This is a genomic window from Streptococcus sp. Marseille-Q6379, assembly GCF_965119505.1.
The window spans coordinates 182844-240514 of record NZ_CBCPLV010000001.1 but is presented as its reverse complement, the minus strand read 5'-3'; the positions used below and the strand labels follow the sequence as shown (position 1 = coordinate 240514).

The window sequence follows — 57671 nt, the reverse complement described above, 5'->3', positions numbered from 1 at the left end:
GTTCTCGGCCAATATAACCCTTCCAGTCGGCATCAACAACTAAACTATCACGTCCAGGTGCTGCAACAACTAGGGTTGTATGGAAGTTCGCCGTACGTTTGCTATCATCAAGCACCATAGCGAGCTCGTGCAATAATTTAGCATTATTTTCAGCATCTGTGGCATCAGGGCCTGCAAAGCGTGCAGACCAAACGCCTGGTAAACCTCCAAGAACATCTACCTGCAAACCAGAGTCATCTGAGAGGACCATTTTACCAGTTAAGTCAGAAATGGTTTCCGCCTTCAAGCGTGCATTTTCCTCAAAGGTCATACCTGTTTCAGCAACTTCAGGAAGGTCTGGATAATCATTAAGATTCTCTACCTTAATGCCTAGTTTTCCAAATAGTTTACGAAATTCCTTGGTTTTTCCTTCATTGCGTGTCGCAATCAATAGGACATCACCAAAATCTGATTTGTTATCAGAAGCAAAGAAATCACTCAAGGTGACACCTTCTCTAGGCACATGAACATAGACAAGCTTATCTCCTTCACTAACTACCAAGGCCCCTTGATGTTGCGTAACAGCTAAGTCACGACCAGTTTGCTCTTTCAAGCAATCCAAAATAAAGGATACCAAGCGAAGGTCTGAAGAATGTTTAGCAATATGTAACTGGAAACCACTAACAGCCAAAACGTTAGTCAAGGCTTGGAAAAGGTCAACAAATTGTTCATAGGCATCATCACCACCAAAACAAGTCAAGTGATTGTAGCTTCCAAAACTAGCCAAATACCAGTCTTGTTCGTCTTTATATTCTAAAATTGATTTAGTCATTTTCTAACTCCTTGTCCAAATCGACATGTTGGACAGCAACTTCTTCACCCAGCCATTGTTCTGCGATTTCTTTAAAACCAAGCACACTAGCTGTGGTGTAATATTCTTCCGTCTTGTCTTCGACTTCACGGCTACGATTAATTTCAAAATAATTGAGCAAAACGGAAACATCACGAACTGTTTCAGCTCCGCTATCAATTAGCTTGACACTTGGCCCCATAACATTTTGGATAATAGGGCGTAAAAGTGGGTAATGGGTGCAGCCCAAAACCAAGGTATCTACCTTACCGACTAAAGGTGCCATGCTCTCATAAACAATCTTTTTAGCCACACTTGAGTTAATTTCATTGGATTCAACAATAGGGGCAAAGCGAGGACAAGATAAACTCAAGACATTCATTTGTGGTGCCAGATGCTTAATTTTTTGTTCATAGATGTTAGAGGAAATCGTCATAGGAGTTCCAATGACGCCAATATGACCCGATTGACTAGACTTAATGGCAGCACTAGAACCAGGCAAAACCACACCTAGCACTGGGATATCCAAGGCTCCTTTGATTTCCTCCCAAACTACTGCTGTTGCCGTATTACAAGCAATAACGATCATTTTTACATCTTTGGTCAGAAGGAATTTAACCAACTGCCAGGTATACTCTCTGATTTGTTCTGCTGGTCTAGGACCATACGGTGCCCTAGCAGAGTCACCAATATAAACAATAGACTCGTGAGGCAACTGACGTTTAAGTTCACGTACCACCGTCAGTCCTCCGACACCAGAATCTAAAAATCCTATAGGTCGATTATCCATCTTGCCTCCTTATCCCCTAGGTTACATGTAAAAAGCTGAGATTCACGTCCCAGCTCCCCACCATTATTTTTTCTTTTTCTTGCTATCTGCAAGTGCTTGTTTTTGTTGTTTGATAATTTGGTTATATGTTTGACGCACTTTTGCTTCATTTGGCTTTTGACCCGCAGCCGACATCATGGTACGAACAGCGTCCACATTCAAACGAGGATTTTCAGCCAATTCTTTCTCCATTTGTTTGCGGGCAAAGTATGCGCCTCCATAAAAACCACCTAAAAGGGCTACAAAAACAAGAATAATCCAAAGGACGGTGTTCATAAATTTAATTCTCCTATAACGTTGATTTACCTTATATTATAGCAAAAATGGACCCTACTGACAAATAAGACGTTGGTTCTTAAAAACGTATAGAAAAAAAGTTTTTTCGTTTAAAATATCGATAAAATGAGAGTTTCAGTATTTTTCACTTACAACTGTAAAGGACTTGTAAGATTTCTAGAAAAAAAATAGGTTATTATATAAGTTGTGGAATTATTATTATGTTTATATAAAGGGGTTTATTTATGCTCAAGGAAGCAACTATTTCCGAACGAAAAATTGTCAACGCATTTATTGAACTCTTAGAAGAGAGTTCACTCGAACAAATCAGCATCACAGACATCATCAAGAAGGCAAATCTCAGCAGACCAACTTTCTACTACTACTATTCAAATAAAGAAGATTTGGTTGAAACAACCTTCTCAAAGATTTTAGATAAAGTTTCAAGTATTCTTCAGGAAGACATGACCTACCAAGAGGGTGTTGTTACTGAAATGCTAGGATATCTTAAGGAAAATCAAAAACTCTGTCTCACCTTAATGACACACATTCCAAACATCAATGAGATGATTCGTGAATTCATTATCGAAACCATCCTTAACTCTGATATCGAAAATGTTACAGAGCTCATGGAACAAAGCTATCATATTCCTGCCAAATATTCATTGGAAATTTATGTTAGCACTATTGTTACCATTTTAACACTCTGGCTCAAAGAAGGCTGTGTCGAATCCCCTGAGGAGTTAGCCGATATCATTCTTGAAGCTGTAATCATTAAAGTAAAATAAGCTAGGTCCTTTAAGGCCTAGCTTATTTTTTGTTAAATGTCAAAATCAAAACCATCAAGAGTAGCAAAGTAATCATTCATCGTCTCTGCACGGCGGATCATACGAGCCGTTCCATCTTCTTGGTAGAGAATTTCTGCAGAACGAAGACGTCCATTATAGTTGTAACCCATTGAGAAACCATGTGCACCTGTGTCGTGGATAACCAAGGTATCTCCAATACGAGCTTCTGGCAATTCACGGTTCTTAGCAAACTTATCATTATTTTCACAAAGAGAACCTGTCACATCAACTACTTGAATGTCACCATCTGGATTAGTCATATTCGTGATGTGGTGGTAGGCATCGTACATAGCTGGACGAAGCAAGTTAACCGCAGAAGCATCTACACCAACATAACGACGATAAGTGTCCTTAATATGAAGAACCTTAGTAACAACAAGGCCATGAGGTGCTGTCATGAAACGTCCAAGTTCAGTGTAAATACTGATATGTCCAAGATCATTCGGAACAAGGATCTCATCAAATTTAGCATGAACCCCTTCACCGATAACAGCAATGTCATTTTGCTTATTAGCCGGTGTGTAGTCTACCCCAACACCACCTGATAAATTGATAAAGTCAAGACTAACTCCAAGTTCATTCTTGATTTCTACCGCCAATTCAAAGAGTTGAGCAGCCAAGGTTGGATAGTACTCATTCGTTACTGTATTTGACGCTAGGAAAGCATGCAAACCGAATGATTTCACTCCTTTTTCTTTAAGGTAGGCATAACCTTTGAAGAGTTGTTCCTTAGTCATCCCAAATTTTGATTCTTCAGGATGATCCATGATATCAGTACCAAGAGAGAAGACACCTCCTGGGTTAAAGCGCAAAGAAAGGGTTTCAGGAAGCCCTGCAGCCTCTTCCAAGAAAAAGATATCTTCGTAAGCATCAAGGTTAATTGTCGCATTAATATCACGCGCGTAAACAAACTCTTCTGCACGTGTATCATTAGATGTAAAGCTAATCGCGCTACTATCAAAACCAATTTTCTTACTCATGACAAGCTCTGTATCGGTCGCACAATCGACACCACACCCTTCTTCTTTCAAAATTTTGAGGATTGCTGGATTAGGTGTGGCCTTTACAGCAAAGAATTCTTTAAAACCCGGATTCCACGAAAAGGCTGCATTAACTGCACGTGCTGTTTCACGAATACCTTTTTCATCGTAAAGATGGAAAGGTGTGGGAAATTCTGCAGTGATTTGTTCAAGTTTATCAGCTGCAATAAAAGGTGTTTTTGTCATTTTATTCTCCATTTTTTTTACAATAGTAATCCTATTATAGCATAAGAAAAGGCTTGAAACCCAATTTTCTAATAATCTCAAGGCATATTTCATGATACAATAGACCTATAACCTAAATAAAATAACGGGGGATTATTTATGAAAAAATATCTTTACTCTGGGGCTCTTGCTCTAGCAGCCATCTTAACGCTCTCAGCATGTGCCAAGCCAAAACTTGATGCTAAGCTTTCTGTTAACGATATTGTCTATATGTCAGGAAGCGACCTCAAGCTCAAGGATGACCAAACCCTAGTCGAAGTCTCATTCAAACTCGAGAATACTTCGGAAGATATGGAAAATGAGCTCAAAACATCTGCTAAACAATTCTACCTCAAAGATAAAGATGGTAAAAAAGTCACAGCAAGCAAGATCGACAAGGGTGACCTCCCTACTCTCTTCAACAAAAATAAGAACGTAGAGGATGCTACAGATGACTTTGGAAAGCTTGAAGCTGACGACTACAAAACTGTCTCACTCTTTTTCGAAGTTAACAACGACGAAAGCTATAAACTCTATTTTGAATCAAAGGATGAGAAGACAGAAGGACAAACTGTTTCTACTAACCTAAAAGATTTCGATGGTAAAACAACTACCAATGTTAAAAAGGCTGTTGATGCCTATTTCAACGCAGTTCTTCTAGGTGGCGAAAGCAAAGACTACAGCAAATTTGTTTCTAACGACTTGGACAAAGCTAAGGGCGAACTTAACCAATATTTCTCAGATAGCCTTCAATACAGCTATGATGCAACTGATAACATCAAACCAACCGGTGATGAAGTTCCAAAAGTTTTTGGTTGGGTTCAAACAGCTAACCGTGAACGCGGCAGCTACACTGTTGACAACATTATCGTCGCTCAAGATAAGGCAGAATTCAATGTCAGCATGTCAACTATCAGTATGAAAGCTGCAGACGATGCCTATGGTGCTAATCACCCAAATCTCACAGACGAACTTAAAAACTACCTACAAAGCAATGGTGCTAACGCTGGAAATGTCGACCAACTGACAAGACAATTCTACATGGAAACTTACCTACCGAATTCAATCAAAGAAGTAAACCCATCAGCACCAAAGACTGAAGGGACAAATATCTTTGATAATTACTCAGTCGAGCTTACCAAAAAAGACGACAAGTGGGCTTTCCCAGATAAAGATAGCTATGTCGGAAAATGGGATTACTATCCACTCTTCTACGCTTACACAGGTCAGCAAGGAACACTCACAAAAAACTATTAGACATTAAAAAAATCAGCCATCTGGCTGATTTTTTTACTAATTACGTCTAGCAAAGAGTCGCAAGATATTCAAGAATAAGTTAATGAAATCCAAGTAAAGACTAAGTGCCATAGAAACTGCCCATCCATCTGTAACCTGACCATTGGTACCATAATAAACCTTCTTAATCATCTGGTTATCGTAGGCAATTAAACCTGAGAAAATAAGAATTGATACAATACTAATCACAAAACTCATCATGCTACTTGCAAAGAAAATATTAATCAAGCTAGCCACAATAATCCCAATCAAGGCTGCCATAAGGAACTTGGCCATGCCTGATAGATCTCGCTTAATGGTCACTCCGATAAGTGCCATGATAAAGAAAACAATGGCAGTGCTAAGGAAAGCTTGGAAAACAATGGCTTGCGTATATTGTACGATGATAAAGCTAAGTGTAAATCCATTCAGAGCAGAATAAACCAAAAATAAAGGTAGAGCCGCAGGTGTATTCCTTCTTGCAGCACCGCTAGCCAAAAAGACCAAACCAAACTCTAAAAAGAGTGCCGCCATGTAAACCCAAGAATAATTCATGAGAATTTTGACAAAAAGATGCGAAAGAGGGAAGAGCATCAGATAAGAGATGACTGCTGAAAGTCCCACTCCCATACCGACAAGACCATAAATCTTTCCGAAAAAGCGGTTCAAGCCCGCATCACTAGTCGTATAAATTGCATTTGATTCCATAGTTATCTCCTAAAAATAATGAATTATTGGTGGTGGCTTTGTAGAGTCTTGCGACGGAAAAACTTACGATTTTTTATTCGGTTTCGTAAGGGTGTCGCTGCTTCTTTAACCGCCCAATACTTATCCACCATAGTAACAATATAAGATTCCTTATATTTCGGTGGTGCAATCGTTGCTCCCCACATATGCTTGAGGATAATATCCTCTTCTTTTTTGTTCAGATTAACAAGCTTTCTGGCATTACGAACAGCAATACGTGGGTGTACCCAAGCATGACTCTTGTTAAATTTAGTCACTCGCCAATCATAATAGAAAAAGTCATGTAAGAGACCACCTCGAGCTGTACTCTTGGCATCCCAGCCAAATTTTTTAGCAATCTTATAGCTAGTGTAACTAACATTAACCGAGTGTTCTAAACGTGTCGAATGATGGTGCTGTACAATCCCATCCAATTTTTGAAAACGTGGATGAGAAATCAAATGTCCCACAACTTCCATGAATTCTTTATCATCTTCTGGTCGTTTCATAATAATACCTCATTAATGTTTCTAATGCTTCTTCATTATACCACTAGTACTTAAAATTACTTTAAAAGTCAGTTGTTTTCTCCTAAAATCATCCTTGAGACCTAGAGACTAAACATGAGAATTCCTGCTGCAACAGCAACATTCAGACTCTCCGCCTGACCTGGCATGCTAATATGTACGAGTTGATCAGCAGACTCAGCCATATCCTGACTAATTCCCTGCCCCTCATTTCCCATTACTAGGGCAAAATTACCATCTGTCTTAACTGCTTTATAGTCAACGGAAACATCGGAAAGAGTCGTTGCCAAGACGGGGATACCTTGTTTTCTGCAAGCCTCAACCATGTCAAGAATTGGTCCACGATAGATTGGAAGGTGAAAATGACTCCCCTGCATAGAACGCAAGGTCTTCTGATTATAAATATCAGCTGATTTATCCGACAAAAAGACTCCGTCATAACCTGCGGCATCTGCTGTTCGAATCATTGTTCCTACATTACCAGGGTCCTGAACATCCTCCAAGAGAAGATACTTCCCTGAGAGAGACTTTGGCAAGACTTGAGATTGTTTAGCAACTTCTACCACAATCCCTTGAGGTGTCTGAGTTTCACAGAGTTCCTTAAGCACCTCTGGACTAACCAACTTAACCTTAGACATATTAGCCACACGATCAGCCATTTCCTCAAGTACGAAAACTTGAAGAATCTCGGCACCGCTTGCCTTTGCTTCCTCAAAAAGATGCCATCCTTCTAAAAGATAGCTAGTTTTACGGTGCTTACGCTGCAATAATTTTCTAGCAGACTTAATGCTAGCATTTTGCTTTGATTGAATGATTTCCATACACTCATTATAGCAGAAATCCCCTGATAAATCTTGGACTTGACCGACTTTATAGCAAAGATTATACTAAAAGAAAGAGCTTTCAAAAGGAGGTCATGGACCATGCAAAAAGTACGATTATTAGTCTCAGGAAGAGTCCAAGGTGTTGGTTTTCGTTATTCAACCTATGCTCTAGCACTAGATATTGGAGATATATGCGGTCGGGTTTGGAATAATGACGACGGTACTGTTGAAATTCTAGCTCAGTCAGATAACCCTTCTAAGTTAGCTAAATTTATTCAAGAAGTTCGAAAGGGACCTTCAAAATGGTCTAAAGTAACCTATGTCGATGTGACCATGGCTAACTTCCCTAATTACAGCGATTTTCGCATGGCTAATTAAGGTCGGAGTTCCGTTTTTAACTTGTTCTCTTCCTTAAAAAAAGGTAAAATAGACAAGTATAACTAAAAAACAAAAGGAATGATACTGTGAATAAAAATCAAAAACGTCTAGCCCTGATGGGGCTTGCTGCCAGCATGCTTCTCTTCCTATCAGGATGTGTGAGCCTTGATAAGTCTGGTAATCCTACTGGTTGGGTTTGGAACCTACTTGGTCGCCCTATGAGCCACGTCATCACCTACTTCGCACATAATTTAAATCTGGGATTTGGTCTTGGCATTATCTTCGTAACCATCATTGTTCGTTTGATTATCTTGCCACTTGGTCTTCACCAATCTCGTAGCGCAGCCTACCAAGCAGCAAAACGTGAATACCTTGCGCCTATCTTAGAACCAATTAACGAACGTTTGCGCAACGCTGAAACTCAAGAAGAAAAGATGGCTGCCCAGTCTGAACTCATGCAAGCTCAGCGTGAAAACGGCCTAAGCTTGATGGGCGGTGTTGGCTGTCTTCCTCTCCTGATTCAGTTCCCATTCTTCTCAGCACTCTACTATGCAGCACGTTACACTCCTGGTGTACTCAAAGATAACTTCCTCTGGTTTAACCTTGGTCACCGTGACTTCCCATTGATTATCATCATCGCAGCGCTTTACTACTTCCAATCTTGGTTGTCTGTTCAACAAGTTCCTGAAGAACAACGTAAACAAATGGCAGCAACGATGTACAGTATGCCAATCATGATGATTTTCTTTGGTATTAGCTCACCTGCAGCCGTAATCCTCTACTGGTTCGTTGGTGGTATCTTCTCTATTATCCAACAGTTGATTACCAACTACATCATCAAACCTCGCTTGAAAGAAAAAGTTGCTGAAGAGTTCAAAAAGAACCCTCCAAAAGCACCTCGTACAACACCAAGCAAGCGTAAAGATGTGACACCAAAAAATACTCAAGCAATTGCGAGCAAACCAAAGAAAAACCGTAACGCCGGTAAGCAAAATCGTAAATAAGCTACAAAGCACTCTTGGAATTTTCCAAAAGTGCTTTTCTTATAGACTAATTCAGACTAACCTAATTCCTAATAGCGCCAACAACCAAAAAAGGAGTGCGACAGAACGACTGTTTTGTCTCACTCCCACTAGTTTCAAATATTGAACACCTTAATTCCAACAGTCACCTAGGCTGTTTTTTCTACACTAAGGATTTCCACAGAGTAGCTACCTGCTGGTGATTCGATAGCGACTTTGTCGCCAACTTTCTTACCAATCAAGGCTTGAGCAATCGGACTTTCATTTGAAATCTTACCTGAGAAGATATCAGCACCGGCTGCACCAACGATATGATAAGTATCTTTGTCGTTTGTACCAACTTCTTGAACAACAACAGTTTTACCAATTGCAACCTCGTCATTAGCAACAGCATCACTATCAACGATTTCTGCATAACGAATTTTTGTTTCAAGAATCTGAATTTGTCCTTCAACAAAGGCTTGTTCGTCTTTGGCTGCTTCATACTCAGAGTTTTCTGAAAGGTCACCATAAGAACGAGCAATCTTAATACGTTCTACAACTTCTGGACGACGGACGAGTTTGTATTCCTCCAATTCCGCTTCAAGTTGTTCTTTCTCCGCTTGTGTCATTACATATGTTTTTTCTGCCATTTTTTTCTCTTTCCTATTTTTTGAGCCCTTGGCTTTATTTTCAAAATCACTCTTTGTTTGCTTGATTTTAATGAGCCAATCAGACTATTTATCTTTTAGTTTGCTATTAATGTAAGTTTCAACGTTATGCTGATGCTCTTCATAGCTTTCAGCAAAATAGACATTACCAGTAGTTACATCTGCCACAAAGTACATGTACTTGGTTGATGATGGATTGATAACCGCTTCAATCGCAGACAGACTAGGGCTGTCCACAGGACCTGGCATCAACCCCTTATGAACATAATCATTATAAGGGGAGTCAATGTTTGTGTCAATAGTTGCATCTTCTTTCAAGGTCGTTTCCTGACCAAGTTTTCCAAGAGCATAAAGAACTGCAATATTACTTTGTAGAGCCATGTCTGAGTTAAGACGATTATAGAAGACGCTCGCAATATTTTTACGGTCGTCATCTGTAGCTCCTTCTTTTTCCACAAGAGAAGCTAGGGTCAAAATCTCATTAACATTGTGTCCGCTCGATGAAATCGTCGCATAGTAAGGTGATAGGTAGGTATCCATCGTAGACAACATTTCCTCTGCCAAAGATTCCACCGTCGTATCATCATGAATGTTATAAGTCGCTGGGAACAGATAGCCCTCTAGGACATACTTAGCATCCGTAGAATTCGGAAGGTTTGCCAACAAGGTTGGGTACTTCGCTTTCATCTTAGTAATGAAAGCATCATCCTTCATCAGCTTCAAGAAATCTTTTGCCTTAAGTCCAGTTGATGTTTTTTTGCCTTTTTTCGCTGAGGAATTAACTTCAACTGCCTTAGCAATTTGATCAATGGTGTATCCTTCTTTGACCAAGACCGTACCAAGAGATGGCTCCTGAGGCTTATCACTTCCTTTTTTCTGAAGTGCCTCAATAATTTCATCCATGGTCATGCTAGCCTGAAGGTTGTAATAACCACTTTTCAGATTTGAGATGTTCTTAAACTTGGTATAGTAATTAAAGACCTTACCAGACTTAATGACACCAGCTGATTCCAATAGTTGACCAATATAACTGCTACCTGAATTTTCAGGAATTTCAACACTAACAAACTTAGTTGAATTAACATCTTTTGCGCCAACAGCATCACTAACATAACGATAACCAAAGAATGCAGCTACTGACAAGATAAGTAGCAAGAAGATAATAATATTTCTTGCAATTTTACCAGCACGACGGTTATTTTTATTGCGTTTGTGATTTCGGTTAGAACGTGAAATCGGCTCTTCGTCGACAATGTCAGCCTGTTTAACATCTTTTGGCGAAGACTTTTTCTTCTTCACTTTCTTACCTTTCTTTTTCTTAGGTTTTCCAGAGGCTTCTAGAGAAATACTCTCATCATCCTCATTACCATCAGCCACTATCTCTGATTGAACCTTTTCTTGCGACGCTTGGTCACTTGTTGCATGATGTTCCTGCAAGAATGCTTCTTTTTGACGTTCTGAGGTCAATTTGGCCTCCAATTCTTTAGGGTCTGTATAAATAGCTTCGTTAGACTTAGCTTCAATGAGCTCCTTGGCAACATCTGCAGGAATATACTCCTCTTCAGATGCTTCGTTAAGGCTAGTTTCCCAAACTGGACGTTTAAAACGGCGTTTCGACGTTTCAGTCTCCTGAGGAATATTTACCTTTTTCTCCTCCTCAATAGGCTCTTTAGAAATAGACGCTACATTTGAATGAGCATCAGACACTAAAGACTCAGCTTGAGAAACAGAAAACAAGCCAACACTATCTTGTTGAGAATCTTGAGCCGTCTCAGAAGTCATAGATTTAGCGAAAGCACTGTGAGAAACAGAATGTGAACTAAAATCTTGGTTACTTACTTTATTGGACGCTGAGGTACTATGTGTTGTAGCGCTCTCAGCTGACGTTGAACGTGGTGTCTCGGGCATAGTTGCACTTTTATTATGCTCCTCCTCGCGAAGAGAACGGAGCCGTGTTGCTTCTTGTAAATCTCGAAGAATCTGATCTTTAAAGCTTAGGCTATCTTCAGCAGATTCCGAGTGTTCATTAAACTTGTCCGTCAAGGCATACCTCCTCTATAGTAACAAACGCCATTATATCTTAAAAAGTCAGTTAATGCAAATCAATTGGTCCTTTGTCACAGTAACGTAACACTGAATTCAATGGGTTTCTGGATTCTCCCAAACCATATTATACCAAGTGCTACCGCCATGATTTGATTCTGATTCTCCTTCATCAGTGAAACCATTCATCTCATAATAGGCAATCAGGTAATCATGGCAAGTCAAACTAATACCTTGGCGTTTTTGGGCGATAGCCAGATCCTTAAGCGCTGCAATCAAGGCTGTCCCAATCCCTTGCCCTTTAAAATCTTTGGAGATAGACAAACTAGTAACTGCAATAAAGCCCCCTTGACTAGCATTAGGAACCACCTTATGGAACAAGTCATCTGTAAGATAACGTTCCGCAATCACAGGCCCTTCAATGTAGCCAGCTACAACGCCATCAATTTCAGCAATTAGAAAGGTATCACAAATCGTCTTTAAACGCTCCGCAATAGCCTCTGGAGTTGCAGCCTCTTCAGGTGAAAAATTATCTTGTTCGATACGGACAACATCAGCCCAATCATCCTCTCGGGCATGTCGAATAAGCATATTAAATTCCTTTCTATTAAGAGAAAGAGCTGAGCGAAATCGCTACAGCCCTTAATATATTACATGTGTGTTTGCAAGCTTGCTAGGAGCTCTTCAAACGAGCGTTCGTAAAGTTGGATGTCCCCAGCTCCCATAAAGACATAAACAGCATTGTCATGGTCAAGGAGAGGTGAGACATTTTCAACTGTAACCACTTTGGCCGGTTTATTGATCTTAGCAGCAAGATCTTCAACCTTAACATCACCATGGTCAACTTCACGCGCTGAACCATAAATTTGCGCCAAATAAACAGCATCTGCTTCGTTCAAAGCTTCAGCAAATTCATCAAGAAGAGCAATAGTACGTGTGAAGGTATGTGGTTGGAAAATAGCAACAATCTCTTTAGATGGGTACTTTTGGCGTACTGCATCAAGCGTTGCAATAATTTCAGTTGGATGGTGAGCAAAGTCATCGATGACAACAGTACCACTGATAATTTTTTCTGTGAAACGACGTTTAACACCTGAGAAAGTTTTAAGGTGTTCTGCAACCAAATCCATGTCGAAACCAGCTACATAGAGGGTCCCAATAACCGCAGTTGCATTCAAGATATTGTGACGACCATAGGCTGGCACATGGAATTCTCCAAGAATTTGTCCATCGTGTCTTACCTTGAAATTAGACCCTGTCGTTGTACGAACAATATCTGTTGCCATAAAGTCATCATTTTCTTCGAAACCGTAGTAATAGATTGGCGCATTGGCTGTAATCTTACGAAGGTGTGGATCCTCACCGTAAACAAAGAGTCCTTTTTGCACTTGCTTAGCATAATCATCAAAGGCAGAGAACACATCATCGATACTTGTAAAGTAATCAGGATGGTCAAAGTCAATGTTAGTGATGATTGAGTATGCTGGGTGGTATGGCATGAAATGACGTTCATATTCATCAGACTCAAAGACAAAGTATCGTGCATTAGCAGAACCTCGTCCAGTTCCGTCACCGATAAGGTATGACGTGTCTGTGATATTTTTCATAACATGTGACAAGAGACCTGTTGTAGAAGTCTTACCATGTGCACCTGCCACACCAAAGCTAGTGAATTGATCCATGAAGTGACCCAAGAACTCGTGATAACGCTTAAAGCTGTAGCCATTTTTAATCGCATAAGCAACTTCAACGTTGTTGTCTTCACGAAAGGCATTTCCAGCAATCAATTCAACATCTTCTGTGATGTTTTTTTCATCGAAAGGAAGGATAGGAATACCTGCTTGCTCAAGACCACGTTGTGTGAAGTAATATTTTTCCACATCTGAACCTTGAACCTTGTGTCCCATTTGGTGGAGCATCAAAGCCAAAGCTGACATACCAGATCCTTTAATTCCAATAAAATGATAAGTTTTTGACATAGTTTCTCCTTACAATCGCACTGCGATTAGTTTGCGTCTTCTAAATGCGTCAAATTTAATTCTTGAGCAACTCGGTGTTCACGGTAAGTTTGACGTTCTGGGTAATTATAAACCTGGCTACGTTTCAAGAAGTCATAGCTATTTTTCTTGACCTTCTTACGAGATGGGTTACTAGGCTGTTGATAGGTTGGAGCCACTTCTGCCAAGATGTAAGAATCCTGTTGCAGACGATTTGCCAAGTGATGGATTTTTGAGTGTTTCCCGTTAGGTGCTAAAGTTCGCTTGATAGCACTTACAGGAGCTCCCAAGATAGATGCTGTCACTGGCCCTTTATCCGTTGTTACAGCAGCTGGCTCAACAGTAGCCTCAAAGCTTGGCTTAGCTTCTACCTTAGGCTTAGCAGTTAGTTGACGGCTATTAGTATGTTTGGTTTGTTGAACTTCTTGGCGGAGGAATTTTTGGCGTTTCTCACGGACATCACGCTTAGCCTTTTCACGGGCTTCCTCTGCATAAGTCATGCCAGCTTCTTGAGTCTCCACTCGTTTTGAAGCCTGCTTACGATTGCTAGGCTTAGCTGACAAGAAATCATAGTTCGGCAACAAATCATTGTAGTCCTTATCTTGGTAAGGGCCACGGATATTTGTTATTAAATCTTCATTTTCATATAGGCGCATAGAGACCGGTTCTTGCAAGCAAGATTCCCCGTCTGGAATCAGCGGAAATTGTCGTCTTTGGCGATGCATAAAAGACTTCCTTTCGTTTTCGAGATGATGCGTATCTTAATATAAACAATCGGGAATGTGAAGATACGTCTTGCAGTATTCTATTATAGCCTAATTCAAAAGATTTGCCTAGTAGCATTTTCACGTATTAGTATTTCAATATCAAATATAACAAATTAAGATATTGCAATACCAAGAATTTCTTTAATGTCCTCAACAGTCATGCTGGCACGGCTTTCATTGCCATCCAAGACAGTTGTTACAAGGTTCTTCTTGCCTTCTTGAAGCTCAAGAATTTTCTCTTCAATAGTTCCTCTTGTAATCAAACGGTAAACTTCGACATTTTGTTCCTGACCTATACGATGCGCACGACTAATAGCCTGCATTTCTACCGCTGGATTCCACCAAAGGTCAATCAGAATAACCGTATCAGCACCAGTTAGATTCAGTCCCACTCCTCCTGCTTTCAGAGAAATCAAAAAGGCATCTCGACTTCCTTGATTGAAGGCTCTGGTCATCTCTTGACGACTATCAGATGGCGTTGACCCTGTTAGCTTATAAGAGGAAATACCTAATTCTTGTAAGAGCCCCTCTGTAATATCTAACATCCCACGAAATTGTGAAAAGATAAGAACACGGTGGTCTGATTCCTTAATTTGACTAAGCAACTCTCTTAGGCTATCTAATTTTCCGCTATCTCCAGCATAGTCCATAAAAAGAGCTGGGGTATCACAGATTTGTCGTAAGCGGGTAATTCCTGACAAAATTTCCACCTTACGACGGTTGATTTCCTGATCACTTGCAGAAATTAAACCTTGCTGCATCTGTTGCAATTGTGCTAAATAGATAGCTTTTTGAGCATCTGACAATTCACTTTGGTGAGTGATTTCAATCAAATCTGGTAAATCAGGAAGGACCTCTTCTTTCCTACGTCTTAGAATAAAGGGAGAAATATACCTAGCCACTTCCTTTGGTGTTAACTTAAGGAAAGTTTTCTTAGTTGGCAAAAGTCCTGGTAGAATAATCTGGAAAATAGACCAAATCTCCAACAAATGATTTTCAATAGGCGTTCCAGATAGTGCTAAGCAATGTGGAACAGAAAAATCACGTAGATATTGGGCAATCTTTGTCTGTGTATTCTTCATGACCTGAGCCTCATCGAGAATGAGATAGTCATATTTACCAGCCTTGTAGGCATCAAAATCCTGACGGAAGGAAGCGTAGCTTGTAATAATAATCTGGTGGTCTTCAGCAATGATGTCATCACGTCTTGGCTTGAGTCCATAAGAAACCGCTACATCTAACTGAGGAGCGAACTTTTTAAACTCATCCTGCCAATTGTAAATCAGGCTTGATGGTGACAAAACCAAGACTCGTTGCTCTTCTTCTAAATGTGCAGAGAGATAGGCAATGGTCTGCAAGGTTTTCCCCAACCCCATATCATCGGCCAAGATACCGCCAAAACCATAGTGATGCAACATAGATAGCCACTGAACACCCTTTTCCTGGTAGGGACGAAGGTCAGCTTCTACCTTATAAGTTGGCAAATCAAAGGTCTCTGGTTTACTCAAATGTTGCGTTAAGAGTTGGAAATCTTTTGAAAAACGAACAGAATCACTTTCTGAAAGAGCATCCATTAATTGATAGGCAGTCAATTGATTTAGTTCTAGGTGACCTTGCCCTGAATATCGAGCTCTTAGAGTTTTGAGACTCTCACTAATACGATGCGTCGCCTCGTCAAAAACAATCAACTGACCACTACGATTGATAAAATAGGGCGAACTTTCCATCAAAGCTGCTAAAGCATGATCCACATCTTCATCGTCAAGACTTGAAAAATCAAAGGAAATATCTAATAAATTCCCCTGACGCTCTACCTGAACCTGTGGACTCTGTTCAACCCGTAAGTCACGCAACTCCTGCCCAATCAGAACCGTCCCTGTATTTTCAAATTCTGCTAGAGTATTCGTAAAGAAATCATAGAGCTCTTGACTGCTATCTAATCGTTTAGATGACTGAAAATCAGGGGTGAATCCATGCTTAGCCATCAAACGGAACACAGCCTGCTCATGACGATAGTTACTCGTAAATCCTAAGTGACTCAACTCTTGTCGATTATGGACTAGGAAATCATCAAAATCAAAGGCTAATGTAAGTATAACCTCACTGTCACCTTTCAGGTCAAAGTGAAATCTCGGTGTAAAATCCTTGATATTAAAGGATTTAGGAGCTTTAACTGGTCCCATAGTCCTAAAATCAAAAAGAGTAGCAGCTAAGATGGCTTGTTCATCGAGATTAAAGCTGACATGCTTATTCAAATCGCTTCCGATTGGAAGAGAGCGTAAACCAACCAAAAGTTTTTGTTGTTTTCGATTCAAACGATAAAAAACACCTTGATAAAAGAGAATACGATTATTAAAAAAGGCCTGACTATTCTTCTCAGCAACAGTCAATTCAATCATCTTAGGCTCAACAGAAATATCAAACGAGAAGAGATGGGCATCAGCAGTCAAATCCTCAACCAAAAGTCGGTGATATTCGGTTCCTTCCCATTCAAACCTAAAGCCATCCAAATCTTGCATCCGTCTCAAACCTTCCTCAAAAAAACCGTAGGGGAGACAAAGATGACGTGCATTATTCGGTAAAATAAAGTCTAAATTAGTCTTGGCTTCATCTGGAATCATCCGTCCTAAGAAGTCTAAAAATGCCTGTGAAGTCTGGTCAAATTGAATAAGTGATAGGGGTTCATAATAGTTCTTACCTATCTGATAATAACCCTCAGCCTCTACAAGTTTGAGAAAGGCAGGAATATCTCGAATAACATAAGAACGTTCATCTGGTAAGCGACGTAAACGTATACTCCACCAAATCTCTGAACCAAAGGTAGATTCCTCTCCCTCTACCATCAAGCTATATCTAACAGTATCATCCTCATTTAGGGAAAGGCCTTCTAAAAATAAACCACCAAAAGAGTGTCCTCGCTCTTGGCCCTGAGAGGACTCTTGTTCCTCTTCCAATTCTGTCAAGAGACGCTGGCCTTCTTTGTCGTTTTTTAGATAATACTCAATCGCTGCCAAATGGGGACAATAGCCTTTTTGAGCGAAATAATCACAGTCACACGTGATTTCAGAATCATTGAGTGCATAAATTAAATGATGTTGGTCAACTGTTGTATCCAACTGAGTTTCTGAGACCTGATGAATGGTAATAAGATCCTTTTCAAAAAGTTCAATACCCTCATTACGGACTCTACCCGGCATCAATTTTGCCATAGTATTCACCCCTATCTTATCCCTCTATTATAGCACAAAATCCTTATAAACTAGGCCTTCACCAAGATAAAACAAAAAACACTCCCGAAGGAGTGTCGCAGATTATTATTCGTAATCAAGTTTATCTGAGTGACCTGAACCATTACCAACATAGTAACCTGTCTTACAATTAATACTGAAGAGGTAAGTTCCATCTGGAAGGTACAAGTTGTAGTAACCATTACCATTGATGATGTTGACTGGCTCAAGGATGAAGTTATCTCCTGAGAAGTAACCACGTGAGTGTGATGTTTCGATAATCTTATCAAGAACACCATCAGCCCATGTCCAAGCTGGGTTACTTGTATCTGCTACTACGTTTGCATTATAAGGCACACGTGAGCGATTACGTTGAAGGATTGATGGGTTATAATTTGTGATTCCGCGTGTTACAACTGTTGAAGCTGCAGCTGAGCCACCAGTAGTTCCTCCAGTCGCACCAGTTGAACCTGTTGAACCTGCTGAGTTAGCTGCTCCATTTTGCGCTCCAGAAGTATTTGATGCGGCCGCACCACCGCCATTAGAAGCTGCTCCAGATGTGTTATCACCTGAAGGTGCAGCAGGACTAGCAGTATTAACACTTTCAGAAGCTGTCGCTGCAGACGTTGCACTCGCAGCCTTAGCTTTTTCTTCAAGTTGAGTCTTACCACCCTTAATAGCTTCTTGGACAGTGCTATCGAGACTCGCGTTCCCAGTTGTTGTTACACTTTCTGGAAGATTATTAAAGTTAGCATCTGATTTAACAGCGATAGAGGCATTATAGCTACCATCTACAAGAGCATCTGACTCAAACTGACTGTTAATCTTTTGTACAGCTTCAATTTGTTTCTTCAAGTTATCATATTTTTTCTTAGCTGCATCATAATACTTGGTTTTCTCCAATTTCTTGAGCAGCTTTTCCAAATCTGATAACTTACCAAATTGGTCATTAGCGAGTTTTGTTTGCTCGTCATCTGTGAAGAAATTCTTATACATTTCTTCAAAGGCCTTATTATCAGCAGCTGACGTATCCTTGCTTGATGATGAGGTCACTGCTGAAGAAGCTGTGCTTGTTGTTTTCGCCGATTGGCTATGTGTTCCTTTATAAAGAGCATAGCTACCACCGATAATAGCTAAAGCAAGAACTGCTAGAGCACCGATAACAACACCTTTACGACGGTAAACTGGAATGTCACCATCAAAGGCACTCTTATACGATGGTGAAATAGACTCTGAAGAGATTCTGTCTTCTGCAGATGGGCGATTAACTGCCATAGACACTTTTGGTGTTGTCTTTTCTTCATCAGCTTTTGCTCCAGTTACCCCTGCCACTGTTGATGCAATAGCTGCCAAATCAATAGTGTCTGAAATAGCAGCATCATCCAACAAAGGTTTTGAAGCTTGTGGCTCAGTATCGTCAATATTGGCAACAGCAGAATTTTGTGGTTCTGGATCATCAATGTTAGCAATCAAAGGATTGTTATCATCAATATTATCTACCAATGCATCGTTATAGGCTGGCTGATTAGTTGGAGTAGATGAATCAGCGAGTGCATCACCAAGGTCAAATTTTTCTGTTTCTGACGTGATGAAACGATCAGCATTTGTTGACGTAATGATAACTTCAGAACTTTGACTTTCTGGTTCTGCAATAACCTCAGGTTCAACAGGGGCATTTGGCAACTGCTTGTCAATATGAGATTGAGTTTCATCAGCCTTGTTATCTGTAGCACCAAAACCAAATGTGACCGGTGTTACTTCTTCAGTAGCTGTTGTTGAGTTGATTGACTCATTAGCCATTGATTGACCAATCAAACCTGAATCCGCAAACTCCTGACGTTGCTTTTGAATAAAAGCATCCAAAGGTGATGTATCGCCATCAGCTTCAATTTTCTTTGAAAATTTTTGTGAGGCAACTTCTTCACGGTGTTGCTTGATATACTTATCCAAAATGCTATCTGTTTCTGTTACACCAGCATTAATCTCGGCTTCTTTTCGGACAGCCTCACCGACCGTCATTTCCTTGGCATCTTGGAAATCTAGCTCTTGGCTACCTTCATAGCCATTTTGTGTTTTATCTTCTGACACGTTTAATTTACCTTTTTAGCCTCAGAACGGCGAACACGCTCTCCAAAATATTGATACAAATCAACACGGAGGGTCCCGTTATAAAGCTTACGTTTTTTATCGGCTTTCATACCGTATTTGCTTTCAAATTGTTCATCGCTGGTCAAGATAAACTTGCTCCAAGTTTTAAGTGGCGCAAAAGTTTGACCCATTTCATTATACAAGATATCCACAGCCTTGTCATCCAACAAACGCTCACCATAAGGAGGGTTTGAAATAATGACACCATTGATTTTATCTGTTTTCAGGTCCTGTAAACGCATTTGTTTCAATTTAATAACATCTTCAAGACCTGCCTCACGAGCATTGGCTTTTGCAATTTCAACCATACGGCCATCAATATCACAACCCATAATATCTAATTCAATATCGTAGTTTGCCTTGCTATCTGCTTCATCACGTACCGATTGTACTAAATCTTTATCCACCCAATTCCATGCTTCAAAGGCAAAATCACGATTAAATCCTGGTGCAATGTTCATACCAATCATTGCAGCCTCAATACAGAAGGTCCCTGAACCACAAGTCGGGTCAATCAATGGTTTATCCGGATACCAATTACTAAGTTCAAGGATAGCAGCCGCCATATTTTCCTTAATCGGTGCTCCACCTTTATCAGTACGGTAGCCACGCTTAAAGAGACTAGCACCTGTGGTATCAATCAAAACCGTAGCCTTATCCTTCAAAATAGAGACTTCAATCTTAAATTCCGCTCCTGTTTCTTGGAGAGGCACTCCTTCTGGACGGTGGAAATACTTCTGCAATTTCTTAACGACAGCTTTTTTTGAAATCGCCTGAACAGATGGCTCATTATGAAGCTTTGATTTAACACATTTAGCCTTAGAAATTGGGAACTTTGCACCTAGCGGAAGATAATTTTCCCAGTCTAAAGCAAAAACTCCCTGAAAGAGTTCCTCAAAGGTACGTGCTGGAAATTCACCCACTACAATCTTGATACGATCTGCTGCTCTCAACCAAAGGTTGGTTTCAGCAATTGCACGAACACCACCTTGGAAACGCACCTTACCATTTTCAACCTGCGTGTCATAACCTAACTCACGCAATTCACGTCCAACCACAGCCTCAAGACCTGCTGCTGCAGTTGCTACTAATGTAAATGTTTCTTTCATTGTTATCCTTTTATCTCATTGTTACGCGTACAAACTTTCTTAACCGATAGCTTATTACCCACTCTTTTCTTTAAATATAAAAGAGAGAATTCTTGCTAAAAGAAGGCTGAGACATGTGTCCCAGCCTCACCTATATGCAATTTTCTATAAGCCATGTTTTGTTCCAGAAGTGACTAGGTACCACTTCCTTCGATAATCATCTGTCTACTGCAAAGCAGTCAGGATGGTCCGTTCGTTTCCAGCCATCCCATGCCCCTACCAAAGTTTGGGTTGCTAGCTTGAGGGGTTTACCGCGTTCCACTTTTTAGGTTTCCCTAAAAACTCCGTCACTGTGGCACTTTCAGAGTTACTAAAACCTATCCTAAGACTTAGCCAGTTCACTCGCCGTAACTTGAAAATCAAGTCCCTAGGCTTATTAATTCACCTAGCACAAACACTACTGGCATCACAGCCAGTGCTAGCATGGACTTTCCTCATGGAAGACTAGCAACCATGCGATTATCCAAAAATTGCACAAACCAGTTTTATTCGACGATTTGTTTTCCAAAGACCTCTTTCTCCAAACGACTGACACGTTTTAAGATATCATAGTTTGAAGCCGAAGCAACATTGGTATTCGCACGTGATGGTTCACTTGTCGCACTTGCGTATGCTGGGCGACTAGCAGGAGCTGATGAAGTCTTAGCCTTCAGTTTTGCATTTTCTTCTTGCAATTCCTTAACTAAAGCAATATAGACACCGTAATCTTTGATTACATCGTCTAGAAACTCATCTACTTCTTTTTTATCGTATCCACGCATGCTTGTTTTAAATTCTTGTTCGTAGATTTTCTTGGGCGTTAAATTAATCTTAGCCATTTTTATTCTCCAATACTTGTCTTATCTAACTTACTAATACTTTACTGTCTAATGTTTTTATGATACAGAAAAAAAGATAAAAATGCAAGTTTAAAATTCAATTATATCCTATTCCGACATGACTTCATTGAGGTCATCAAAAGTCAGTCTAGATACGGGATAACCCCTTGCTTCTAACATCATACCGTAAAAATATTTCAGATTTGTTTCATTTTCAGGTTCATAAAATAAATAAGCCTGATCTGTATTGTCAATGAGAAACTGATTAAATTGTTTAAACTGTGCTGGAGATTGGTAAGCGGGGAAGCTGTACTTGACAAAATCAACCTGCTTAAAGGCTGCTAGTTTTGTTTGATTCGCTTCATTCCAATTCTGACCATGCGTTTCAAAAGGGAAGAGGGTCGCTAATTTCAAAGGATAGTCTTTTTGAAGTTCTTTGGCTACTTCTAGTGCCCAAAATTCAAAACCGAGGTTCCCAGTAAAAATCATCCAATCCACACCATCATCCAAGAAACGCATCAAATCACGTTTGATTGCTTTCTTGATAATGGTTACTTTAGGGTCCTTGTCTTTAAAAATACCGAGTTCAAAGCTCTTATAGCCAGTTACCAGTAGTGATGTCATTTGTTGTTTTCCTCGTTCATTTTATGGTATAATAAAATAGTCTTTATGCATATCTTATAAAGAAGAAGGGAAAGAAATGGTAAACTATCCCCATCAGGTATCTCATAAGATAGCACAAGTACGTCCTAAAAAATCAAATAGAGTTGACTTTGCCAATCGGGGGATGAGCTTTGAAACTGCTATTAACGCGACTAATGATTACTATTTGTCGCGTGGTTTAGCCGTTATTCATAAAAAACCTACCCCTGTTCAAATTGTCAAAGTCGATTATCCCAAACGCTCACGGGCAAAGATTGTAGAAGCTTACTTTAGACAAGCTTCTACTACCGACTACTCCGGCGTTTACAAAGGATACTACATTGATTTTGAAGCCAAAGAGACACGACAAAAGACATCCATGCCTATGAAAAACTTTCATGCGCATCAAATTGAGCACATGTCTCAGGTCATCAGTCAAGATGGGATCTGCTTCGTGCTACTTCACTTCTCGACGCTTAAGGAAACCTACCTTCTGCCTGCCAAAGACTTAATCGCTTTTTATCAGATTGATAAAGGGACGAAATCAATGCCTCTTGATTATATCAAAAAAAGAGGCTATGCAATTGCAGAAGCAGCTTATCCTCAAGTTCCTTACTTAGAAATCATTGAAAAATTATTAGGTGGTAACACATAATGGCTAAATTTAATTTCAGCAACTTTAAAGAATCACTTAACGGTTTGACTAAACGTGCTAAAAACATCAAGGTCAAGCGTTCAGATTCTTCTCGCTATAGCAAAGGAAAACGCTCTGCCGCTTCAGACCAAAGTTTGGGCTGGCGTATTGCAAAATACGGATTTATTGGACTGCTTACTTTCTTTGTAGTCTGTGTCATCGCTGGTGGTAGCCTCTTTGCCTACTATGTTAGCAGTGTTCCTAAACTTACCGAGAACAAACTGCAATCAACAAACTCAAGTAAGATTTACGACGCTAATGGTAGTCTTGTTGCCGACTTGGGAGCTGAGAAACGTGAGAGTGCATCAACAGATGAAATTCCAACAACTCTAGTTAATGCCATCACCTCTATCGAGGATAAACGTTTCTTCACTCACCGTGGGATTGACGTCTACCGTATCATGGGGGCAGCTGTTAACAACCTTCGTCGTAGCAGCACCCAAGGGGGATCTACACTCGACCAACAGTTGATTAAGTTAGCCTACTTTTCAACTAACACTTCTGACCAAACCCTTAAACGCAAGTCACAAGAAATCTGGTTGTCACTCCAAATGGAGCGTCAATTCACTAAACAAGAAATCTTGACCTTCTATATTAATAAGGTTTATATGGGTAATGGTTACTACGGTATGAAGACTGCAGCTAAATCTTACTTTGGTAAGGACTTGAGCGACCTCTCTGTTGCCCAAGCAGCTCTTCTTGCTGGTATTCCACAAGCACCAACACAATATGACCCTTATGCTAATCCAGATGCTGCCAAAGAACGTCGTAACACTGTTCTTGATGAAATGTATGAAGACAAGAATATTTCTAAAGAAGAGTACGAGCAAGCTAAAGCAACTGATGTATCAGATGGCCTTCTTCCACTTACGAAGAAAGCTAGCTATGAGCCATACTTAGATAACTACATCAAACAAGTTATTGAACAGGTATCTACCGATGCCAACGCTGATATTTACTCAGCAGGTCTCGACGTCTACACTAACCTTAATCCAGATATTCAAAAATATATCTGGAACGTCTATAATACTAACGACTACGTATACTATCCAAACGATAGTCTCCAAGTTGCTTCTACTATTATTGATGTTACTAATGGTCGTGTCGTTGCCCAATTGGGTTCACGTCACCAAGACGAAAACATTGCACTTGGTACCAACCAAGCTGTTCAAACAGACCGTGACTGGGGTTCTACAATGAAACCAATCACTGACTATGCTCCTGCTATTGAAAAAGGTGTTTATACAAACACTGGTACGACTGTTTACGATAATCCTTACAATTTCCCAGGTTCTTCAACACCAGTTTACAACTGGGACCGTAAGTATTACGGAAGCATTTCATTGACTTATGCACTTCAACAATCACGTAACGTTACAGCCGTTAAAGCACTCCAAGCTGCTGGTTTGGAATATGCTCAATCCTTCTTGAAGGATTTGGGTATCGAGTATCCAGAAATGTACTACTCAAATGCCATCTCATCTTCAACATCATCATCAGATTCTAAGTATGGTGCATCAAGTGAGAAGATGGCCGCAGCTTATGCAGCCTTTGCAAATGGTGGTACTTACTATAAACCATCTTACATTAAATCAATCAAGTTTGAAGATGGTTCAACTAAATCATTTGATTCTAAAGGTGTCGAAGCCATGTCACCACAAACAGCCTACATGATGTCAAGTATGTTGAAACAAGTATTGACAGGTGGTACAGCAACTGAAGCTTATGTTCCTGGTACAATCAATGCTGGTAAGACTGGTACATCTAACTACGGTGACGATGAGTACTATAAAGTACAAAAAGAAAGTGGTGTCTATGCAGACCTTATGGTTCCGGATGAAACTTTCGTTGGTTATAATACTAAGTATGCAATGGCGATTTGGACAGGTTACAAAAAACGTAAAACACCACTTTACGGTTCAGACCTTGATATCGCTAAACAAATCTACGGTGTAACAAGTAGCTACCTTAACCAGATGTATGGTGCTGGTTCTGAAGATTTTGAAATGCCTAGTGGTGTTTATAACAATGGTAGCTATGTCTTCCTTACTGGTTCTTCAACATCAAATGTTTACACAGGGTCACTTGGAACATCTAGCTCGTCATCAAGCTTAGACTCGAGCCAAAGCAGTGACTCATCAAGTTCACAAGATAGTCAACAGTATGGGCCTGATGCTTCAACAAATCCATCGACATCGGCCTCTAACGGCTCTGAACATTCGAATTCAAACACTGCTACAGCAGAAGAATAAGAAATAAGAAGGGTTATCCGATTGGATAACTCTTTTTTTATCGATAAATTTTAAAGAAACTATAAAAACACTGGAAAATTTCCAGTGTTTTCATGTATTATCTTATTTTGAAGCAAGGGCTCCCATTGGATCCCAAGGAGCAAGTACTTGTGGCTCTGCTTCATAGGCTGCCAATTCTTCAGCTGTAAGGAAGTCTTTGCGGACAACGATTTGATAAGTGTATTCATCCATCCAGGCATCAGAAGCGACAAAGTAACCTTTTTGTCCAACCTTGTCTCCCCAAGAGTTTTCAACCTTCCATTTAACAGGTCTGCCATCGGCATCCAAATCAACCCCAGTCAATACCATGGCATGAGTCATGAGAGATTCACTGTAGTCCAAACGTCCTGCCTTATCTTGAGTCAAGTTAATATCCATGCTAGCTGTAAAGTCATAAACATTAGTTGCAAGAATACCTTTTTGACGGTCTGAAACTTGACCAACATCTGAACCAAACCAAACAGTTTCTCCAGACTTCATCTGTGCAATTGCAAGCTCTTTGAAACGGTCCATTGGGAGGTTGATATAACGAACACTTGGTGCACCTACAACATTACCCAACATCTCAACAGTATAAGATTTTCCGTAAGGTTTATCAGCTGTTGGAGCGTTGATAACTGACACATAGTCGCTGAGTTTGAGACCCACATATTTTTCAAAGAATGCTTGTGGTGTGATATTTTTCTCAGATTGATAGTTGTCATCCTTATCTCGGTAGGCAAAATCAAACTGACGTGGTGGTAAACCGAGAGTCATAGCAAGATAATTGAAAATTTCTCGAAGAAGTTCTTCCTTCTTGGCCTGAACAGCAGCTTGATCATCACCTCCAGCAATCAAATCACGCAAGATTTGAGCATCTTGACGAAGAAGCTTATTGAGGTATTGATTAAGCTCACGACTATTGCTTGAAGCTACAGATTCTGGATAAACTGATTTTGGTACAACACCATATTTTTCAAAAAGTGATACGACCATATCCCATTGTCCACCATCTTGTTGAGGGGTATCCAAAAGGAATTTAACCTTACGACTGCCAATCTCTTGATCTGCTGTGGCAATAATTTGTTCCAAGAACCAGTTTGATTTCTCATACTTGTCCCAGAAGAAAGTGTGCGCTTGAGAAAGTTCGAAACTTTCCAATTTAAAGTCTGAGATTAATTTATGACGGAAAGTATTTAGTGCCGCAAACATCCAGCAACGTCCTGAAGCTTTCTGGTTAGACACCTCATCTTTAGTCAAATCGATTGAGAAAACATGGTCGTTTTCAACTTCTGATTGACGTGTTTCGATGGATTTGAGCAAGCCATTATGAGTTACAGCATTCTCAATAGCACTGTACTTGGCATTGGCCTCATATTCTGCAAATAGTTTATCTGTGAAATCTGTTGATAATGAAGTCATAAGATTCCTCCTTTTAAGCCTTATTCTTCTCTATTTTATCACTAATTTCTGAAAATTCAATTTAAAAACACCCCTAGCTTAAACTGAACTGCACCCCAAAAGTTAGACTGAAAAAATCAAACTTTTGAGGTGTTTTTATTATGAAATTAACTTATGAGAACAAGATTCAGATATATGAACTGAGAAAACAGGGGAGAAGCTTCAAAGAGCTTTCAAAAAGATTTGGTGTGGATGTTTCTGGACTAAAATATATGGTGAGGTTGATTGAACGTTACGGAATAGAAATCGTCAAAAAAGGGAAGAATCGTTACTATTCTCCCGAATTAAAGGAAGAAATAATTAATAAAGTTTTGCTTAGAGGTCGTTCACGAAAAAGTGTATCTTTAGATTATGCTCTACCCAATCCTTCTCTGTTGAAAAATTGGATAGCACAATACAAGAAAAATGGGTATACTATTGTTGAAAAAACAAGAGAGAGAGTACCTAAAATGGGACGTAAACGTAAGAAAACTTGGGAAGAAATGACAGAACTAGAACGACTCCAAGAGGAGAATGAACGCTTACGTACCGAGGTGGCTTACCTAAAAAAGTTAAAAGAACTAGAAGACAGGGACGAAGCCTTACAGCGAGAAAGGCAGAGACAATTAGAGGAATGATCACAGGAGGATTTCGACTAGATTTACTTCTTGAAACGGCTGGTTTAGCTCGCTCAACTTACTACTATCAGTTGAAACAACTAGATGGATTTGACAAAGATAAAGAGCTTAAAGCTGAAATTCAATCAATTTATTGTGAGCATAAAGGAAATTACGGCTATCGTCGAATGACTCTTGAATTGAGAAATCGTGGCTTCATGGTAAATCATAAGAAAGTGCAACGTCTGATGAAGGCTCTTGGTTTAAGTGGTCGAATTCGTCGTAAACGTAAGTATTCTTCATATCAAGGAGAGGTTGGTAAGAAAGCAGAGAATCTCATTCAACGCCAGTTTGAAGCATCAAAACCAATGGAAAAGTGCTACACAGATGTGACAGAGTTTGCCATTCCAGCAAGCAGCCAAAAACTCTATCTATCACCAGTTTTAGATGGTTTTAACAGCGAAATTATCGCCTACAATCTTTCTACTTCACCCAACTTAGCACAAGTAAAAATGATGTTGGAACAAGCCTTCACAGAGAAGTACTATGAGAAAACTATTCTACACAGTGATCAGGGATGGCAATATCAACATGATTTCTATCATCATTTTTTAGAGGAGAAAGGAATCCAACCCTCCATGTCACGTAAAGGCAATAGTCCAGACAACGGCATGATGGAATCCTTCTTTGGTATTCTGAAGTCTGAGATGTTTTATGGTTATGAGAAGACGTTTAAGTCAATTGAGCATTTGGAACAAGCTATTGTAGACTATATTAATTATTACAACAACAAACGCATTAAGATAAAACTAAAAGGACTTAGTCCTGTGCAATACAGAACTAAATCCTTTGCTTAAATTATTTGTCTAACTTTTTGGGGTCAGTACAAACCTAGGGGTACGACAATCTTATTCAACTTTATCAACCAGTGTTTCTGGTGCTGGTTTCGTTGGTTGACAAGACATGATAAGGAGGACAATGCTTCCAATCAATGAGAAGATAGCCAAGACTGGTACAAGCCCTATATAACTTAGAAGTACCCAAGCCGGATGAAAGCCTGCATCTCTTAAACGACGGATTTGTAGAGACAATTGAGGGATAAGTTCAATTAAGCTAAAAAGTATTAGTGGCCAAGCATAGGTAATAATTATTTTTTGCAGTTCAGTCTGATTATTCAACAGAGCTGGATCACTAAGGTCAACATTACTGAAGAAAGGAATAAGAACACAAAAAACAGTAAGAATAGTAATAATAATGACATTAACCAAGTAAGCCCACCAGTAGTCTGGACGAGTCGAACGTCCGCTAAAGTCAAAGGCACGTTTCCAAAAGTCAATATAAGCTTTAATCATAATTCATTTCTCCTCTTATTTCCAAAACTCATCAAAAATAGTGATTGGCAAGTGACGTTTGTGTTGACCTTTACGCCACCAAGTCTCAATAGTTTCCTGGGCTTTGGCTGATACTTCCTTGCCTTCAAGGTAATCATCAATTTCACGGTAGGTCACACCAAGTGCCACTTCATCAGCGATTCCTGGTTTATCCTCTTCTAAGTCAGCTGTTGGCACTTTTTCATAGAGAGCCTTGTCTGCACCAAGTTCTGCAAGAAGGGCTGCACCTTGACGCTTGTTTAGACGAAAGAGTGGCAAAATATCCGCACCACCATCGCCAAATTTTGTGAAGAAGCCAGTAAGGTTTTCAGCGGCGTGGTCCGTACCAATGACTGCACCACTATTTTCACCAGCAACCGCGTATTGGGTAATCATACGTTGACGGGCCTTGATATTTCCCTTGTTGAAGTCAGAGACGGTGACACCTGCCTTGGCAAGTTCAGCAACCTGACCATCTACAGCTTCTTTGATATTAACCGCAAGACTCACATCTGGCTTAATAAAAGCAAGAGCACGTTGGGCATCATCCTCATCTGCTTGGACACCATATGGCAATCGAATGGCGATAAACTGATAGTCTTTTCCTGTCTCTGAACGGAGCTCTTCAACCGCAAGTTGTGCTAGACGGCCAGCCAATGTAGAATCTTGACCTCCTGAGATTCCCAAAACATATGTTTTAAGGAATGGGTGTTTGAGCATGTAGGCCTTCAAAAAATCAACAGATTTTCGAATTTCTTCTTTTGGATCAATGTTAGGTTTAACCCCTAGTTGATCAATAATTGTTTCTTGCAAAGTCATAATGTCTCCTTTTACTCTGGCAAGTTATGGGCTTTCTTTCGTACATTGTCAATAAGGGTCATCTTGTTATCCCATACGTCTTTGGCCAAGTCAACTGGATAATCTTGAGGGTTTAGCACGCGCTTGTACTCATTCCAAAGCTCATCCAATTCCTTAGTCGCATAAGCCTTGATTTCATTAAGACTAGGCAAGTCATAGATGAGTTGCCCCTTATCGTAGATAGGTACTAAAAGTGGTACCGCATCAAAATCACGAACAGTCTTATTAATGTAGGTGTAGGTCGGGTGGAACATATTAATTTCTTCTAAAGCATTAACATCTGTGTCCGCAAAGGTGATATAGTCACCTTCTGATTTACCCTTAGCACGACTTGTAATACGCCAGACTTGCTTCTTACCTGGTGTCGAAACCTTCTCAGCATTGTTGGACAATTTGATAGTATCATGCATGACTCCTTGATCATCTTCCATTGAGACAATCTTGTAGACAGCACCCAAGGCTGGTTGATCATAGGCAGTGATAAGCTTAGTACCCACTCCCCAGACATCAATTTTGGCCTTTTGCATCTTCAAGTTGAGGATGGTATTTTCATCAAGGTCATTTGAAGCATAAATTTTGGCATCAGGGAAACCGGCAGCATCCAACTGCTTACGGACTTGCTTCGATAGATAAGCCAAGTCACCTGAATCAAGACGAACACCCAAGAAATTGATTTTATCACCTAGCTCTTTAGCTACACGAATAGCATTCGGAACACCAATCTTAAGGGTGTCATAGGTATCCACAAGGAATACACAGTCCTTATGAGTTGATGCATAGGCTTTAAAGGCATCGTAATCATTGCCATAGGCTTGAACGAGAGCATGAGCGTGAGTACCAGAAACTGGAATGCCGAAAATCTTACCGGCACGAACATTTGATGTCGCATCCGCACCACCAATCACGGCTGCACGCGTTCCCCAGATTGCTGCATCCATCTCTTGTGCACGACGTGTCCCAAACTCCAATAAAGGAGCATCTTCAATGACAGAGCGAATGCGAGCTGCCTTGGTAGCAATAAGAATCTGGTAATTGAGGATATTTAGCAAGGCAGTCTCTACTAACTGACACTGGGCTAAGGGACCTTCCACTTGGAAAATCGGTTCATTAGCAAATACCAAATCACCCTCAAGGGCTGAATTGATAGTCAACTCGAGTTTTAGGTTGGCTAGATAGTCTAGAAAATCCTCAGGATAGGCTAACTCTTTTAGATAAGCAATATCAGTTTCTGAGAAAGTCAGATTTTCAAGATAGTTGACAATACGTTCCAGACCTGCGAACACAGCAAAGCCATTTTTAAACGGAAGTTGACGGAAATAAACTTCGAAAACGGCCTTTTTATTGTGAATACCTTGGTTGAAGTAGACTTGCATCATATTGATTTGATACAAGTCAGTGTGCAAGGTTAAACTGTCATCTTTATACATAGAATTCCTCCAATCGAATAGGTACTTCTTTTTGTTACTAATAGCTTGTATATGCTGACTATTATAGCATTTTTGGGCAATTGTCTCCACTTTTCAGAAAGTTAATTATTGTTTGGATTTTCCGATTATTCTAATGGTTGTTTTGACAAAAAAGAGCAGCCTAGGGAGACTACTCTTCATTTCTATTCATATCTTAGGGACTCGACAGGGTCCATTTTACTGATTTTACGTGCTGGAAGGTAGGCTGATACATAGCCCATCAAGAGCGAGAAGCCAAACATGATGAGAATTGATGTCAGATTTAGATCAAATACCTTGCTGACACTTGGGTAGAGATGTGAAACAATCATGTTGGCCAAGCTTCCAATCCCCTGTGATACAAGTAGGGCAAGAGCCAGTGAGATACCCGTAATCCAGAGTGCCTCATAAACAAAGATAGCTTTCACGTCACGATTAAGGTAACCGACAGCCTTCATGACACCAATCTCTTTTGAGCGTTGCATGATATTAATATAAATGATAATTCCAATCATGACAGCTGAAACTAGGATAGCTTGTGACGAAAGGATAATCAAGAGTGCTTGGATAACACGGATGAATTTAATAATGACATCGAGGATGGCCTGCTGTGAAAGAACTAGGTACTTCTTGTTTTTCTGTAACTTTTTAGTGACTTCCTTAGTCTTGGCTGGATTCTTAAGCTCCAAAAGCATGTAAGAGACTGTTTTAGTAAAGCCATTTTCTTTGAGCAACTCTTCCAATTGTTTGGCTGGCATATAGCTATTGCTCTCTTCAGCATCCTCGCTGTCATCAACAATACGGACAATCTTAGTCTTGATATCTGCTACTTTAGTTCCCTCAGCAGTATTTTCAACAATCTGAGCTGAGATTTCTTTGCCGATAAAGTCTTTAGCCTTGAGCTTCTTCCCTGTTTCTTCATTGTAATGTTTGACAAAACTCATCGGAAGGGTTAATCCCTTTTCATCTGCGGATTTAAAAGGCTTCCCGGCTGAAATCTTATCCTTACCATTGCGAGATGTAGATATTTTTGTGTTCTTGTAGAGACTGATAACCTGAGAATAGTTAGGAAGGTCCTTGCTGAAATCCATGGTCTTACCATCAAGGGTAAGACTTGCCATGTTCATTCCAAAGGGGCTCTCCAAATATTTAATGTCATCACTCTTAATCTGACTACGAATAAACTTCTCATCATCCGCATTTAGAACCCCTCTGGCTGCTGATTTAGCACTCAGACTAATCTGAATTTGGGATGGAATGTTACCACCATCGGTACTGTCATTAATTATACCAACAATAGCATTCCCCAAACCAAAGGAAATTAAAACACCGATAAAACCAATGGAAGTTGCCGTCGCAATCAAAAGATTACGCCACTTACGTTCCATAAAGTTGCTCAATGACAATTTAAGTTTATTCTTGAGGGTCAATCCCTTATTTTTCGATTGTTTCAACGACTTCACCATCCTTCATTTTAATGACAACATCCGCATAATCCGCGACCTCAGGGTTATGGGTTACGATAATCACAGTTTTGCCTGCCTCAGCTAGCTCTTTAAAAATTTCGAGAACATTTTCCTGAGACTGAGAATCAAGAGAACCTGTCGGTTCATCAGCCACAATCATTTCTGGATTATTAACTAGGGCACGGGCAATGGCCACACGTTGTTTTTGTCCACCAGAAAGCTGCTTAACATTTTTCTTGATAAATTCTCCGATTCCAAGACGGCTGAGCTCCTTTTCCGCAATCTCAATCATCTCTTTATCAGTCATATTTTTAACGTAAAGAGGCATCTTGACATTTTCAAGGACTGATTGATGAGGGATAAGATTGAAATTTTGAAAGACAAAGCCAATATGGGCCTTTCTAAAATAGGTCAGGTCACGCTCTGAAAAATCACGCATGTTCTGATTCTTGAAATACAGATTTCCCTGATACTGACTATCCAAGCCGCTAATAATACTGAGCAGACTGGTCTTACCACAGCCAGATGGACCGTAGATAGCAGTGATCTTTGCTGGTGCAATCTCAAGTGTAACATCGTTCAAAGCGCGCTCTTGGTTCGTACCGTCGAGATTATAGTACTTTGAGATGTGGTCAATGGTTAAAATGGACATGGTTTCCTCCATAAATTTGATTTAAATTAGAGTTTGGTTAAATTTCAGATGATTATCTGCATGATAATTTCAAGCAAAATAGCAGAAACACTTAACTAATCGCCTCCTAAAACGATACATTAATTATAAACATTAAATGATTATAAAAATAGTGACATAAATGTCACTATGGCATGAGAAAAAGCCAAAGTCCCTAAGACTTTGGCTTTAGTTTATTGACAATAAATACGAATAGCTTCTGCGAGAAAAACTGCAGTCCCTGATCCCCCGACTTTATCGATAAAACTAGAAAAGCGATTATCTGTTTGGTACATCTGACCTAAACCAGCTAATACCGTTTGGTCACATGGATAAAAATGCTGACTAATATAGTCTTGTAACACCTTTACTTGCTCCTGAACACTATTGTCATCAGGATTAGACTCTTTGAGCTGGCCGAAAGTAGACATGATTGCGGCCAGCTCTTTGGTAACTTCAGGGAAGGACTCCTCCCCCTTAGCCGCAAAAGCTTGATAAGCTTCTGTCTGACCCCATCTAGCCTGAGCTTCTTCCTGAAATGCTTCCACAGCTTTTTGATCAAATGCTTCAAATGACATTTCTTCTTCCTCCACTTGTAAGGCCTTGGCATGGGCTATGACAGCTTCTAAACGGGACTTTTTCAGCTCTAAAAGCTTGATTTGATCCTTAAGCGCTTGGACTTTGTCATAGCCTGCTTGACCTACGATTTCCTTAATTTTTTTGAGAGGAAAGTCTAACTCACGGTAAAGCAATATTTCCTGCAAACGGACAACCGCATCGCGATTATAGTAACGGTAGCCATTCTCAGCCACAACTGACGGTTTCAGCAAATCAATTTCGTCATAATAATGAAGGGTGCGCACACTGACACCTGATAGTTGGCTCACTTCTTTTACAGATTTCATTAGAACTCCTCTCTGATTAAGAGTATAGGCTATGACGTGGCGTGAGGGTCAAGGGGCAAAAGAGTCTTTTTTTGAAGTTCGTATAATTTCTTACTTTTCTTTCTTTTTCTGGCTTCGACGATGTATTAAGGCTTGGTTAATACGTTGGGTTCTCATATGTATTTGCCAAATGAGATAAAGCCAGATAATAATATAAACGAAAATGAAGACAATCCATATGATAGGATTCAGCACAGCATCAATCCAACCCGCTATTAGACAAGTCCCTATCAGTACAATCGCCGTCAACAAGAAATGCAAGATTACTCTAAGTCTGTAGGACATACGGTCAAGGTCTTCCAAAATCCACGAGAGCATTCCCATTAAGCCACTCATCATAAAGAGGGCTAAAATATTTCCCACACTAACTTTGGGATAGATAAGCTGGGGAAATAATTGACCTAGTAAAAGAAGTGCAAGATAGAAGAACGATCCCGTTCTCACGCCGGATACAAAATAAGCAATTAAACGTTTCATTGGTTCCTCCTACACTCCTAAATAATCCATCAAGGATTTGACATATTTTCGGCTGACACTAGACTTCACTCCACCTGTCATTTTGGCCATCATATTGCCAGAAAAACTATCCGATAGGGATTCCAAATGGTCTATATTCATAACAGCATGACGTGATATCTGTAAAAAACTTCGACGATTGATGCGATGCTGAAAGTTTGTCAGTGTCTCTTTCATCGTATAGGTTTTGTCTATTGTATAAATCGTTAACACATTCTTATCAATCTCAGCTAGGATAATGTCATCAATTTTTACCATAACCAAATGATCATCCGTTTTAATAGGAATCACCACTTGATTTACAACTGAAAATTGTTCGAGGTAATCCATTACCTCTCGTGCTTGATCAGATAATTGCTCTGCTTGAATGACCACACAGGGGTCCTTTGTCGAAATATCTGACTTTTCTTCAAAACAAAGTTTCATTCCTATTCCAACTCTCACTTATTTTTTCTTACTAGACTTTTTCACTAAAACAGCCCAAAGAATGCCTACTAGAAGAATACCTCCTAACACTATAAGGTAAGTATTTTCCTTTGTCAACAACTCTTGCCACTTGAGTTGAACACCCATTTTCTCTTGGAACTCTTGACGAAGATCATCTTGACCTTTAAAGGTCTCACTTAATGTTTCATTCATGAGGACTTGCCGATAAAGTGCAGCAATATAAGTTGCTGGAGTACATTTCATTAGTAGTTGAGCAAAATTAGGTAGAACACCCAAAGGTACATAAGTCCCTACCAAAAAACCGGAAGCTGTACCCACTATGGTCGCAAACTTTCCAAGACTATCTACTGATTGGAAAAAGTGAACAAAAATGGCATTCACCAAGCTAGAAAGCAGACTACTAAGCAGCATAATGAGGAGTACTTCAGGTAGTATGGATAGTTTGGGAACTTCTCTAAAATAGCCACACATCAGCACATACATAAGGACCTGCATGGCAAAAGAAATGATGTTTGCACTCGCTAGATATGAAGATGGTAACCGCCACTTCCCTTGATCCGATAAATAAAGATCCTGATCTACTTGATGTTCACGGTCCTTTACCAACTGAGTCAAGGCAGCCAGACTGGTCGTAATCCCTGTCACTGCAAGCGTTCCACTCATTAGCCAATTATTTAACAAAGGACCATTATTGGGGAGCTGAGCCCAAGCATCTGTTAGATTCTTTTGAAGAAAAATAATATAGAGAATAAAGGAAATCAAGGCTCCCAACAAGGAGAAGAAAACCCCTGAACGATTTCTAAAATACAATAAAAAATTCCGCTTTAGTAAGGCTAGCATTAGCGGACCTCCCTTCCTGTAAGTGCAATAAAGGCATCATCCATGGTTCCTGGACGAAACTCAAAATGGGCTAGTTTATCTCTAACTTGCGCCAGGTAATCAATGGCTTCCCTTTCACTCTCAGGTTGAAAAATATACTCCAATTGACCTTGTTGCTCTACTGACATTCCCGAAACTTTGAGACTTTCTATCTGCTGTATCTCCTTGAAGCGAATCTTCAAGATATTTTTTGCATACTGGCTCTTAATATCTAGTGCCGATCCTTGACCAATCACTTTCCCATGGTCTACAATATAAATCTGATCAGCTTCATCTGCTTCGTCAAGATAATGCGTAGTCAATACAACGGTCATTCCCTCTTCTCTCTGCAATTGATAGAGCAAATCCCAAATAGACTTCCGGGTTTGAATGTCTAAACCTGTCGTTGGCTCATCTAAGAATAATATATCTGGTTGTGAGAGAAGTGCACGCGCAATGTCAACCCGACGCTTTTGGCCACCTGAAAGCGTCCCATATTTCTGCTTTTGAAAAGCTGATAGGCCTAGTTGATCAATAAGATCAGACACACGATTTGGTTTTAGTCCTTTGTACTGTCTAGCACGAATGGTCAGATTTTCCCTAACCGTCAGCATCTCATCTAAAACACTGGTTTGGAAGACCACACCAATTTTAGTACCGGGTTCATAAATAATGTCGCCTTGCGTTGGTTGTTTCAAACCAATCAACATGGAAATCGTCGTTGATTTCCCAGCACCATTTGGTCCTAGAATCGCATTAAACGTTCCCTTTTCAAACTGTAGGTGAATATGATCAACCGCTAGATGATTTCCATACCGTTTACTGATGTTTTTAGCTTGTAATATCATGTTCTCTCTCCTTTTTGACAATATCAGTCTAGCAAAAAAGCCGCTTAAAAAACGGCTTTGGGGGATAAGTGGTCAAAATGAAGAGCTAAGTGGCGAGATGGAAGAGATAAAAATGAAGACAAATTTATTGCAGCCATTCTTTACCCCATTGATTCAAGTCCTTTAAAATCGGCATCAATGATTTCCCTTTTTCTGTCAGCTCATATTCTGTATGAAGTGGCATAGACTCATAATCATATTTTTCAACCAATTGCTTCTCTATTAAAACATCTAGTCCACGTGTCAAACTGATAGTTGTAATCCCTTCAACTTCTCTTCTCAATTGATTGAAACGAACTTTCTTATGCTTATTTATAACCCATAATATATTCATTCTCCATTTCCCACCAACCACATCTAATACCCGAGACATACTGCAATTCCATTTTTTATTTGTTAACATTTTTTCTCCTTACAAAAATGTGCCTACTATTCAATTTATTTGTAGAGTATTATAATCTATTTATCATTCATTTTAAAGGAGTCACTTATGTTTATTGTAAATCTTACCTATATTAAGCCCCTTGATACAGTTGAAAAATTCTTAGAAAAACACATAGATTTTTTAAATCAGTATTATACAAAAGATCATTTTATCGCATCTGGAAGAAAAAATCCAAGAACTGGCGGTATCATTCTCATGAGAGCTAAAAATAAAGAAGCCGTTCAAGAAATCATTACACACGATCCATTCTATCAAAATGAGATTGCTCAATATGAGATTATTGAATTTGAGGCAAGTAAATATTGTCCAGAATTTGAAACTATCGTCAGTAAATCTTTTGACGACAAGTAGGTTTATTAGGAATCTATATACAAAAGGAATTTTCAACACAAGTAAAAACAGCTCTTTTTATACGAAAAGAGCTGTTCTATTTTATGAAAGAGAAAGTCACTAGTGACCTTTGTGCTTCTCTCTTCGTTTTTGCTGTTTGCGTTCAAATTTCTCTTGTTTGAGCAATTGCTTTTGAACACTAGATTGATGTTTTGAAATCTTTTTCCTTTCCTCATACTGTAACTGCAATAGTTCTTTCGACTTGGAAGAAACTTTCTGATTTACTTGTTTCTTCACCATTCGCTGTAATCGTTTAGGATTCTTGACTTTTACATGTTGCTTAACTATAGCTTCTGGACTAAAAGATAATTGAGTAAACTGAGTCTGTAAGATCTCTAGAATTTCATCATCTTTTGGCTCCTGACCAAATGTCACACGACAAACTTGATAAGTTTCTAGATACACTTGTTCGAACAAACCATGCCAAAATCCATCTTCAAAATAAACTGTCAATCCAATTGAAATTGTTTCCACGACAGCACCTCCTTAAATCTATCCCTAAGAATGGACAACCAAGGAGGAAGGTTACTGATAGGCTTGCCTACGTCTGGACTACCAACCAGAACTGTGTTTTTATCTTAGTTGGGACTATTATAGCATATTTATAAGCTATTTTTATTGCTTCTTCAAATGCCTATCAAAAAAATGAATCGTAGCCAACCAAGAATCCTTACTCTCTTTCATCAATAAACGCCAATCTTTTCGATAACGGTGATTTGGTTGATAAGCCACTGTCAACATGTGACCTGTTTCATGATATTTTTTAAATGTAATGTGGTGTCCTTTATAATGTGAGACAATATCATCAATTGCTGACGAGGCATCCCATATTTCATCAACAGTACTTCCGAGCAATAAAATTGGCGAAGAGAGTTTACTAATGTCTATCCTAGCAGAGCAATCTTTAGAAATAGGTTTTCTAAAAAGTTTACTGAACAGATAATCTCTAAGTCGAAACTTTTGATAGGGAAGTTCTTTTTGCAAATGCGTCCAAGAAGAAGTATGAGAGTTCCATTTCCCTTCTATCCCTTCATACACCACATCAGAGGGTGAATTTAGCACCAAACATTGAACGTCATTAAAAAGGCTCTCCTCAGCTAAAACCAATTCTGCTCCCTTAGACCGTCCATAGATTCCAATTTTTTCACTATCTACTTGAGGATGCTGACGTAGATAATCCTTTGCCTCCAAAAGGCACTCTAAAGAAATACGTTCCAAATGTTTTGGTAACCCCTCTAAACCAAAGTAGGCAACTGCTAGGCAAATATAACCTCTAGAAGATAAAAGCTGAGCTATATTCTGTGCTTTTTCAATCCGTCCTTCACTACCGCTCACAATAATCAATGCTGGTGTTTTTTTTGCCTTTTTATCATAGAAGAGTCTCCCTTGAAAATATCTCCCGTAAATATCTTTATGACTAATTTGCGAACTCATGTAATGTCTTGTGAAAGTTCTCTCTGCAATGACAGTATTTCCTTGCATAATTTTGATGTCCACAAAAAAATGATCTAATAAGGGAATTTCAGAAAGAGAGTTTGGAAGTTTCTTTCTCTTATTGGTCAAGGGCTTAGCATTAAAAAATAGTCCCATTGTTGAAATACCTTCATAAGAGCCAGAACAAGATGGAGTTTGTGACATATCAATAATACCATTCTTATCTGATACAAAAGTCCCTGTTGATCTCCATAAACCATCATGAGCTAAAAGCATGGGAGCATTGATACAATAATAATCAGTTAGGTACATCTCGACTCGATATGTTTCTCTTGGTTTTAAGCCATCGATGACAATACTAAAAGATTCGTCTGCCAACTCAGACTCTGAGATAAGTTCAATTTGTATATTCATATCTTCCTCTTTTTTGTTAATATAATTAACAATATGGTTTTAAAATTACCGTGACTTTTACCACGGTAACTCTCGCCATACCTGTTGAACATCATCCATCAGTTTCATAACCATTTGAAGGTCCTCATCACTATAGTTTCTTAAAACTGAAAAAATGGCTTTTTCAATATGTTCTTGCTGCTCTTTATGGACGTTAAATACTTCAACCCCTTTTTTGGATAATATCAGATATTTATTTTTTTCATTATCCTGTGCAAATTCAAAAGTAACGAGGTCTTTCTTGGTTAAACGTCTAACACTCTGAGTAATAGCACTCCTTGATACTTCAAGTAACTCAGATAATTTCACTAGATTCACAGGCTGATTCCGACCTATTAGATTAATCAAATGGACTTCATTAATCGTGATTGATTTATCAATACTATTCCTATGCTGATCCTTTTTCAACCGTTCAAAGGCTAAAACAAAGCTGTTAAAACGATTATTAAACTTATGCAGTTCTTTCTTATTCATAGTTTCCTTCTTTTTGTTAATGATATTAACAAAATAGCGTTTTCTTGTCAAGAAGAGTAAAAAATCCTCCAGAGCTTAGCTCCGAAGGATTCATTTTTATTTCACAACGATGTTAACGAGTTTATTAGGTACACTAATTACTTTCACAATTTCCTTGCCATCGATCTCTGCTTTGACTTTTTCGTTAGCAAGAGCTACTTCTTGCAACTCTTCGCGTGAAAGATCTTTAGCGACCATCAATTTGGCACGGACTTTACCTTTGATTTGAACAACGATTTCGATTTCGTCTTCAACCAATTTGCTTTCGTCCCATGTTGGCCAAGCTACATAAGAGATTGACTCACCTGTTGCTGTAACTGTTTGCCAGAGTTCTTCTGCCAAGTGAGGCGCAAATGGAGCAATCAATTGGATAAAGCCTTTGGCGTAATCCACGTAGAGTTTGTCTTCCTTGTTAGCTGCATTGACAAAGACCATGAGTTGGGCAATGGCTGTGTTGAATTTCATAGACTCGACTTGCTCAGTAACAGATTTAACCGTTTCGTTATAAACCTTGTCAAGAGCGCCATTGTTTTCCGCAACGATTTCTTTACTTGTGATCAAACGGTAAACACGGTCGAGGAACTTACGGCTTCCTTCTAGACCTTCTTCAGACCAAGCGATTGAAGCATCAAGTGGTCCCATGAACATTTCATAGACACGAAGGGTATCAGCACCGTATTGTTCCACCACATCGTCTGGGTTCACCACGTTCTTGAGGGATTTAGACATCTTAGCCGGTGCTTGCTCCAATTCTTCCCCTGTTTCCACATGGAAGAATGAACCATCACGTTTTTCAACCTTGTCAGTCGCCACAAGAGCACCACGGTGGTCACGGTAGCTAGTTCCCAAGATCATTCCTTGGTTAAAGAGTTTTTGGAATGGTTCCTTAGTTGGAACGACACCAAGGTCATAGAGGAATTTATGCCAGAAACGAGCGTAAAGCAAGTGGAGCACAGCGTGTTCTGCACCACCCACGTAGATATCGACTGGCAACCATTGTTTGAGTAAATCCTCATCAGCCAATTTTTCTGCGTTATGTGGATCGATATAGCGGAGGTAGTACCAGCTTGAACCTGCCCATTGTGGCATCGTATTAGTCTCACGACGACCTTTGACACCATCTTCACGAGTCACTTCAAGCCAGTCTGTCAAGTTAGCCAATGGGCTTTCACCAGTACCTGAAGGGCGGATATCCTTGGTTACTGGCAAGACAAGTGGCAAGTCACTTTCTGGAACAGCTGTTGAAGTGCCATCTTCCCAATGAACGATTGGGATTGGTTCACCCCAGTAACGTTGACGGCTAAAGAGCCAGTCGCGGAGACGGTAAGTGATTTTTTCTTGCCCGAAGCCTTTTTCTTCCAACCAAGCCACGATTTTGGCAATCGCTTCTTCTTTGTTAAGACCGTTCAAGAAGTCAGAGTTGACGTGAAGGCCGTCTTCTGTGTAAGCAGCTTCTTCAACGTTGCCACCTTCGAGCACTTCTACAATTGGAAGTTCAAACTGTTTAGCAAATTCCCAGTCACGTTCATCGTGGGCAGGTACGGCCATAACGGCACCTGTTCCGTAGCTAGCAAGAACATAGTCAGCAATCCAGATTGGGATTTCTTTACCATTGACAGGGTTTACGGCATAAGCACCAGTCCAAACCCCTGTCTTTTCCTTGGCAAGGTCTGTACGAGCCAAGTCTGATTTAAGACTGGCTTGGTGTTTGTAGTCTGCTACGGCTTCAGCTTGTTCAGGTGTTGTGATGGCATCTACCAAGTCATGCTCAGGCGCCAAAACAGTGAAGGTCGCCCCAAAAAGGGTATCAGGACGAGTGGTAAAGACGGTGAATTCCTTATCAGTCCCTTTCACCTTAAAAGTGACATTGGCACCAGTTGATTTCCCAATCCAGTTGCGTTGCATGTCCTTGATAGACTCTGGCCAATCTAGGTCATCCAAATCGTTGAGCAAGCGCTCTGCATAGGCCGTGATTTTAAGCATCCATTGGCGCATTGGTTTGCGGACAACTGGATAGCCTCCACGCTCAGAAGTTCCGTCAGGAAGGACTTCTTCGTTGGCGATGGCTGTTCCCAATTCTTCCACCCAGTTTACTGGCACTTCCGCTTCATAGGCCAAGCCTTTTTCGTAAAGCTTGGTGAAAATCCATTGCGTCCACTTGTAGTAGTTCGGATCTGTCGTATTGACTTCACGGTCCCAGTCGTATGAGAATCCGAGTGCATTGATTTGGCGTTTGAAGTTAGCAATGTTTTCCGCTGTGAATTCCGCCGGGTCATTCCCTGTATCCATAGCGTATTGCTCTGCAGGCAAACCAAAGGCATCCCATCCCATTGGGTGAAGGACGTTGTAGCCTTGTGCACGTTTGAAACGGCTGAGGATATCAGTCGCTGTGTATCCTTCTGGGTGTCCTACGTGAAGACCCGCTCCAGATGGGTAAGGGAACATGTCAAGCGCATAAAACTTAGGTTTTGAGGCGTCTGTTCCTGTCTTAAAAGTGTGATTGTCAGCCCAGTATTTTTGCCACTTAGGCTCGATTTCTTTATGATTGTAAAAACTCATGGTTTCTCTCCAATATTCGTAATGCTTCTATTATAGCATTTTTGAGGGATTTTTAAAGATGATAAGGGAACTTTAAAAGGCAAATTCACCTGAGTCTGTTTTGCGTTATTTTCGTTCTTTTTAAGTTTTTTTGCGCTTTTGTATTGTGAAAAAGCAAAAAGATGCTATACTAGTATCAGAAAGAAGGTGACTCATGTATCAGGAGCAACGATTAGAGAAAATATTAACACTCCTGGAAGAGAGGGGAAACCTATCTGTCAAGGAAATGGTCGATGAATTAGGAGTTTCCAAAGACACTGTCAGAAGAGATTTCGACTGTCTCAGCCAGAGGAATCTGGCTCAACGTACCCATGGTGGCATTCTTCCAGTTAAAAATACCACTGTTCTAGGCTTCCAAGAACGTCAGAAAGGACTCACTGAAGACAAGAAAAAAATGGCAGACCTAGCGCTTAGCTTGGTCAAAGACCAAGCTCTACTCTTTTTCGATGTCTCTACCTTGATGCTTGAAGTCTCACAAAAATTGACTAAGAAGGTCACTATCTACTCCCACTCTTTGGACAACGCCTTGGTCCTAAGTGGCAAAGAAGGCGTTGACTTCCATCTCTTGGGAGGAAGATTTTACAGTAAAAACCGCTTCTACTATTCGCTTCACGAAGCCCAGCTCTTGCAACATCTACAATTTGACTTAGCCTTCTTTGGAGCGGCTAGTCTCAATCAAGGAGTGGTCAGTTATGAGGACGAGGAGGATGTTGCTGTTAAGCAACTGGCAATGCAGGCTGCCCGAACCAAGGTTCTTATTGCTGAATCAGACAAGTATGAAAAACATTCCAAATATATCTTGGGCAAGATTGAAGACTTTGACTACTGGATTACAGATAAGAAACCTGATCCTGATTTGATCGAAGCCCTTAAAGACAGAGTAACGATTTTATATGATGGAAAGGATAGCGACTATGAGTAAGATTCGTTTGATTATCAGTGACATTGATGGCACTATTCTCACTAGTAACCACCAGGTGGATGAACAACTGATTGAGGTAATGCCAGAGCTTGAAAAGGCAAATATTCCCTTTGTTTTGGCTTCTGCCCGTTCTCCACTAGGGATGCAACCAATCGCTCATAAACTGGGAATTCATGACAATCCCATCGCCTGCTACAATGGTGCCTTAGTACTTGAGGGTGACCGTACTATCATCCAACACCCTGTGGATAAAGCTGAAATTCAAGAACTTCTTAGCTACTTATCCACAGATTACCCAAGTGTCTCTGTGAATATCTACTCTGGCAAGGACTGGATTACCAACAAACTAGACAAATGGTCTCAGTTGGAAGGAAGCATCACGGGTGAATCTCCTATGATTAAGGAGCTGCAAGACACGGTCTCAGATTCAGAGCCTCCTATCCACAAGCTTTTGTTGATTGATGAGCCTGAAGTTATTCAGGACCTCCATCAAAAACTCCTAAGCATGGATTTTACACAGACAGCATTCTACTTATCCAAAGATAACTACCTTGAAGTCACAGCCAAACATGTTTCTAAGGAACACGCTCTCATCGAGGTTGCCAAATATTACGACCTTCCTCTTGAACAAGTCATGACAATCGGAGATAACTTTAACGATAGTCCTATGCTGGCTCTAGCTGGCCTGGGAATTGCTATGGGCAATGCACCTGAAGGGGTCAAGGAAACAGCAAACTTAGTAACGACTTCAAATGATGAACATGGTGTGGCTCAAGCTATTACAGAGCATGTCCTAAACTAAGCCAATATCTAATGGTGGGAACAACCTTTAATCGCCAACTCGAATTTTAGAACAAAAGGAAAGGTGCCCTAGAGGTACCTTTCCTTTTTCAACGAAAAAAGCCTTCCTCTCTCGAAGAAGACCCAAATTTTCTAAAGATAAAGAAGGAGACCTACCAGAATTCCAATGACATAGCCTGCTAAAACATCACTAGGATAGTGAACACCACCTAGCACGCGCAAAAGAGCTAGAGCACCCGCCAGAAAAAGCATAGCCCCACCTAGCCAGGGGTTAAGCGTCAGCGCCAACATAGCAATAACAGTCGCTGAGAAAACATGCCGGCTGGGAAAGGACTTGCCTAGACTGTCCTTCTTAATAAGGGGTTGGATAGCCCAAGTCTGGTATGGACGCGGTCGATTATAGAGACTACGACCAAGAGAAAGAAGGAAAAAGCCTCCCCCCATAATAAGCACTGTCGTAGAGAGAATAAACCAGCCACCCCTTAGCAAAACCCAAATAAGAAATATAGGAAAAAGCAGGTAAAAAGTCCTAGTTATAATTTTGTTCAAGCCTTCTAAAACCTTAGCGTAAGAACGTAAAGGAGTACTAATCCTATCGTAAAATCGTTTATAATTCATCATCCGTTAGAAAAAAGGGAGTGACACAGAACTAAATTTTAAAAATCTAGCTTCTAGCCTCTCCCTCAAGTTTAATGAGATAGTCTTTCGAGGTTGAATTCTCTTATCCCAACCTCTTTTGTCTGTCTTAAAGTTCAGCGATTTGGTAAAGTTCAAGTTCAGCAGCTGTTTCTGAACCAAACATGTTAATCATGATTTTAACCTTGTTGTTTTCAATTTCTACAACACGGCCTTCTTGACCCATAAAGGCACCATCAATGATTTGAACCACATCACCAACCTTGATATTAGTATCAAAGACATCAACTGTTTGACCCATTGAAATCAAGATTTGACGGATTTCTTCTTCCAAAAGTGGTGTTGGTTTAGAACGGTTACCGTGAGAACCAACGAAACCAGTAACGTTCGGAGTATTACGGACAACGAACCATGCTTCGTCTGTCATTACCATCTCAACAAGAACGTAACCAGGGAAGCGGTTTTCTTCCACTTCTTTAACTTTACCGTTTTTCTCAACATTGACAGTTTGAGTTGGGATTTCAACACGCAAGATATTTTCAAGCATGTTATAAGTTTGGGCACGTTGCAAAAGGTTTTCTTTAACTTTGTTTTCGTATCCTGAATACGTTTGAAGGACGAACCAGCCCTTGTCGAATGAATCTAGCATTTTAGGATTCCTTTCTTTTTTCTAAATGACATTTAAACACCTTTGGCTAGCTATCTTCTAGATGCGAGTGTTAAATGTAAATGAATGCCTATGGTTTAATTCAAAGCGTAATAAAAAAGCCTAATGGCCCTTGTTCTCGCTTTTATCTGCATTTATTATAACAAAAAAGAGCAGGCATTCCCACTCTTTTTGTGTTTTCTTTAGAAAAAGTTAATCAGTGCTGACATAGCGCGACTCAACAATTCATCAAACGCATAGATGATGACAGTGAAGAACGCAGTATACTCAAGAACTGAAATAAAATCATGCCAGCGTTGTTTACGGTCTGGCCAAGTCGTGTCTTTCAAGACTTTGAAAATACTTCCAGTTTGTCTCACGGTGTCTCCTATCTTGTTTCCTTATGCAAGGTGTATTTTTTACAATGTTTACAAAATTTGTTAACTTCTAGTCGTGTTGGTTTGGGAGTGCTACTCACATTAATTGAGTAGTTTCGGCTCCCGCATTCAGCACACGCTAGGCTTGCTTTTTTCTGTGCCATAACGCCTCCGTTCTTTTTATCTTACCACTTTTAGGTGCAATTGACAAGCTATCTAAACAGACCTGAGAAGGAGTCTGTAATCTTATCCCATAGGCTACTTGCCTGATCTTTAACGTCATTCACAACATCTGATGCCTTATCTGTCCATGACTTGTTACTACTATTACGTGAGTCATTTGGATCTGCCGTATAGTCTAGGGTTTGACCATCAGCTGCATAGGCATTTTCAACAGTAAACTCAGTACCTGGTGTATTTGGTAAAACATCCGCAGCGATATAGCTGAAGATCGTCGAAGCTGTTCCCGAGCTAGCTCCTGTTAGGTAGTGACTTTCGTCAGTCTTATCAAAACCAATCCAGGTCGTCATGACCACATCAGGAGTATAACCAATCACCCACTGGTCACTAGTCAAATCCTTGTTGAATTCAGCCTGAACAGTACCTGTCTTACCTGCCATTGTGTAACCCGTGTAGTTGGCATTCACAGCAGAACCATTTGAGAAGGTACCAAGCATCATGCTGGTCATCTGGTTAGCTACTGACTGGCTGATAACACGTTTAGACTTCTTACTATGGGTAGCAATAATGTCACCACTGGCATTTTCAATTTTAGTGATGAAATAAGCTGTGTTCATCTCGCCACCATTAGCAAAGGTCGCATATGCCTGAGCCATTTGAAGAGGACTAGCTGTCACACCACCACCCAGTGAAATTCCCAGTTCTTCTGGAACATTGTCAAAGTTAAGACCAAATTTTTGACCGTAACTAATCCCCTTTTGAATACCGATTTGATTAAAGAGGTAAACCGCTGGGATATTGTAGGAGTTGGCCAAAGCTTGATACATGGGCACATCCTCTGTCTCAACACCACCGTAGTTGGTTGGAGTATAGCCGTTATAGTCGATTGGTTTATTAGGAAGGTCCTTATTGATGCTCCATCCTGAAGCCAGAGCTGGGGCATAGACCACTAAAGGTTTGATGGTCGATCCAGGACTACGCTTCCCTTGAGTTGCATAGTTAAAGTTACGGAAGGTTGTATCACTAGTACCACCCACACGACCTACTAGACCACGTACCGCTCCAGTTGTTGGATCAAGTGCCACACTAGCTGACTGAGCTGTACTACCGTCACTTTCTGATGTAGGGAAGAGATAGGTATTTTCGTAGGTTTGTTGCATATTAGCTTGTGAGTTGACATCCATCTCTGTGTAGATCTTGTAACCATTTTTAACGATTTCATCCTCACTCAAGCCATAAGTTTTCGTAGCTTCTTCAATAACAGCATCAAAGTAAGACGGATACTTGTAGTCATCGCCAGTCCCTTGATAGGTATCATCCAGGCGACTAGCCATATCAACTCCTGCGGCACTGTCGGCATCGGCCTGGCTCAACTTCTTGTCATCAACCATGTTGGCGAGAACGGTGTTTCGACGGTTGGTCGCATTTTGGATATTATCGATTGGGTTGTAAATTTCAGGTCCCTTAAGCATACCAGCGAGGGTCGCTGCTTCATCAACGGTTAGATTGGCAGCACTTGTCCCGAAGTATTTTTGGCTAGCGTCTTCAACACCCCAAACCCCATTTCCGAAGTAGGCATTATTGAGGTACATAGTAAGGATTTCTTGCTTGCTGTATTTCTTGGTTAATTCCAAAGAGAGGAAGAATTCCTTGGCCTTACGAGTAACAGTCTGTTCTTGAGTCAAGAAGGCATTTTTAGCCAACTGTTGGGTAATGGTTGAACCACCACCAAAGCGCCCCATGGACACAATAGCCAGGAGGAATCGCTTGACGTTAACCCCGCTATTTTTATAGAAGGTACGGTCCTCAGTTGCTATGACAGCGTTCTCCAAGCTATCACTAATAGCATCCAGCTCCACATAAGTCCCTTTTTGCCCTGACAAAGAACCAGCTTGATTGCCTTCTTTGTCATAGATAACCGTAGTGGCTTTCAAGGCATCTTGAAGGTCTGAAACATTGGTCGTCTTGGCAATATAGAAAAGGTAGGAACCTACTGTCAGAACCAGCACAGCTAGCATGATAAAGAGAATTTTCCCAATATGATAGCGACGCCAGAAACGTCGAATAGGATTTCTTGGCGAAAGCGTAAACTTGCTCAAGAACGCCTGAACCTTACCTAAGGGCTTGGTGGTATCAATAGGTTTCTTTTGCTTAGAACGTTGATAACGTGACGTCTCTTTACTTTCCTGAGACATATCCAAGTCTTCAACGGCTTGTTCAACCTCATCAGGTTTCTTAGCGAACAATCCCTTTATCTTATCTTGTAAATCCTTCGATTTTCCAGCAGGCTGGGATTCCTTACTCTTTCCGCTAGTTTCTTCTTTAAAAAGTTTGTTTTTTAGATTATCAAAAAATGTCATAACCTTATTATACCAAGTTTTTACAGATTCTGTCCTCTTTTAAACGTTCATGATATAATGAAACCATGACTTTACACATAGAAATTATCAATCCTTATCCTGCAACGACTGTCAAAGACTTGCTAGAAACTAAGCTCCTCATTCCTCGTAAGATTCGTCATTTCCTACGCACGAAAAAGCACGTCCTCATCAATGGAGAAGCTATTAATTGGCAGAGTCCTGTTGAAAAAGGCGATAAGATTAGCCTGACCTTTGACCGGGATGACTACCCTGAAAAAATTATCCCTATGGGAAATGCTAATTTGATAGAGCCTCTCTACGAGGATCAGCATCTCATCGTGGTCAATAAGCCTGAAGGAATGAAAACGCATGGTAATGAACCCACAGAAATTGCTCTTCTTAACCATGTTTCGGCCTACTGTGGGCAGACCTGTTACGTCGTTCATCGACTAGACATGGAGACTAGTGGAGCTGTGCTCTTCGCTAAAAATCCGTTTATCCTGCTAATTCTCAATCGACTCTTGGAAGATAAGAAGATTCAGCGTCAATACTGGGCATTAGCTGAAGGTAAATTCCAAACCAAGGAGACTGTGTACAATGATAAGATTGGACGCGACCGCCATGATCGTAGAAAACGGGTGGTTGATCCTAGAAAAGGGCAGGTTGCCTATACAACCGTCACACGCCTCAAAACCTTTAAAGGAGCCAGTCTGGTCAATTGCCAACTAAAAACCGGGCGGACCCACCAAATTCGTGTGCATCTGGCCCACCATGGACATGCCATTCTGGGAGACCCACTTTACAGCCATCGACCAGCATCTCGACTCATGCTACACGCGCACACTCTTAGTTTCACTCACCCCCTAACACTCGAAAAAGTCACTGTTAAGGCTCAGTCCGACAGTTTTGAGAGAGAGTTAGCAACTAATAAGTAAGTAAAGTATTCACTATGATTTCACAAGAAAAAGTAGCCGAAACCAGGCTACTTTTCTTGTGATTCTTGTGAACTAAGTGAAAGCTCTTTGGCTTTCCCCTTGAAAATCTTTCTGAACATCCCTCTAAATCTATCAATCTGTAAATCTATTACGTTTTAGTATGACAAACCCTAAACAGGGAAACAAGTTGTTCTTACAGGCTTTTTCTGTCTAAAAACCACCTTGAATCTCCCTTTACATTATGTTATCCTTTACATATCATTTAAAATTTAAGGGGTATTTAATTATGAATCCAGTCGATCAATGGCTAGCAATTAACGCCAAGTATTTTCCAACAGAACAAGTTCAGTACATCCGCCAACGTCTTGAGGCACTTCCTGAACAACAACTTTCAATGCTTTACTCAATCAGCTTCCAAGATCCTACGATGATGCTTATTATCTCACTTTTTGGTGGTTCTCTTGGAATTGACCGCTTTATGTTGGGACAAGTTGGTCTTGGTATCGGTAAACTTTTGACATGTGGTGGTTGTGGTATCTGGTCAATCGTTGACTGGTTCCTCATCATGGATGCTACTCGCCAATCAAACGCTCAAAAACTTTTTGCCGTTATTGGGTAATGAAAAACTATTTCACACGCTTGTGGGCCTACCACCAGAGTTTTTTTAGATTATATCTCTTAGTTTTAATGGCAATTTACGGAGTCTACCTTTTACATCTCCCAACACCACTCAGTCTTATCCTAAAACCTTTAGGACTCAAGAGTTGGAGCGCAGGCCTAACACGCGCTAGCGTTAGACTACTACACCTAGATTGGCAAGGAGCATGGGACTATAATCCTCTGATATACCCTCTAGTGGTCTACATCTTAGCCTATTTCTTTCTCTTTCCCATCTTTAGTGACACGAAGATTATAGAGAAATAAACTGTCCTATCCAACTCCCATTGCACATCCCTTGCACTATTGCTATAATTGTAATCATCAAAATTTATAATCGAAACAAACGGAGGCTAACTATATGAAACAACAAGATTGGATTGATTTTTTCCAAGCCGTCCACGGACGTAATCCAAGTATCCAAGAAATGGCTGAAGCAGCCAATCGAGGCGAGTTTGTCCGAGAAACTCCCAAACAAACTGTCGAAGCAACAAAAAATCTCTCACAAAAAGAGACTGTAGAAACTGCCGAAAATGATGTTGACAATTATGATGTTGCTGAAGAACCACTAGCTGATACCAACTTAGAGGAACTACAGGATTTACCAAATACTAGCCCCGCGTCAAGTCAGACTAATGCTACCTTCCAACATCCAAATCATAACTTTAACGAGACTTGGACGCAACACGAAAGTAAGTCTCAAACAAACCTCATCATGATAGCCATCGCTTCTATCCCAGTTATCCTCTGGGCTCTTGCAATGATACTCTTTGGAATTGCCAGTGATGAGCTTAGTGGCGGCTTGCTCACGGCTTTTCTCTCCATCATCATTTCTTTACCTTTGGTAGTACTTCAAATATTACCAGCTCTTCTAAATAAAACCGATAAAAAATGGCCAATCTTTATCCTATCCTTTCTTCTAGGATGGACATTCATCGGTTGGGTTATCTTTCTTGTTATTTCTATCAATACGAATAAGGAAGCAGAGCGCATTAGACAGCAACAAATGATGATGCAGATGTCAGGTCAACAAGGAAGTTCTGGTACATTTAACCCTTTTCAGTAATTAACAACAAATAATTGAAAAAAAGAAAACCCAGAAAAAGTTTCTCTACTTTTCCTAGGTTTTTTCTTTTGCTTTTTAAACTCTTAGTAACCCATCATTCCTGGATCCATAGCTGGCGCTGCTGGAGCCTCTGGTTCAGGTTTGTTGGCAACAACTGCTTCAGTTGTCAAGATAAGACTTGCTACTGAAGCGGCATTTTGAAGGGCAGAACGCGTTACCTTAACTGGGTCAATGATTCCTGCTTCAACCATATCTACCCATTCACCATTGGCAGCGTTAAATCCTGTACCAACTGGGCTATTCTTCAATTTATCGATGATAACGGAACCTTCATATCCAGCATTATAGGCAATTTGGCGAACTGGCTCTTCCAAAGCACGGAGTACAATATTACGTCCTGTAGCGTCGTCACCTTCAAGATCAAGTTCAGCAACCTTTGCAATGACGTTAACTAGGGCTGTACCACCACCTGCTACGATACCTTCTTCAACAGCCGCACGGGTAGCATTAAGGGCATCTTCGATACGAAGTTTCATTTCTTTAAGAGCTGTTTCAGTGGCTGCACCGACCTTAACAACTGCAACCCCACCAGACAATTTAGCCAAACGCTCTTGAAGTTTTTCACGGTCAAATTCAGATGTTGTTGTTTCCAATTGAGACTTGATGAGGTTTACACGGTTAGCAATCGCTTCTGCGCTTCCTGCACCTTCAACGATAACTGTGCTATCCTTATCCACAGTTACTTTCGAAGCTTGACCAAGTGCTGCCATCGTTGCATCCTTAAGCTCAAGACCAAGATCCTCAGTAATAACAGTTGCTCCAGTCAATACGGCAATGTCTTCTAACATCGCTTTACGGCGGTCACCAAAGCCAGGTGCCTTAACAGCAACAACATTGAAAGTTCCACGAATCTTGTTAAGAACAAGTGTTGGAAGCGCTTCACCATCCACGTCATCAGCAATAATCAAAAGTGGACGACTGGTCTTAAGCACTTCTTCCAAGAGTGGGAGGACATCTTGAATATTTGAAATTTTCTTGTCAGTCACAAGGATAAATGGATTTTCAAGGTCAGCGACCATTTTTTCATTATCAGTAACCATGTACTGAGAAAGATAACCACGGTCAAACTGCATACCTTCAACCACTTCGAGTTCTGTCTCCATACCACGAGACTCTTCAATAGTGATAACACCGTCATTACCCACACGTTCCATAGCTTCTGAAATGTATTCACCAACTTTTTCAGAACGTGATGAAACCGCTGCGACTTGAGCAATGGCTTCCTTATTGGCAACTGGTTGAGCAATAGCTTTAAGCTCTTCCACAGCTGTAGCCACAGCTACTTCAATCCCACGACGGATACCGATTGGATTAGCACCAGCCGTTACATTTTTTAGACCTTCACGGACAATAGCTTGTGTCAAAACAGTGGCTGTAGTTGTTCCGTCACCAGCAATATCGTTAGTTTTTGAAGCCACTTCGCTGACCAGTTTGGCACCCATATTTTCAAAGTGATCTTCGAGTTCGATTTCTTTAGCAATTGTTACACCATCATTAGTGATAAGAGGTGAGCCAAAAGCTTTTTCCAAAACCACGTTACGACCTTTAGGGCCAAGCGTTACCTTAACTGTATCAGCCAAAGTATCAACACCACGAACCATTGCTGCACGTGCATCTGATGAAAATTTAATATCTTTTGCCATAGTTACTCCTTCTTTATCTTAGTTTATATCTGATTAGCATTGACCTAAGCTAGGACCGCTAAAATATCTGCTTCACGGATAATTGAAACGGAATCATCTCCGTCTTTAACATTGACACCTGCACCATTTTCAACAAGGACTTTATCGCCTGCTGTAACACTAGGTGCAATCAATTCACCAGTAAGAGTACGGATTCCTTCACCTACTGCTAAAACCTCAGCAGTCTTTGTAGCTTCATGACTGGCTCCTGCCAATACAAAGCCACTAGCTGTTTTTTCTTCTGTTTCTTCAAAACGGACAACGATACGATCGCCCAATGGTTTCAATGCCATACCAATTACCTCCAAATGTTATTTGTTATTAGCAACGTGTGAAACGTTATTTTTAGCACTCATTAACCAAGAGTGCTAATCTATATATTTATTTTAGCACTTGGTCAAAAATAGTCAAGAAAAAACTACCCAAAATCTGAACTTTGGATAGTTTCTTTTTGCTTATTAACCGAGTACCAAGGCATCGTCATTGAGGACTTGTCCACTATTTTTGTGGAAGAGATCCATAAGTTCTGCAACAGTGAGATTTTTCTTTTCCTCACCTCGCACATCGACGACGATTTTTCCATGATAGAGCATGACCAGACGGTTCCCATATTCGATAGCATGTTCCATATTATGGGTAATCATAAGAGTTGTCAACTCTTGTTCTTCAACAATCTTACGTGTCAAATTCATAACCATATCACTTGTCTTAGGATCTAGCGCAGCTGTATGTTCATCTAAAAGCAAAATCTTTGGACGAACCAAGGTCGCCATAGCAAGTGTCAAGGCCTGACGTTGTCCACCTGACAAGAAATTAGCATCGGTCTTCATACGATTTTCAAGCCCAAGACCAAGATCTATCAAGGCTTCCTTGAACACTTGACGTTCACTCTCAGTAATAGACTTTTTAAAGAAGCTACGTTTCTTACCTCGACGATAGGCAATCGCCATATTTTCTTCAATAGAAAGGTTTGTCGCTGTCCCCATTCGAGGATCTTGGAAAACACGGCTAATATCTTTAGAGCGCTCATCTACAGATGCTTTCTTAATAGATTGTCCCTCCAACAAGATATCCCCTTCATCAATGCTAAGAACACCAGCGATTGAATTCATCAAGGTTGATTTACCAGCACCATTTCCTCCAATAACAGAGATAAAGTCTCCCTGCTCAATGTCGAGATCCAAACCACGAAGGACGTGATTTTCATTGACTGTGCCTTTTTCAAAGGTCTTGTGAATCTGTTGTAAACTAAGTAAAGCCATTACTTGTCACCTCCTAAAGTCAAGGATTTGTTAGGTTTGATTTTCAATTTTTGTCGTACTTCTGGTACATATAGGATGACAGCAAGCAAGATGGCTGAAGCCAACTTCAACATTTGAGCATCAACGTTCATGGCAAGGATAATAACCAAGACCAAACGGTAAAGAACAGCTCCTACAACAATTGACCACAGGCGTTTACCAAGTGGTAGATACTTGACGATAACTTCAGCCAAAATAATTGCAGCCAAGCCATTTACGATTGTACCAGTACCCATATTCATATCCGCATAGCCATTATTTTGAGCTAGGAGGGCACCTGATAGGGCAATCAAACCATTGGAAATCATGTAGCCAAGAATCTTCATACGGTCAACCTTGATACCATTGGCTTCACCCATGGCAAGGTTATCACCTGTCGCACGAAGGGCCAGACCAACCTGCGTATTAAGGAGGACAACCAACATAAGCACTACCAGACTAACAAAAATCAGTCCTAATAGAATCACACCATTCAGTTTAGACAAACCGAGTCCCATCACCATAGTTACTAGCGTATTATGTCCTGATAGAGAGACATTGGCACTTCCAAGAACCAAAAGGTTAACGGAATAGAGCCCCGTTAAGGTAATAATCCCTGTTAAAAGTGCTGGTATCTTCATTTTCGTATGCATAAAGCCAGACACAGCTCCAGCAAGCATACCAGCTACAAAACCACCTAGAGTCGCAAAGATTGGGTTGATTCCACGGATAATCATGATAGTTGTCGTAGCAGCACCAAGTGGGAAGGCCCCTTCAGCTGTCAAATCAGCAAGGTCCAAAATACGGAAGGTAATGAAGACCCCAATAGCCATAATTGCCCAGAGAAGTCCCTGAGAAATAGCTGTCAGCACCACATTTGAAAAACCTTTTTTAGATGACTTATTAACCTTAAGCTTAATGACACCTTTATCTTTTTTAGCAATTGGTTTGTCATCTTGTGTTGATGCCTTAGATTCCTCGTCACTAATACTAGAAACATCAATGCCAAGTTCTTTAGCCATGTCATCGTTAACCACAACATTTAGTGTTTTAGGATACTCTGCATCGACATCCTTGACCTTCTCACCTCGGAGAACACGGCCTGCCAACTTACCTGTTTGACGACCAAGCGCTTCATAGTTGGTTCCATAAGTGAATAGGACACCTTTTTCTACACTACCAGCATCACTACCAACAACTGGAACCTTAGTCTCTTTAGAAAGATCTACCAAGGTATTAATAGCACTAACAATAGTATTGTCAGTTGGAATGAAGATGACTTGGGTCTGACTCATCAAGCTCTTGGCTGTGTCTTGGATATCGTTGGTTGATGAAATTCCCTTAATAACCGTTTCAATACCAGCTTCCTTGAAGTATTTCTTGGCTTCTTCAACCTGAACCTCTGAGTTACGCTCGCTGGTCGTGTACATAATCCCAACTTTTTTAGTATTTGGAAGGACCTTTTTCAACAACTCAACTTGTTTGTTGATAGGGGACATGTCACTTGTCCCTGTCACATTTCCTCCAACATTGTCCATAGACTTAACCAGTTTAGCTGAGACTGGATCTGTGACAGCTGTAAAGAGAATTGGCTTGTCCTTTGTCAAACTACTCAAAGACTGGGCTGCTGGGGTTGCGATAGCCAACATAAGATCGTTATCTTCAATAAGCGACTGAGAAATCGTCTGCAAGTTAGACTGATCCCCTTGTGCATTCTGATAATCAATTTTGATGTTCTTACCGTCAACATAACCTTCCTCTTTGAGTTCTTCAATGAACCCTTTACGTGTCGCTGACAAGGAAGGATGTTCCACATATTGGAGCACACCGACGTGAACCAAATCTTTATTAGAAGCATTGGAACATGCTACCAAGAGGACAGCTGTGATAACAGCCATCATACTGACCAAGAATTTCTTCATCTTGTATACCTCTATTTTTTATTCTATCTATTTCCAATTTTCTTTTATGCTTTTTCCGATACGATAGGGTCAAAAGCAAGCAAATTAGACCTTACATCGCTTCATCAGATCCTAAAGTCCGTCGTCCAAAGACCATCACCTTTTGACCTTATAAAAAGTTGGCTAGAATTCACCATTTTTTAGACATCTAAAGGTCAAAAGAAAACTAAAAATAGACCACGGTATGAAAAAACCAGTTAGGACAGGCCCAACTGGTTTTCTGCATTTTAACTAGCACAGGCTAGCTTATGTCACCGGTTAGACCTATTCATCTAATCGGCTAATCCATCACAAAATGCTTTAGCTTCATAGATACAAACTGACTGACGCTTGTATCCTGAAACACAAACGTCCTATCTAAAGAAACTAAAGTAATAAAAAGCTTTAAGATTTCCCAAATGGGTCGCTTTATTAAGCATGTGATGCCTCCGTAGTTATGATAGTTTTAAGTTTACACTATTTAGACAATTCTGTCAAATTGGAATTTACTCTCTTTTCTCTCAATTTATCATTATCACTGCAAAAGAAAAATCTCTTCCTGCTCTAGCAAGAAAAGATTTTTTAATCTTAAGCATCTTGTTCTGTTGTTAAGATAGCAAGTGTTTCAATCAAGTTATCGGCATTAACTTCAATAGTATCACCAGTTGCCTTGATTTTAACTTCAACAACACCTTCGCTAGCTTTTTTACCAACTGTCACACGGATTGGAAGTCCAATGAGGTCACTATCAGAGAATTTAGAACCGACACGCTCATTACGATCATCTGTCAAGACATCATAACCTTCAGCCATAAGAGCTGCTTCCAAACGTTCTGTCAAAGCATTGGCTTCTTCATCCTTAGTGTTAACTGTGATCAAGTGAACATCATATGGAGCCAATTCTTTAGGGAAGTTAATTCCCCATGCATAGCGGTATTGACCTTTTGGTGTCTTGTTAACAAAGAGACGTGCATGTTGTTCAATCACAGCTGACAAGATACGGCTAACGCCGATACCGTAACATCCCATGATAATTGGAACAGCACGGCCATTTTCATCAAGAACGTTAGCACCCATACTTTCAGAGTAACGTGTCCCAAGTTTAAAGATATGACCAATCTCGATACCACGCGCAAACTGAAGGACACCTTGACCGTCTGGAGAAATTTCACCCTCTTTAACTTCACGAATATCCACGTATTCTGCCTTGAAGTCACGCTCTGGGTTAACCCCTGTCAAGTGGTAACCATCTTCGTTAGCTCCAACGACCGCATTAGCCACATCTTGAACCTTACGGTCCGCAACGATGCGAACATTTTCAGGAAGGTTAACTGGACCAAGGGAACCGAAGTTAGCACCAAAGACTTGACGTGCTTCATCTTCCGTAGCTGGTTCGAGGAAATCAGCAGCAAGGTAGTTTTTCAACTTCACATCGTTAACCTGATCATTACCGACGAGAAGAGCCACTACTGGTTCATCATCAGCGATGAAAAGTAAAGTCTTGATGGTTTGTTCTTCTGGAACATTCAAGAAAGCAGCAACTTCATCAATTGACTTGCAATCTGGTGTTTCAACACGAGCCACTTCTTCTTGAGT

General features: G+C 40.3%; 57 protein-coding genes and 1 other RNA gene (2 of these 58 cut by a window edge). 14 read left to right on the top strand and 44 right to left on the bottom strand.

Annotated features, from left to right (window positions below; all coding sequences use genetic code 11):
• From ACWPVZ_RS01260 to ACWPVZ_RS01250, 3 genes are all read right to left on the bottom strand, one after another.
• On the bottom strand, positions 1 to 811 hold the 5' portion of the coding sequence (locus ACWPVZ_RS01260; protein ID WP_414341070.1) for a nucleoside-triphosphate diphosphatase. It extends 164 nt beyond the left edge of the window; only the first 811 of its 975 coding nucleotides appear in the window; the start codon lies at positions 809 to 811; its stop codon lies off the left edge, out of view.
• On the bottom strand, positions 804 to 1619 hold the full coding sequence (gene racE, locus ACWPVZ_RS01255) for a glutamate racemase (RefSeq protein ID WP_002889898.1): 816 nt from the start codon (positions 1617 to 1619) through the stop codon (positions 804 to 806). Before racE ends, ACWPVZ_RS01260 begins: the two co-directional genes overlap by 8 nt.
• A gap of 63 nt (positions 1620 to 1682) precedes the next feature.
• On the bottom strand, positions 1683 to 1934 hold the full coding sequence (locus ACWPVZ_RS01250) for a YneF family protein (protein ID WP_002883695.1): 252 nt from the start codon (positions 1932 to 1934) through the stop codon (positions 1683 to 1685).
• Between the two features lie 245 nt (positions 1935 to 2179).
• Between ACWPVZ_RS01250 and ACWPVZ_RS01245 the strand changes: the two genes are divergently transcribed.
• A complete protein-coding gene (locus ACWPVZ_RS01245; RefSeq protein WP_201709538.1) occupies positions 2180 to 2722 on the top strand; it encodes a TetR/AcrR family transcriptional regulator in 543 nt (180 codons plus the stop codon).
• Between the two features lie 32 nt (positions 2723 to 2754).
• Here ACWPVZ_RS01245 and ACWPVZ_RS01240 read toward each other — a convergent pair whose 3' ends face one another.
• On the bottom strand, positions 2755 to 4008 hold the full coding sequence (locus tag ACWPVZ_RS01240) for a diaminopimelate decarboxylase (RefSeq protein ID WP_037597403.1): 1254 nt from the start codon (positions 4006 to 4008) through the stop codon (positions 2755 to 2757).
• Positions 4009 to 4146: 138 nt separating this feature from the next.
• Between ACWPVZ_RS01240 and ACWPVZ_RS01235 the strand changes: the two genes are divergently transcribed.
• Positions 4147 to 5283, top strand: a complete 1137-nt coding sequence (locus ACWPVZ_RS01235) for a DUF5105 domain-containing protein (RefSeq protein ID WP_414341069.1) — start codon at positions 4147 to 4149, stop codon at positions 5281 to 5283.
• A gap of 36 nt (positions 5284 to 5319) precedes the next feature.
• Here the strand turns inward: ACWPVZ_RS01235 and ACWPVZ_RS01230 are convergent, their stop codons facing one another.
• The 3 genes from ACWPVZ_RS01230 to ACWPVZ_RS01220 all read right to left on the bottom strand — a co-directional run bounded on the left by ACWPVZ_RS01230 (position 5320) and on the right by ACWPVZ_RS01220 (position 7375).
• Positions 5320 to 6009, bottom strand: coding sequence for a Bax inhibitor-1/YccA family protein (locus tag ACWPVZ_RS01230; RefSeq protein WP_454380571.1), 690 nt, complete (start codon positions 6007 to 6009; stop codon positions 5320 to 5322).
• Positions 6010 to 6032: 23 nt separating this feature from the next.
• Positions 6033 to 6536 (bottom strand): HD domain-containing protein, encoded by a 504-nt coding sequence (locus ACWPVZ_RS01225; protein ID WP_002883682.1) that lies wholly within the window; start codon positions 6534 to 6536, stop codon positions 6033 to 6035.
• A 101-nt stretch (positions 6537 to 6637) separates the two neighbouring features.
• Positions 6638 to 7375: a TrmH family RNA methyltransferase gene (locus ACWPVZ_RS01220; protein WP_070575859.1), complete on the bottom strand. Its 738-nt coding sequence runs from the start codon at positions 7373 to 7375 to the stop codon at positions 6638 to 6640.
• Between the two features lie 102 nt (positions 7376 to 7477).
• On the opposite strand from ACWPVZ_RS01220, the gene ACWPVZ_RS01215 reads away from it, so the two are divergent.
• Positions 7478 to 7756 (top strand): acylphosphatase, encoded by a 279-nt coding sequence (locus ACWPVZ_RS01215; RefSeq protein WP_037597401.1) that lies wholly within the window; start codon positions 7478 to 7480, stop codon positions 7754 to 7756.
• Between the two features lie 86 nt (positions 7757 to 7842).
• Positions 7843 to 8760 carry a membrane protein insertase YidC gene (gene yidC, locus ACWPVZ_RS01210; protein ID WP_414341067.1) on the top strand — a complete coding sequence of 306 codons (918 nt, stop codon included), beginning with the start codon at positions 7843 to 7845 and terminating at the stop codon, positions 8758 to 8760.
• A 167-nt stretch (positions 8761 to 8927) separates the two neighbouring features.
• Here yidC and greA read toward each other — a convergent pair whose 3' ends face one another.
• From greA to ACWPVZ_RS01155, 11 genes are all read right to left on the bottom strand, one after another.
• The gene (gene greA / locus ACWPVZ_RS01205; protein ID WP_002883697.1) at positions 8928 to 9410 is read right to left on the bottom strand and encodes a transcription elongation factor GreA; all 483 of its coding nucleotides are present in this window, start codon (positions 9408 to 9410) and stop codon (positions 8928 to 8930) included.
• Between the two features lie 84 nt (positions 9411 to 9494).
• Positions 9495 to 11471, bottom strand: a complete 1977-nt coding sequence (gene mltG, locus ACWPVZ_RS01200) for an endolytic transglycosylase MltG (protein ID WP_414341066.1) — start codon at positions 11469 to 11471, stop codon at positions 9495 to 9497.
• A gap of 96 nt (positions 11472 to 11567) precedes the next feature.
• Positions 11568 to 12062, bottom strand: coding sequence for a GNAT family N-acetyltransferase (locus tag ACWPVZ_RS01195; protein WP_002886517.1), 495 nt, complete (start codon positions 12060 to 12062; stop codon positions 11568 to 11570).
• 59 nt (positions 12063 to 12121) lie between these two features.
• Positions 12122 to 13450, bottom strand: a complete 1329-nt coding sequence (gene murC, locus ACWPVZ_RS01190) for a UDP-N-acetylmuramate--L-alanine ligase (protein WP_454380566.1) — start codon at positions 13448 to 13450, stop codon at positions 12122 to 12124.
• A gap of 26 nt (positions 13451 to 13476) precedes the next feature.
• A complete protein-coding gene (locus ACWPVZ_RS01185; RefSeq protein WP_037598958.1) occupies positions 13477 to 14193 on the bottom strand; it encodes a hypothetical protein in 717 nt (238 codons plus the stop codon).
• 155 nt (positions 14194 to 14348) lie between these two features.
• Entirely contained in the window at positions 14349 to 17444 is a 3096-nt protein-coding gene (locus tag ACWPVZ_RS01180) for a DEAD/DEAH box helicase (protein ID WP_414341064.1), read from the bottom strand.
• A gap of 105 nt (positions 17445 to 17549) precedes the next feature.
• Complete coding sequence (locus ACWPVZ_RS01175) at positions 17550 to 19550, bottom strand: cell division site-positioning protein MapZ family protein (protein ID WP_414341063.1); 2001 nt, start codon at positions 19548 to 19550, stop codon at positions 17550 to 17552.
• A 2-nt stretch (positions 19551 to 19552) separates the two neighbouring features.
• Positions 19553 to 20719 carry a THUMP domain-containing class I SAM-dependent RNA methyltransferase gene (locus ACWPVZ_RS01170; protein ID WP_454380563.1) on the bottom strand — a complete coding sequence of 389 codons (1167 nt, stop codon included), beginning with the start codon at positions 20717 to 20719 and terminating at the stop codon, positions 19553 to 19555.
• 142 nt (positions 20720 to 20861) lie between these two features.
• Positions 20862 to 21229, bottom strand: an RNA gene (gene rnpB / locus ACWPVZ_RS01165) — RNase P RNA component class B.
• Positions 21230 to 21243: 14 nt separating this feature from the next.
• The gene (gpsB, locus tag ACWPVZ_RS01160) at positions 21244 to 21576 is read right to left on the bottom strand and encodes a cell division regulator GpsB (protein WP_347095303.1); all 333 of its coding nucleotides are present in this window, start codon (positions 21574 to 21576) and stop codon (positions 21244 to 21246) included.
• A gap of 108 nt (positions 21577 to 21684) precedes the next feature.
• Positions 21685 to 22200: a DUF1273 domain-containing protein gene (locus tag ACWPVZ_RS01155; protein ID WP_155222420.1), complete on the bottom strand. Its 516-nt coding sequence runs from the start codon at positions 22198 to 22200 to the stop codon at positions 21685 to 21687.
• 76 nt (positions 22201 to 22276) lie between these two features.
• On the opposite strand from ACWPVZ_RS01155, the gene recU reads away from it, so the two are divergent.
• Together recU and pbp1a are read left to right on the top strand one after the other, a co-directional pair.
• A complete protein-coding gene (gene recU, locus ACWPVZ_RS01150; RefSeq protein ID WP_347095301.1) occupies positions 22277 to 22873 on the top strand; it encodes a Holliday junction resolvase RecU in 597 nt (198 codons plus the stop codon).
• Positions 22873 to 25164: a penicillin-binding protein PBP1A gene (pbp1a, locus tag ACWPVZ_RS01145; RefSeq protein WP_414341062.1), complete on the top strand. Its 2292-nt coding sequence runs from the start codon at positions 22873 to 22875 to the stop codon at positions 25162 to 25164. The genes recU and pbp1a overlap by 1 nt, the downstream gene beginning before the upstream one ends.
• Before the next feature lie 102 nt (positions 25165 to 25266).
• Here the strand turns inward: pbp1a and pepC are convergent, their stop codons facing one another.
• Positions 25267 to 26604, bottom strand: a complete 1338-nt coding sequence (pepC, locus tag ACWPVZ_RS01140; protein ID WP_414341061.1) for an aminopeptidase C — start codon at positions 26602 to 26604, stop codon at positions 25267 to 25269.
• A 140-nt stretch (positions 26605 to 26744) separates the two neighbouring features.
• On the opposite strand from pepC, the gene ACWPVZ_RS01135 reads away from it, so the two are divergent.
• Positions 26745 to 28096 (top strand): IS3 family transposase gene (locus ACWPVZ_RS01135; protein ID WP_414341445.1). Its coding sequence is split into 2 segments (ribosomal slippage): positions 26745 to 27195 and positions 27195 to 28096, totalling 1353 coding nucleotides; the frame shifts between segments, so codons are not numbered across the junction.
• 51 nt (positions 28097 to 28147) lie between these two features.
• Here ACWPVZ_RS01135 and ACWPVZ_RS01130 read toward each other — a convergent pair.
• The 11 genes from ACWPVZ_RS01130 to ACWPVZ_RS01080 form a co-directional block, all read right to left on the bottom strand.
• Entirely contained in the window at positions 28148 to 28591 is a 444-nt protein-coding gene (locus ACWPVZ_RS01130) for a DUF805 domain-containing protein (protein ID WP_070576160.1), read from the bottom strand.
• A 15-nt stretch (positions 28592 to 28606) separates the two neighbouring features.
• Positions 28607 to 29428, bottom strand: a complete 822-nt coding sequence (nadE, locus tag ACWPVZ_RS01125; protein WP_347095298.1) for an ammonia-dependent NAD(+) synthetase — start codon at positions 29426 to 29428, stop codon at positions 28607 to 28609.
• Positions 29429 to 29439: 11 nt separating this feature from the next.
• Complete coding sequence (locus ACWPVZ_RS01120; RefSeq protein WP_155222424.1) at positions 29440 to 30894, bottom strand: nicotinate phosphoribosyltransferase; 1455 nt, start codon at positions 30892 to 30894, stop codon at positions 29440 to 29442.
• A gap of 182 nt (positions 30895 to 31076) precedes the next feature.
• Entirely contained in the window at positions 31077 to 32378 is a 1302-nt protein-coding gene (locus tag ACWPVZ_RS01115) for an ABC transporter permease (protein WP_414341060.1), read from the bottom strand.
• Positions 32347 to 33030 (bottom strand): ABC transporter ATP-binding protein, encoded by a 684-nt coding sequence (locus ACWPVZ_RS01110; protein ID WP_049545112.1) that lies wholly within the window; start codon positions 33028 to 33030, stop codon positions 32347 to 32349. Before ACWPVZ_RS01110 ends, ACWPVZ_RS01115 begins: the two co-directional genes overlap by 32 nt.
• A gap of 212 nt (positions 33031 to 33242) precedes the next feature.
• Entirely contained in the window at positions 33243 to 33953 is a 711-nt protein-coding gene (locus tag ACWPVZ_RS01105; RefSeq protein WP_414341059.1) for a MerR family transcriptional regulator, read from the bottom strand.
• 90 nt (positions 33954 to 34043) lie between these two features.
• Entirely contained in the window at positions 34044 to 34469 is a 426-nt protein-coding gene (locus ACWPVZ_RS01100) for a DUF3021 family protein (RefSeq protein WP_414341058.1), read from the bottom strand.
• Between the two features lie 9 nt (positions 34470 to 34478).
• A complete protein-coding gene (locus ACWPVZ_RS01095; protein ID WP_414341107.1) occupies positions 34479 to 34934 on the bottom strand; it encodes a LytTR family DNA-binding domain-containing protein in 456 nt (151 codons plus the stop codon).
• A gap of 18 nt (positions 34935 to 34952) precedes the next feature.
• Positions 34953 to 35795: an ABC transporter permease gene (locus ACWPVZ_RS01090; protein WP_073689390.1), complete on the bottom strand. Its 843-nt coding sequence runs from the start codon at positions 35793 to 35795 to the stop codon at positions 34953 to 34955.
• The gene (locus tag ACWPVZ_RS01085; protein WP_414341057.1) at positions 35795 to 36661 is read right to left on the bottom strand and encodes an ABC transporter ATP-binding protein; all 867 of its coding nucleotides are present in this window, start codon (positions 36659 to 36661) and stop codon (positions 35795 to 35797) included. The genes ACWPVZ_RS01090 and ACWPVZ_RS01085 overlap by 1 nt, the downstream gene beginning before the upstream one ends.
• Before the next feature lie 124 nt (positions 36662 to 36785).
• Positions 36786 to 37103, bottom strand: a complete 318-nt coding sequence (locus tag ACWPVZ_RS01080) for a winged helix-turn-helix transcriptional regulator (protein WP_051677006.1) — start codon at positions 37101 to 37103, stop codon at positions 36786 to 36788.
• An 87-nt stretch (positions 37104 to 37190) separates the two neighbouring features.
• On the opposite strand from ACWPVZ_RS01080, the gene ACWPVZ_RS01075 reads away from it, so the two are divergent.
• A complete protein-coding gene (locus ACWPVZ_RS01075; RefSeq protein ID WP_414341056.1) occupies positions 37191 to 37496 on the top strand; it encodes a YciI family protein in 306 nt (101 codons plus the stop codon).
• Positions 37497 to 37595: 99 nt separating this feature from the next.
• On the opposite strand, the gene ACWPVZ_RS01070 is transcribed toward ACWPVZ_RS01075, so the two are convergent.
• The 4 genes from ACWPVZ_RS01070 to leuS all read right to left on the bottom strand — a co-directional run bounded on the left by ACWPVZ_RS01070 (position 37596) and on the right by leuS (position 42494).
• Positions 37596 to 38009: a YjdF family protein gene (locus ACWPVZ_RS01070; protein WP_003095191.1), complete on the bottom strand. Its 414-nt coding sequence runs from the start codon at positions 38007 to 38009 to the stop codon at positions 37596 to 37598.
• A gap of 141 nt (positions 38010 to 38150) precedes the next feature.
• The gene (locus ACWPVZ_RS01065; RefSeq protein ID WP_414341055.1) at positions 38151 to 39383 is read right to left on the bottom strand and encodes an acyl-CoA thioesterase/BAAT N-terminal domain-containing protein; all 1233 of its coding nucleotides are present in this window, start codon (positions 39381 to 39383) and stop codon (positions 38151 to 38153) included.
• 57 nt (positions 39384 to 39440) lie between these two features.
• Positions 39441 to 39896 (bottom strand): MarR family winged helix-turn-helix transcriptional regulator, encoded by a 456-nt coding sequence (locus ACWPVZ_RS01060; protein WP_073690243.1) that lies wholly within the window; start codon positions 39894 to 39896, stop codon positions 39441 to 39443.
• Positions 39897 to 39992: 96 nt separating this feature from the next.
• Positions 39993 to 42494 carry a leucine--tRNA ligase gene (gene leuS / locus ACWPVZ_RS01055; RefSeq protein ID WP_414341054.1) on the bottom strand — a complete coding sequence of 834 codons (2502 nt, stop codon included), beginning with the start codon at positions 42492 to 42494 and terminating at the stop codon, positions 39993 to 39995.
• A gap of 193 nt (positions 42495 to 42687) precedes the next feature.
• Between leuS and ACWPVZ_RS01050 the strand changes: the two genes are divergently transcribed.
• Positions 42688 to 43455, top strand: coding sequence for a DeoR/GlpR family DNA-binding transcription regulator (locus ACWPVZ_RS01050; protein WP_414341053.1), 768 nt, complete (start codon positions 42688 to 42690; stop codon positions 43453 to 43455).
• Complete coding sequence (locus ACWPVZ_RS01045) at positions 43448 to 44257, top strand: Cof-type HAD-IIB family hydrolase (protein WP_414341051.1); 810 nt, start codon at positions 43448 to 43450, stop codon at positions 44255 to 44257. Before ACWPVZ_RS01050 ends, ACWPVZ_RS01045 begins: the two co-directional genes overlap by 8 nt.
• Before the next feature lie 131 nt (positions 44258 to 44388).
• Here ACWPVZ_RS01045 and ACWPVZ_RS01040 read toward each other — a convergent pair whose 3' ends face one another.
• From ACWPVZ_RS01040 to pbp2a, 5 genes are all read right to left on the bottom strand, one after another.
• Positions 44389 to 44877 (bottom strand): phosphatase PAP2 family protein, encoded by a 489-nt coding sequence (locus ACWPVZ_RS01040; RefSeq protein ID WP_037597385.1) that lies wholly within the window; start codon positions 44875 to 44877, stop codon positions 44389 to 44391.
• Positions 44878 to 45001: 124 nt separating this feature from the next.
• Positions 45002 to 45541, bottom strand: a complete 540-nt coding sequence (nusG, locus tag ACWPVZ_RS01035; protein ID WP_002883644.1) for a transcription termination/antitermination protein NusG — start codon at positions 45539 to 45541, stop codon at positions 45002 to 45004.
• Between the two features lie 200 nt (positions 45542 to 45741).
• Complete coding sequence (gene secE, locus ACWPVZ_RS01030) at positions 45742 to 45918, bottom strand: preprotein translocase subunit SecE (RefSeq protein WP_002883656.1); 177 nt, start codon at positions 45916 to 45918, stop codon at positions 45742 to 45744.
• Positions 45919 to 45926: 8 nt separating this feature from the next.
• On the bottom strand, positions 45927 to 46079 hold the full coding sequence (gene rpmG / locus ACWPVZ_RS01025; RefSeq protein ID WP_002886472.1) for a 50S ribosomal protein L33: 153 nt from the start codon (positions 46077 to 46079) through the stop codon (positions 45927 to 45929).
• Positions 46080 to 46127: 48 nt separating this feature from the next.
• Positions 46128 to 48455: a penicillin-binding protein PBP2A gene (pbp2a, locus tag ACWPVZ_RS01020; protein ID WP_414341050.1), complete on the bottom strand. Its 2328-nt coding sequence runs from the start codon at positions 48453 to 48455 to the stop codon at positions 46128 to 46130.
• A gap of 65 nt (positions 48456 to 48520) precedes the next feature.
• Here pbp2a and ACWPVZ_RS01015 point away from each other — a divergent pair, with 65 nt between their 5' ends.
• The 4 genes from ACWPVZ_RS01015 (at position 48521) to ACWPVZ_RS01000 (ending at position 51113) form a co-directional block, all read left to right on the top strand.
• Entirely contained in the window at positions 48521 to 49390 is an 870-nt protein-coding gene (locus tag ACWPVZ_RS01015; protein ID WP_454380548.1) for an RluA family pseudouridine synthase, read from the top strand.
• Between the two features lie 286 nt (positions 49391 to 49676).
• Entirely contained in the window at positions 49677 to 50009 is a 333-nt protein-coding gene (locus tag ACWPVZ_RS01010) for a TM2 domain-containing protein (RefSeq protein ID WP_347095386.1), read from the top strand.
• Positions 50009 to 50314, top strand: a complete 306-nt coding sequence (locus tag ACWPVZ_RS01005; RefSeq protein ID WP_454380546.1) for a DUF2752 domain-containing protein — start codon at positions 50009 to 50011, stop codon at positions 50312 to 50314. The genes ACWPVZ_RS01010 and ACWPVZ_RS01005 overlap by 1 nt, the downstream gene beginning before the upstream one ends.
• A 94-nt stretch (positions 50315 to 50408) precedes the next feature.
• Positions 50409 to 51113, top strand: a complete 705-nt coding sequence (locus ACWPVZ_RS01000) for a superinfection immunity protein (RefSeq protein WP_414341048.1) — start codon at positions 50409 to 50411, stop codon at positions 51111 to 51113.
• A gap of 83 nt (positions 51114 to 51196) precedes the next feature.
• Here ACWPVZ_RS01000 and groL read toward each other — a convergent pair whose 3' ends face one another.
• The 5 genes from groL to ACWPVZ_RS00975 all read right to left on the bottom strand — a co-directional run.
• Complete coding sequence (gene groL, locus ACWPVZ_RS00995) at positions 51197 to 52816, bottom strand: chaperonin GroEL (RefSeq protein ID WP_073949376.1); 1620 nt, start codon at positions 52814 to 52816, stop codon at positions 51197 to 51199.
• Between the two features lie 44 nt (positions 52817 to 52860).
• Positions 52861 to 53148 carry a co-chaperone GroES gene (gene groES / locus ACWPVZ_RS00990; protein WP_454380543.1) on the bottom strand — a complete coding sequence of 96 codons (288 nt, stop codon included), beginning with the start codon at positions 53146 to 53148 and terminating at the stop codon, positions 52861 to 52863.
• A gap of 165 nt (positions 53149 to 53313) precedes the next feature.
• Complete coding sequence (locus ACWPVZ_RS00985; protein ID WP_002889814.1) at positions 53314 to 54117, bottom strand: ABC transporter ATP-binding protein; 804 nt, start codon at positions 54115 to 54117, stop codon at positions 53314 to 53316.
• Positions 54117 to 56057, bottom strand: coding sequence for an ABC transporter substrate binding protein (locus ACWPVZ_RS00980; RefSeq protein ID WP_454380541.1), 1941 nt, complete (start codon positions 56055 to 56057; stop codon positions 54117 to 54119). The genes ACWPVZ_RS00985 and ACWPVZ_RS00980 overlap by 1 nt, the downstream gene beginning before the upstream one ends.
• A 606-nt stretch (positions 56058 to 56663) precedes the next feature.
• Positions 56664 to 57671: the 3' portion of a proline--tRNA ligase gene (locus ACWPVZ_RS00975; protein WP_142246465.1), read on the bottom strand. Its footprint extends 855 nt past the window's final position; the window shows 1008 of its 1863 coding nt (coding positions 856–1863); its start codon lies off the right edge, out of view — the gene reads right to left on this strand; its stop codon occupies positions 56664 to 56666.

Coding starts and splice junctions, on each gene's coding strand:
- racE (WP_002889898.1), bottom strand. CDS start 1,619: ATGGATAATCGACCTATAGGATTTTTAGATTCTGGTGTCGGAGGACTG.
- ACWPVZ_RS01250 (WP_002883695.1), bottom strand. CDS start 1,934: ATGAACACCGTCCTTTGGATTATTCTTGTTTTTGTAGCCCTTTTAGGT.
- ACWPVZ_RS01245 (WP_201709538.1), top strand. CDS start 2,180: ATGCTCAAGGAAGCAACTATTTCCGAACGAAAAATTGTCAACGCATTT.
- ACWPVZ_RS01240 (WP_037597403.1), bottom strand. CDS start 4,008: ATGACAAAAACACCTTTTATTGCAGCTGATAAACTTGAACAAATCACT.
- ACWPVZ_RS01235 (WP_414341069.1), top strand. CDS start 4,147: ATGAAAAAATATCTTTACTCTGGGGCTCTTGCTCTAGCAGCCATCTTA.
- ACWPVZ_RS01230 (WP_454380571.1), bottom strand. CDS start 6,009: ATGGAATCAAATGCAATTTATACGACTAGTGATGCGGGCTTGAACCGC.
- ACWPVZ_RS01225 (WP_002883682.1), bottom strand. CDS start 6,536: ATGAAACGACCAGAAGATGATAAAGAATTCATGGAAGTTGTGGGACAT.
- ACWPVZ_RS01220 (WP_070575859.1), bottom strand. CDS start 7,375: ATGGAAATCATTCAATCAAAGCAAAATGCTAGCATTAAGTCTGCTAGA.
- ACWPVZ_RS01215 (WP_037597401.1), top strand. CDS start 7,478: ATGCAAAAAGTACGATTATTAGTCTCAGGAAGAGTCCAAGGTGTTGGT.
- greA (WP_002883697.1), bottom strand. CDS start 9,410: ATGGCAGAAAAAACATATGTAATGACACAAGCGGAGAAAGAACAACTT.
- ACWPVZ_RS01195 (WP_002886517.1), bottom strand. CDS start 12,062: ATGCTTATTCGACATGCCCGAGAGGATGATTGGGCTGATGTTGTCCGT.
- murC (WP_454380566.1), bottom strand. CDS start 13,450: ATGTCAAAAACTTATCATTTTATTGGAATTAAAGGATCTGGTATGTCA.
- ACWPVZ_RS01185 (WP_037598958.1), bottom strand. CDS start 14,193: ATGCATCGCCAAAGACGACAATTTCCGCTGATTCCAGACGGGGAATCT.
- ACWPVZ_RS01180 (WP_414341064.1), bottom strand. CDS start 17,444: ATGGCAAAATTGATGCCGGGTAGAGTCCGTAATGAGGGTATTGAACTT.
- ACWPVZ_RS01170 (WP_454380563.1), bottom strand. CDS start 20,719: ATGAAAGAAACATTTACATTAGTAGCAACTGCAGCAGCAGGTCTTGAG.
- gpsB (WP_347095303.1), bottom strand. CDS start 21,576: ATGGCTAAGATTAATTTAACGCCCAAGAAAATCTACGAACAAGAATTT.
- ACWPVZ_RS01155 (WP_155222420.1), bottom strand. CDS start 22,200: ATGACATCACTACTGGTAACTGGCTATAAGAGCTTTGAACTCGGTATT.
- recU (WP_347095301.1), top strand. CDS start 22,277: ATGGTAAACTATCCCCATCAGGTATCTCATAAGATAGCACAAGTACGT.
- pbp1a (WP_414341062.1), top strand. CDS start 22,873: ATGGCTAAATTTAATTTCAGCAACTTTAAAGAATCACTTAACGGTTTG.
- pepC (WP_414341061.1), bottom strand. CDS start 26,604: ATGACTTCATTATCAACAGATTTCACAGATAAACTATTTGCAGAATAT.
- ACWPVZ_RS01130 (WP_070576160.1), bottom strand. CDS start 28,591: ATGATTAAAGCTTATATTGACTTTTGGAAACGTGCCTTTGACTTTAGC.
- nadE (WP_347095298.1), bottom strand. CDS start 29,428: ATGACTTTGCAAGAAACAATTATTGATCAACTAGGGGTTAAACCTAAC.
- ACWPVZ_RS01120 (WP_155222424.1), bottom strand. CDS start 30,894: ATGTATAAAGATGACAGTTTAACCTTGCACACTGACTTGTATCAAATC.
- ACWPVZ_RS01115 (WP_414341060.1), bottom strand. CDS start 32,378: ATGGTGAAGTCGTTGAAACAATCGAAAAATAAGGGATTGACCCTCAAG.
- ACWPVZ_RS01110 (WP_049545112.1), bottom strand. CDS start 33,030: ATGTCCATTTTAACCATTGACCACATCTCAAAGTACTATAATCTCGAC.
- ACWPVZ_RS01105 (WP_414341059.1), bottom strand. CDS start 33,953: ATGAAATCTGTAAAAGAAGTGAGCCAACTATCAGGTGTCAGTGTGCGC.
- ACWPVZ_RS01100 (WP_414341058.1), bottom strand. CDS start 34,469: ATGAAACGTTTAATTGCTTATTTTGTATCCGGCGTGAGAACGGGATCG.
- ACWPVZ_RS01095 (WP_414341107.1), bottom strand. CDS start 34,934: ATGAAACTTTGTTTTGAAGAAAAGTCAGATATTTCGACAAAGGACCCC.
- ACWPVZ_RS01090 (WP_073689390.1), bottom strand. CDS start 35,795: ATGCTAGCCTTACTAAAGCGGAATTTTTTATTGTATTTTAGAAATCGT.
- ACWPVZ_RS01085 (WP_414341057.1), bottom strand. CDS start 36,661: ATGATATTACAAGCTAAAAACATCAGTAAACGGTATGGAAATCATCTA.
- ACWPVZ_RS01080 (WP_051677006.1), bottom strand. CDS start 37,103: ATGTTAACAAATAAAAAATGGAATTGCAGTATGTCTCGGGTATTAGAT.
- ACWPVZ_RS01075 (WP_414341056.1), top strand. CDS start 37,191: ATGTTTATTGTAAATCTTACCTATATTAAGCCCCTTGATACAGTTGAA.
- ACWPVZ_RS01065 (WP_414341055.1), bottom strand. CDS start 39,383: ATGAATATACAAATTGAACTTATCTCAGAGTCTGAGTTGGCAGACGAA.
- ACWPVZ_RS01060 (WP_073690243.1), bottom strand. CDS start 39,896: ATGAATAAGAAAGAACTGCATAAGTTTAATAATCGTTTTAACAGCTTT.
- leuS (WP_414341054.1), bottom strand. CDS start 42,494: ATGAGTTTTTACAATCATAAAGAAATCGAGCCTAAGTGGCAAAAATAC.
- ACWPVZ_RS01050 (WP_414341053.1), top strand. CDS start 42,688: ATGTATCAGGAGCAACGATTAGAGAAAATATTAACACTCCTGGAAGAG.
- ACWPVZ_RS01045 (WP_414341051.1), top strand. CDS start 43,448: ATGAGTAAGATTCGTTTGATTATCAGTGACATTGATGGCACTATTCTC.
- ACWPVZ_RS01040 (WP_037597385.1), bottom strand. CDS start 44,877: ATGATGAATTATAAACGATTTTACGATAGGATTAGTACTCCTTTACGT.
- nusG (WP_002883644.1), bottom strand. CDS start 45,541: ATGCTAGATTCATTCGACAAGGGCTGGTTCGTCCTTCAAACGTATTCA.
- rpmG (WP_002886472.1), bottom strand. CDS start 46,079: ATGGCACAGAAAAAAGCAAGCCTAGCGTGTGCTGAATGCGGGAGCCGA.
- pbp2a (WP_414341050.1), bottom strand. CDS start 48,455: ATGACATTTTTTGATAATCTAAAAAACAAACTTTTTAAAGAAGAAACT.
- ACWPVZ_RS01015 (WP_454380548.1), top strand. CDS start 48,521: ATGACTTTACACATAGAAATTATCAATCCTTATCCTGCAACGACTGTC.
- ACWPVZ_RS01010 (WP_347095386.1), top strand. CDS start 49,677: ATGAATCCAGTCGATCAATGGCTAGCAATTAACGCCAAGTATTTTCCA.
- ACWPVZ_RS01005 (WP_454380546.1), top strand. CDS start 50,009: ATGAAAAACTATTTCACACGCTTGTGGGCCTACCACCAGAGTTTTTTT.
- ACWPVZ_RS01000 (WP_414341048.1), top strand. CDS start 50,409: ATGAAACAACAAGATTGGATTGATTTTTTCCAAGCCGTCCACGGACGT.
- groL (WP_073949376.1), bottom strand. CDS start 52,816: ATGGCAAAAGATATTAAATTTTCATCAGATGCACGTGCAGCAATGGTT.
- groES (WP_454380543.1), bottom strand. CDS start 53,148: ATGGCATTGAAACCATTGGGCGATCGTATCGTTGTCCGTTTTGAAGAA.
- ACWPVZ_RS00985 (WP_002889814.1), bottom strand. CDS start 54,117: ATGGCTTTACTTAGTTTACAACAGATTCACAAGACCTTTGAAAAAGGC.
- ACWPVZ_RS00980 (WP_454380541.1), bottom strand. CDS start 56,057: ATGAAGAAATTCTTGGTCAGTATGATGGCTGTTATCACAGCTGTCCTC.